This is a genomic window from Blastococcus sp. SYSU DS0616 (assembly GCF_054051015.1).
Genome location: NZ_JBJHAJ010000026.1, coordinates 1 through 57671, shown reverse-complemented (window position 1 = coordinate 57671; position 57671 = coordinate 1). Strand labels below are relative to the sequence as shown.

The 57671-nt window shown below is 73.8% G+C and carries 47 protein-coding genes and 3 tRNA genes; 31 read left to right on the top strand and 19 right to left on the bottom strand.

The features are described from left to right. Nucleotides 1-73: 73 nt before the first annotated feature. Complete coding sequence (locus ACI79K_RS17135) at nucleotides 74-1573, bottom strand: CCA tRNA nucleotidyltransferase (protein WP_456600289.1); 1500 nt, start codon at nucleotides 1571-1573, stop codon at nucleotides 74-76. A gap of 178 nt (nucleotides 1574-1751) precedes the next feature. On the opposite strand from ACI79K_RS17135, the gene ACI79K_RS17130 reads away from it, so the two are divergent. From ACI79K_RS17130 to ACI79K_RS17090, 9 genes are all read left to right on the top strand, one after another. Then, nucleotides 1752-2228 (top strand): NUDIX hydrolase, encoded by a 477-nt coding sequence (locus ACI79K_RS17130; RefSeq protein WP_091930860.1) that lies wholly within the window; start codon nucleotides 1752-1754, stop codon nucleotides 2226-2228. Then, on the top strand, nucleotides 2225-4603 hold the full coding sequence (locus ACI79K_RS17125) for a DUF6049 family protein (protein WP_456600288.1): 2379 nt from the start codon (nucleotides 2225-2227) through the stop codon (nucleotides 4601-4603). Before ACI79K_RS17130 ends, ACI79K_RS17125 begins: the two co-directional genes overlap by 4 nt. Next, entirely contained in the window at nucleotides 4600-6672 is a 2073-nt protein-coding gene (gene murJ / locus ACI79K_RS17120; RefSeq protein ID WP_456600287.1) for a murein biosynthesis integral membrane protein MurJ, read from the top strand. Before ACI79K_RS17125 ends, murJ begins: the two co-directional genes overlap by 4 nt. Before the next feature lie 80 nt (nucleotides 6673-6752). Continuing rightward, nucleotides 6753-8423, top strand: a complete 1671-nt coding sequence (locus ACI79K_RS17115; protein WP_456600286.1) for a hypothetical protein — start codon at nucleotides 6753-6755, stop codon at nucleotides 8421-8423. 75 nt (nucleotides 8424-8498) lie between these two features. After that, nucleotides 8499-9530 carry a thioredoxin-disulfide reductase gene (gene trxB, locus ACI79K_RS17110; protein ID WP_456600285.1) on the top strand — a complete coding sequence of 344 codons (1032 nt, stop codon included), beginning with the start codon at nucleotides 8499-8501 and terminating at the stop codon, nucleotides 9528-9530. Between the two features lie 120 nt (nucleotides 9531-9650). Further along, nucleotides 9651-9977: a thioredoxin gene (gene trxA / locus ACI79K_RS17105; RefSeq protein WP_456563417.1), complete on the top strand. Its 327-nt coding sequence runs from the start codon at nucleotides 9651-9653 to the stop codon at nucleotides 9975-9977. Between the two features lie 180 nt (nucleotides 9978-10157). After that, nucleotides 10158-11309, top strand: a complete 1152-nt coding sequence (locus ACI79K_RS17100; RefSeq protein WP_456589601.1) for an N-acetylmuramoyl-L-alanine amidase — start codon at nucleotides 10158-10160, stop codon at nucleotides 11307-11309. 97 nt (nucleotides 11310-11406) lie between these two features. Further along, nucleotides 11407-12825: an aminotransferase-like domain-containing protein gene (locus ACI79K_RS17095; protein WP_456589600.1), complete on the top strand. Its 1419-nt coding sequence runs from the start codon at nucleotides 11407-11409 to the stop codon at nucleotides 12823-12825. Further along, nucleotides 12822-13817 (top strand): D-alanine--D-alanine ligase family protein, encoded by a 996-nt coding sequence (locus tag ACI79K_RS17090; protein ID WP_456600284.1) that lies wholly within the window; start codon nucleotides 12822-12824, stop codon nucleotides 13815-13817. The genes ACI79K_RS17095 and ACI79K_RS17090 overlap by 4 nt, the downstream gene beginning before the upstream one ends. Nucleotides 13818-13888: 71 nt before the next feature. Here ACI79K_RS17090 and ACI79K_RS17085 read toward each other — a convergent pair whose 3' ends face one another. The 8 genes from ACI79K_RS17085 to rpmH all read right to left on the bottom strand — a co-directional run bounded on the left by ACI79K_RS17085 (nucleotide 13889) and on the right by rpmH (nucleotide 19512). Beyond that, on the bottom strand, nucleotides 13889-14959 hold the full coding sequence (locus ACI79K_RS17085; protein ID WP_456589598.1) for a ParB/RepB/Spo0J family partition protein: 1071 nt from the start codon (nucleotides 14957-14959) through the stop codon (nucleotides 13889-13891). Between the two features lie 25 nt (nucleotides 14960-14984). Beyond that, nucleotides 14985-16043, bottom strand: coding sequence for a ParA family protein (locus ACI79K_RS17080; protein ID WP_456600283.1), 1059 nt, complete (start codon nucleotides 16041-16043; stop codon nucleotides 14985-14987). 97 nt (nucleotides 16044-16140) lie between these two features. After that, nucleotides 16141-16824, bottom strand: coding sequence for a 16S rRNA (guanine(527)-N(7))-methyltransferase RsmG (gene rsmG, locus ACI79K_RS17075; protein ID WP_456596008.1), 684 nt, complete (start codon nucleotides 16822-16824; stop codon nucleotides 16141-16143). Then, nucleotides 16821-17414: a Jag family protein gene (locus tag ACI79K_RS17070; RefSeq protein ID WP_456600282.1), complete on the bottom strand. Its 594-nt coding sequence runs from the start codon at nucleotides 17412-17414 to the stop codon at nucleotides 16821-16823. The genes rsmG and ACI79K_RS17070 overlap by 4 nt, the downstream gene beginning before the upstream one ends. 87 nt (nucleotides 17415-17501) lie before the next feature. Further along, a complete protein-coding gene (yidC, locus tag ACI79K_RS17065; protein ID WP_456600281.1) occupies nucleotides 17502-18617 on the bottom strand; it encodes a membrane protein insertase YidC in 1116 nt (371 codons plus the stop codon). Beyond that, nucleotides 18610-18996 (bottom strand): membrane protein insertion efficiency factor YidD, encoded by a 387-nt coding sequence (yidD, locus tag ACI79K_RS17060; protein ID WP_456589593.1) that lies wholly within the window; start codon nucleotides 18994-18996, stop codon nucleotides 18610-18612. Before yidD ends, yidC begins: the two co-directional genes overlap by 8 nt. Then, nucleotides 18993-19373, bottom strand: coding sequence for a ribonuclease P protein component (gene rnpA, locus ACI79K_RS17055; protein ID WP_456589592.1), 381 nt, complete (start codon nucleotides 19371-19373; stop codon nucleotides 18993-18995). Before rnpA ends, yidD begins: the two co-directional genes overlap by 4 nt. A 1-nt stretch (nucleotide 19374) precedes the next feature. Continuing rightward, nucleotides 19375-19512: a 50S ribosomal protein L34 gene (gene rpmH, locus ACI79K_RS17050; RefSeq protein WP_091930872.1), complete on the bottom strand. Its 138-nt coding sequence runs from the start codon at nucleotides 19510-19512 to the stop codon at nucleotides 19375-19377. A gap of 692 nt (nucleotides 19513-20204) precedes the next feature. On the opposite strand from rpmH, the gene dnaA reads away from it, so the two are divergent. From dnaA to ACI79K_RS17015, 7 genes are all read left to right on the top strand, one after another. Continuing rightward, nucleotides 20205-21968, top strand: coding sequence for a chromosomal replication initiator protein DnaA (gene dnaA / locus ACI79K_RS17045; protein ID WP_456589591.1), 1764 nt, complete (start codon nucleotides 20205-20207; stop codon nucleotides 21966-21968). A gap of 1118 nt (nucleotides 21969-23086) precedes the next feature. Continuing rightward, nucleotides 23087-24244, top strand: a complete 1158-nt coding sequence (gene dnaN, locus ACI79K_RS17040) for a DNA polymerase III subunit beta (protein WP_456589590.1) — start codon at nucleotides 23087-23089, stop codon at nucleotides 24242-24244. 110 nt (nucleotides 24245-24354) lie between these two features. Then, nucleotides 24355-25287, top strand: coding sequence for a phosphogluconate dehydrogenase (NAD(+)-dependent, decarboxylating) (gene gnd, locus ACI79K_RS17035; protein ID WP_456589589.1), 933 nt, complete (start codon nucleotides 24355-24357; stop codon nucleotides 25285-25287). 16 nt (nucleotides 25288-25303) lie between these two features. Next, nucleotides 25304-26482, top strand: coding sequence for a DNA replication/repair protein RecF (gene recF / locus ACI79K_RS17030; RefSeq protein WP_456600280.1), 1179 nt, complete (start codon nucleotides 25304-25306; stop codon nucleotides 26480-26482). Beyond that, a complete protein-coding gene (locus ACI79K_RS17025; protein ID WP_456589587.1) occupies nucleotides 26479-26979 on the top strand; it encodes a DUF721 domain-containing protein in 501 nt (166 codons plus the stop codon). The genes recF and ACI79K_RS17025 overlap by 4 nt, the downstream gene beginning before the upstream one ends. 43 nt (nucleotides 26980-27022) lie before the next feature. Next, nucleotides 27023-28012: a hypothetical protein gene (locus ACI79K_RS17020; protein ID WP_456600279.1), complete on the top strand. Its 990-nt coding sequence runs from the start codon at nucleotides 27023-27025 to the stop codon at nucleotides 28010-28012. Nucleotides 28013-28026: 14 nt separating this feature from the next. Further along, nucleotides 28027-29784, top strand: a complete 1758-nt coding sequence (locus tag ACI79K_RS17015; RefSeq protein WP_456600278.1) for an ABC transporter ATP-binding protein — start codon at nucleotides 28027-28029, stop codon at nucleotides 29782-29784. Between the two features lie 28 nt (nucleotides 29785-29812). On the opposite strand, the gene ACI79K_RS17010 is transcribed toward ACI79K_RS17015, so the two are convergent. Further along, complete coding sequence (locus tag ACI79K_RS17010; protein ID WP_456600277.1) at nucleotides 29813-31396, bottom strand: SDR family oxidoreductase; 1584 nt, start codon at nucleotides 31394-31396, stop codon at nucleotides 29813-29815. Nucleotides 31397-31677: 281 nt separating this feature from the next. On the opposite strand from ACI79K_RS17010, the gene gyrB reads away from it, so the two are divergent. From gyrB to ACI79K_RS16970, 8 genes are all read left to right on the top strand, one after another. Beyond that, nucleotides 31678-33708, top strand: a complete 2031-nt coding sequence (gene gyrB, locus ACI79K_RS17005) for a DNA topoisomerase (ATP-hydrolyzing) subunit B (RefSeq protein WP_456596019.1) — start codon at nucleotides 31678-31680, stop codon at nucleotides 33706-33708. 113 nt (nucleotides 33709-33821) lie between these two features. Then, nucleotides 33822-36290 (top strand): DNA gyrase subunit A, encoded by a 2469-nt coding sequence (gyrA, locus tag ACI79K_RS17000; protein ID WP_456600276.1) that lies wholly within the window; start codon nucleotides 33822-33824, stop codon nucleotides 36288-36290. 107 nt (nucleotides 36291-36397) lie between these two features. Then, entirely contained in the window at nucleotides 36398-37261 is an 864-nt protein-coding gene (locus ACI79K_RS16995) for a DUF3566 domain-containing protein (RefSeq protein ID WP_456600275.1), read from the top strand. A gap of 343 nt (nucleotides 37262-37604) precedes the next feature. Then, a tRNA-Ile gene (locus ACI79K_RS16990) sits at nucleotides 37605-37678 on the top strand. A gap of 81 nt (nucleotides 37679-37759) precedes the next feature. Continuing rightward, the gene (locus ACI79K_RS16985) at nucleotides 37760-37900 is read left to right on the top strand and encodes a DLW-39 family protein (protein ID WP_456589580.1); all 141 of its coding nucleotides are present in this window, start codon (nucleotides 37760-37762) and stop codon (nucleotides 37898-37900) included. Nucleotides 37901-37924: 24 nt separating this feature from the next. Then, nucleotides 37925-37997: transfer RNA gene (locus ACI79K_RS16980), tRNA-Ala, on the top strand. 84 nt (nucleotides 37998-38081) lie between these two features. Then, nucleotides 38082-38615: a peptidylprolyl isomerase gene (locus ACI79K_RS16975; protein ID WP_456589579.1), complete on the top strand. Its 534-nt coding sequence runs from the start codon at nucleotides 38082-38084 to the stop codon at nucleotides 38613-38615. Nucleotides 38616-38743: 128 nt separating this feature from the next. After that, a complete protein-coding gene (locus ACI79K_RS16970; protein WP_456589578.1) occupies nucleotides 38744-39499 on the top strand; it encodes a rhomboid family intramembrane serine protease in 756 nt (251 codons plus the stop codon). A 43-nt stretch (nucleotides 39500-39542) separates the two neighbouring features. Here the strand turns inward: ACI79K_RS16970 and ACI79K_RS16965 are convergent, their stop codons facing one another. Next, nucleotides 39543-39965 carry a PH domain-containing protein gene (locus ACI79K_RS16965; protein ID WP_456600274.1) on the bottom strand — a complete coding sequence of 141 codons (423 nt, stop codon included), beginning with the start codon at nucleotides 39963-39965 and terminating at the stop codon, nucleotides 39543-39545. Between the two features lie 94 nt (nucleotides 39966-40059). On the opposite strand from ACI79K_RS16965, the gene ACI79K_RS16960 reads away from it, so the two are divergent. Next, nucleotides 40060-41220, top strand: a complete 1161-nt coding sequence (locus ACI79K_RS16960) for a thiolase family protein (RefSeq protein WP_456596024.1) — start codon at nucleotides 40060-40062, stop codon at nucleotides 41218-41220. A gap of 548 nt (nucleotides 41221-41768) precedes the next feature. Here the strand turns inward: ACI79K_RS16960 and crgA are convergent. Beyond that, entirely contained in the window at nucleotides 41769-42041 is a 273-nt protein-coding gene (crgA, locus tag ACI79K_RS16955) for a cell division protein CrgA (RefSeq protein WP_456589575.1), read from the bottom strand. Between the two features lie 186 nt (nucleotides 42042-42227). Here crgA and ACI79K_RS16950 point away from each other — a divergent pair, with 186 nt between their 5' ends. Together ACI79K_RS16950 and ACI79K_RS16945 are read left to right on the top strand one after the other, a co-directional pair. Continuing rightward, a complete protein-coding gene (locus ACI79K_RS16950; RefSeq protein ID WP_456589574.1) occupies nucleotides 42228-42926 on the top strand; it encodes a DUF881 domain-containing protein in 699 nt (232 codons plus the stop codon). A gap of 61 nt (nucleotides 42927-42987) precedes the next feature. Beyond that, nucleotides 42988-43647: an aminodeoxychorismate/anthranilate synthase component II gene (locus ACI79K_RS16945; RefSeq protein ID WP_456589573.1), complete on the top strand. Its 660-nt coding sequence runs from the start codon at nucleotides 42988-42990 to the stop codon at nucleotides 43645-43647. A gap of 68 nt (nucleotides 43648-43715) precedes the next feature. On the opposite strand, the gene pknB is transcribed toward ACI79K_RS16945, so the two are convergent. The 7 genes from pknB to ACI79K_RS16910 form a co-directional block, all read right to left on the bottom strand. Next, nucleotides 43716-45506, bottom strand: a complete 1791-nt coding sequence (pknB, locus tag ACI79K_RS16940) for a Stk1 family PASTA domain-containing Ser/Thr kinase (protein ID WP_456589572.1) — start codon at nucleotides 45504-45506, stop codon at nucleotides 43716-43718. Between the two features lie 145 nt (nucleotides 45507-45651). Continuing rightward, the gene (locus ACI79K_RS16935; RefSeq protein WP_456600273.1) at nucleotides 45652-47388 is read right to left on the bottom strand and encodes a protein kinase domain-containing protein; all 1737 of its coding nucleotides are present in this window, start codon (nucleotides 47386-47388) and stop codon (nucleotides 45652-45654) included. After that, nucleotides 47388-48830 (bottom strand): peptidoglycan D,D-transpeptidase FtsI family protein, encoded by a 1443-nt coding sequence (locus ACI79K_RS16930; RefSeq protein ID WP_456589570.1) that lies wholly within the window; start codon nucleotides 48828-48830, stop codon nucleotides 47388-47390. Before ACI79K_RS16930 ends, ACI79K_RS16935 begins: the two co-directional genes overlap by 1 nt. Next, entirely contained in the window at nucleotides 48827-50233 is a 1407-nt protein-coding gene (locus ACI79K_RS16925) for an FtsW/RodA/SpoVE family cell cycle protein (RefSeq protein ID WP_456600272.1), read from the bottom strand. The genes ACI79K_RS16930 and ACI79K_RS16925 overlap by 4 nt, the downstream gene beginning before the upstream one ends. Further along, entirely contained in the window at nucleotides 50233-51645 is a 1413-nt protein-coding gene (locus ACI79K_RS16920; protein WP_456600271.1) for a PP2C family protein-serine/threonine phosphatase, read from the bottom strand. Before ACI79K_RS16920 ends, ACI79K_RS16925 begins: the two co-directional genes overlap by 1 nt. Further along, entirely contained in the window at nucleotides 51642-52100 is a 459-nt protein-coding gene (locus ACI79K_RS16915) for an FHA domain-containing protein FhaB/FipA (RefSeq protein WP_456589567.1), read from the bottom strand. The genes ACI79K_RS16920 and ACI79K_RS16915 overlap by 4 nt, the downstream gene beginning before the upstream one ends. Before the next feature lie 85 nt (nucleotides 52101-52185). Beyond that, nucleotides 52186-53004, bottom strand: coding sequence for an FhaA domain-containing protein (locus ACI79K_RS16910; protein ID WP_456589566.1), 819 nt, complete (start codon nucleotides 53002-53004; stop codon nucleotides 52186-52188). Between the two features lie 175 nt (nucleotides 53005-53179). On the opposite strand from ACI79K_RS16910, the gene ACI79K_RS16905 reads away from it, so the two are divergent. From ACI79K_RS16905 to ACI79K_RS16890, 4 genes are all read left to right on the top strand, one after another. After that, nucleotides 53180-53262: transfer RNA gene (locus tag ACI79K_RS16905), tRNA-Leu, on the top strand. A 31-nt stretch (nucleotides 53263-53293) separates the two neighbouring features. Further along, entirely contained in the window at nucleotides 53294-56257 is a 2964-nt protein-coding gene (locus ACI79K_RS16900; RefSeq protein WP_456600270.1) for a heavy metal translocating P-type ATPase, read from the top strand. A 40-nt stretch (nucleotides 56258-56297) separates the two neighbouring features. Continuing rightward, a complete protein-coding gene (locus tag ACI79K_RS16895; RefSeq protein WP_456589564.1) occupies nucleotides 56298-56765 on the top strand; it encodes a hypothetical protein in 468 nt (155 codons plus the stop codon). Between the two features lie 103 nt (nucleotides 56766-56868). Further along, nucleotides 56869-57537, top strand: coding sequence for a DUF305 domain-containing protein (locus ACI79K_RS16890; protein WP_456600269.1), 669 nt, complete (start codon nucleotides 56869-56871; stop codon nucleotides 57535-57537). Nucleotides 57538-57671: the final 134 nt, after the last annotated feature.

Below are 57671 nucleotides of genomic sequence, written 5' to 3'. Positions count from 1 at the left end.
GTGCTCGGGGTGCACACCGCTCATGTCGGCACCGTCGCGACCCTCCTGGAGCCGGCCCGCCCAGTCCGGGGGGTCAGCGCTGGCGTGCGGCCCACCACGCCCGGAGGGCCTCCTCGGCCTCCTCGCGGTCCAACGGCCCCCGCTCGAGCCGCAGGTCCTTGAGGAAGCGCCAGGCCGCCCCCACCTCGGGACCCGGCCCCAGGCCGAGGAGCTCCATGATGGCGTTGCCGTCGAGGTCGGGACGTACCCGCGCCAGGTCCTCCTGCGCGGCCAGTTCGGCGATCCGCTGCTCCAGCGAGTCGTAGGTCGCCGACAGCGCCGCGGCCCGCCGCTTGTTGCGGGTGGTCGAGTCCGACCGCACGAGCTTGTGCAGCCGGGGCAGGAGCTCTCCGGCGTCGGTGACGTACCGGCGGACGGCCGAGTCGGTCCACTGGCCGTCGCCGTACCCGTGGAAGCGCAGGTGCAGGAAGGTGAGCCGGGCGACGGCCTCGACGACGTCCTTGGGGTAGCGGAGCGCGGTCAGCCGCTTGCGGACCAGCTTGGCGCCGACCACTTCGTGGTGGTGGAAGGAGACCCGGCCGCGGTCCTCGTGCCGGCGGGTGGCCGGCTTGCCGATGTCGTGCAGCAGGGCGGCCAGCCGCAGCACCAGGTCGGGGGACTCGTGCGCCTCGTCGGCGAGCTCCAGGGCGATCGCCTGGTCCAGGACGGTCAGCGAGTGGGTGTAGACGTCCTTGTGCTGGTGGTGCTCGTCGATCTCCATCCGCAGGGCGGAGAGCTCCGGCAGGACGACGTCGGCCAGGCCCGCGGCGACGAACAGCTCCAGGGCGGCGCGCGGGGCGTCCTGCAGCAGCGTCTTGGAGAGCTCGGCCTGCACGCGCTCGGGGGTGATCCGGGCGAGCTCGCCGGCCAGCGAGGTCATCGCCGCGACGACCTCCTCGTCGGGGGCCAGCCCCAGCTGGGCCACGAACCGGACGGCCCGCAGCATGCGCAACGGGTCGTCGGCGAACGACTCGGTGGCGGCGCCGGGCGTGCGCAGCCGCTTCGCCAGCAGGTCACCCAGGCCGCCGAAGGGATCGGTCACCGTCCGGTCCGGGCCGAGCGAGACGGCCATCGCGTTCACCGTGAAGTCCCGCCGCGCCAGGTCGTCGGTGAGCGAGTTCCCCCAGGCGACCTCCGGGTTGCGTGACGTCCGGTCGTACCGGTCCGCGCGGTAGGTGGTGATCTCCACCCGGACCCCGCCGATGTCGGCGCCCACGGTCCCGAAGGCGATGCCGGTGTTCCACGTGGAACGGGCCCACCCGCGCAGCAGCTCGAGGATCTGTTCCGGACGCGCGTCGGTGGTGACGTCGAGATCACCCTGGCCCGCACCGACCTCACCGGCGCTGCCGGTACCAGCGGCCAGCAGGGCGTCGCGCACCGAGCCGCCGACCAGGTGCGCCTCGAAGCCGGCGGCGGCGAAGCGCTGCCCGAGCTCGATGAGCACGGGGGAGAGGTCCACGAGGGTGCGGACGGTCTCCTGGACGGCCGGGGGCACCGGTTCGGGCTCGGGGCGGCTCGGCGGGGTGGCGGACACGACGAGCCAGCGTAGTGCGGGCCCGGAAACGCCCCAGCCGGCTCCGTGCGGTCGACCGATGATCGTGGCCCCGCTGCAGGGTCCCGCCGCGAGCTCGCGAGCGGTGGGGGGCAGCGTGGTCCTTCTGCTCGCTGCGATGCTCCCGGAGCTGTCGTCGGACGCGCGCTACCCTCCTGACATGGCTGGGACGGGCGGGCGAGGACGCCCGGGCCGCCGGCTGCGCCGGGTCGACGAGACCTCCGCCGGGGGCCTGGTGGTGGCCGACGACGGCGTGACCGGGCCCCGTGCCGCCCTGATCGGCCGCACCGACCGCCGTGGCCGCCTCCTCTGGTCGCTGCCCAAGGGGCACATCGAGGCAGGGGAGACCCCCGAGGACACCGCCGTCCGCGAGGTCGCCGAGGAGACCGGCATCATCGGCGAGGTCGTCGCGCCGCTGGGGATCATCGACTTCTGGTTCGTCGCCGAGGGCCGCCGGGTGCACAAGACGGTGCACCACTTCCTCCTGCGCGCGGTCGGCGGCGCCCTCTCCGACGCCGACGTCGAGGTCACCGAGGTCGCCTGGGTCCCGTTGGAGGAGCTCAGCACCCGGCTGGCCTACGCCGACGAGCGTGCCCTGGTCGAGCGCGCCCCCGGACTCCTGGCCGACAGCGCGTGACCCGGCCGGCTGCCACCCGCGCCGGTGGCCGCCCCGCCGTCGCTCCCGCCCGGCCGGGTGCCGTCCGGCGTGCGGCCGCGCTCGCCCCGCTGCTGTCGGGCGCGCTCGTGCTCGGCGCCCCCCTCCTCGCGCCGGCGACCGGCCTGCCCCCGGCAGTGGCGGCACCGGCCCCCAGCGCCCCGGACGAGGCCGCGTCCGCCGACCGGCCCGTCCGCATCGACGTCGCCCGCTTCGAGCCCCGCACGGTGACCCCGGGCGCGCTGATCACCCTCAGCGGCACGTTGACCAACACCGGGGCGGAACCGATCACCGGGCTGACCGCGCGACTGCAGCGCGGCGACGTCCGCACCGACCGGCCCGAGCTCTCGGAAGCGGTCAGCGATCCCGACCCTGCGACCACCGTGCAGCCGGCGTTCACCCCGCTGCCGGGCGAGCTCGCCCCCGGGAGCAGCGTGGAGTTCAGCTACACGCTCGACTCCGCCGAGCTCCGGCTGGACCAGGACGGCGTCTACCCCGTCCTGTTCAACGTCAACGGCACCGTCGACGACGACCAGGAGCGCCGGGTCGGCGAGCTGTCGACCTTCCTCGTCCAGCAGCCCGTCGTGCCCTCCTCGCGGACCACGGTGGCCTGGCTGTGGCCCCTGTCCGAGCCCAGCCACCGCGACGCCTCCGGGGACTTCGTCGACGACGGGCTCGCCGAGGCCGTGGGCACCGGCGGTCGGCTGGACCGCGCCCTGACCGTGATCGAGCGGCTGCCCGGCGGCCCGCCCGCCACCGAGCCCGCCGCGCCCCTGCCGGTCACCCTCGCGCTCGACCCCGCCCTCGTGGAGGAGCTGGCGCTCATGGCCGACGGTCCCTACGCCGTCGACGGAGTGGCCGGCACCGGCACCGACGCGGCCCGGTCGTTCCTCGAACGGCTGCGCGCGGTGGTGGCCACCCGCCCGGTCGTGGCGCTGCCCTACGGCGACGTCGACGCCGACGGGCTGCAGGCCGCCGGGCTCCCGATGGTCGTCACCCGCAGCCTGCCGGGCACCTCGGAGGGCACCGCGCAGGACCCTCCCGGCCCACCGCCGGTGTCCGAGAACCCCGCCGTCGACGGGGGCGCGCCGCCCGCGGAGCCGGCCGAGGCATCCGACACCGGCGCGGGGACGGCGATCCTCACCGACGTCCTGGACGTCACGCCGATCACCGACCTGGCCTGGGCCCCCGACGGGTCCTACGCCCCCGCCACGCTGGACACGCTGCGCGCCGGCGGGATCGACCAGGTGGTGCTGGGCAGCGGCGCGCTCACCGACGGGGACTCCGCGGTCGGTCTGGACGGATCGGACGCGATCGCCCGCAGCTCGGTGCCGTTCGGCGCGGGGGCGCTGGACGTGCTGGTCGCCGACCCCACGCTGAGCGCCGTGGTCGGCACCGCCGAGGTGACGCAGGGCGGTCCCCGCATCGCCGAGCAGCGCTACCTGGCGGAGCTGGCCGCGCTCAACCTGCAGGCCCCACCGGGGAGCGAGCAGACGGTGCTCGTCGCCCCGCCGCGCGATGTCGATGCCGGTGTCGAGGGTGCCGGCGCGATGATCTCCGACACCGTCGGCCTGCCCTGGCTGCAGGCGGGCAGCGTGGCCGCGATCGGCGACGCACCGGCAGCCGACGCCGGCACGCTCACCGCACCGAGCACGGACACCGCCCTCGACCCGGCCGGGATGGCGGTCCTCGCCGAGGCCGTGGCCGCCCGGGAAGAACTCGCCGAGGCGATCCCCGGGAACGCCGACCTGGCCCTGCGGTCCTACGACGCCGGCATCGCTCGTGCCGCCTCGGTGCTCCGCCGCGACGACCCCGAGGAGTTCGTGGCCGCCGCCGCCGACGCGCGAGGCACGCTCGGCGGCGTGATGGAGCGCGTCACCGTCGTCGCCCCGGCCGACGGCACCTACAGCCTCGCCTCCAGCGACGCGCCGCTGGTCCTGACCGTGGACAACCCACTGCCCTTCCCGGTCGACGTCAGGCTGCACGTGGAGCCGCCGGCCAGCGGCGGTCTGGCCATCGGGGACATCGGCGTGCAGACCCTGGCGCCCGAGCAGCGCACGACCCTGCAGGTGCCCACCGAGCTGCGCCGGTCCGGCGGCTTCACCGTCACCGCGCAGGTGACGACGCCGTCCGGGAGCCCGTTGGGCGACCCGGTGGAGATGCAGGTCAAGAGCACCGCCTACGGCCCGATCTCCCTGTCCATCACCATCGGTGCCGCCGCACTCCTCGGCCTGCTGTTCCTGCGGCGCCTCGTGCGCTTCGTGCTCCGGCGGCGCCGGGGCGCCGTTCCGGGTGACGGCGGCGCCGGACCCGGGTCCCCGGGGCTGTCCGCCGCCCCCACGCGGAGCCCGGTGTGAGCGAGCGACCCGGCTCCCCGGGGAACCCCCCCGACGCCGTGGACGGCGCGCAGGGCGGCGACCGCCCCCGCGCGCTCCCGCTGCCCCCGCCGTCGGCACCCGCCCGGCCGGCACCGGGCCGCCGCAGCTGGGGCTCTCCCGCACCGCTGCCACCGGCCCCCTACCTGGCGACCCCGCCGAGCGACGCGGTCTTCGCCGCGCCGCCCACCACCGACGGCGGCCCCGCGGAGGCCGTCGTGGACGGCGCGGCCCGGCCGCCGTCGCCACCCCGGTTGCCACCCGTCCCGCCCGCCCGGCCGGGACGACCGGCCACGCCCGTGCCGCCGCTGCCGCCGCTGCGGCACCGCTGGGTGCCGGCAGCGGACGACACCCAGGTCTTCCCCATGCCGGTGCTGCCGCCGGTACCGCGCGCCGAGCAGGAGACCGACGAGGACGTCGAGCGGCGCGAGGGCGCGCCCGGCGCCAGCGGCGGCATCCTGCGGGCGGCCGGCACGATGGCGGTCGCGACGCTGGTCTCCCGGATCACCGGTCTGCTGCGCACGATGGTGCTCGCCGCCGCCCTGGGCGTCGGGTTGTTCGCCGACGCCTACAACACCGTCAACACGCTGCCCAACATCGTCTACGAGCTGCTCCTCGGCGGCGTCCTCACCTCGGTGATCGTCCCGCTGCTGGTGCACGCGCAGGAACGCGACCGGGACGACGGTGTCGCCTACGCGCAGCGACTGGCCACCATCGCCCTGACCGGCCTGCTGGTCATGACCGCGCTCGCCATGCTCGCCGCACCGCTGCTGACCTCGTTGCTGGGCCTCGACGAGAACCCGGCGCAGTACCGCGTGGCCAACTGGCTGGCCCGGATGCTGCTGATCGAGATCGTCTTCTACGGGCTCGGCGCGTTCGCCCAGGCGATCCTCAACTCGCGGGGCGTCTTCGGGCCACCCGCCTGGGCGCCGGTGCTCAACAACCTCGTGGTGATCGCCACGGGTCTGGTGTTCCTCGCGGCGGCCGGCCCCGGCGAGCTCGAGCCGGCCACCATCGCCCCCGGGCTGGTGTGGCTCCTCGGCATCGGCACGGTGCTCGGCATCGCGGTGCAGGCCGTCGTGCTCGTCCCGCTGCTGCGCAAGGCCGGCATCCCGCTCCGGCCCCGGTGGGGGCTGCGGGAGACGGGCCTGCGCGAGGCCGGGACCCTGGGCCTGTGGGTCATCGGCTACGTGGCCGTGAGCCAGATCGGCGTCGTGGTGGCGCTGCGGATCGCCAACGCGGCGCAGCGCGCGGGCGGCCTGGGCTCCACCGCGTTCCAGTACGCCAGCCTCCTCTTCCAGATGCCCTACGGGATCATCGGTGTCGCGCTGCTCACCGCGCTGGTGCCCCGGATGAGCCGGGCCGCCGCGCGTCGGGACGTGCCGGGTGTGGTCGAGGACCTCTCGCTCGGCACCCGCCTCTCGGCCCTGGGTCTCCTGCCGGTCACCGCCGTCCTCACCGTGCTCGGCCCGCCGCTGGGCGTGCTCGCCTTCGCCCGCGGCAACACGTCGGTGGACGAGGCGCAGGCCATCGGCACCGCGCTCGCCGTCGGCGCCTTCGGGCTGCTGCCGATGGCGGTCACGCTCCTGCAGCTGCGGGTCTTCTACGCCATGAAGGACGCCCGCACCCCCACGCTCATCCAGATCGGCATGGTGGCCGTCCGGGTGCCGCTGCTCGTGCTGGTTCCCGTGGTGGTCGAGCCGGAGCTCGTCGTGGCCGGGCTGATGCTCGTCACGAGCCTCACCTACGTCGCCGGGTGGGTCATCGGCGACCTCGCGCTGCGCCGCCGGTTCGGCGGGCTGCGCACCCGCGAGACCTTCACCCCCCTCGCCCGGATCGCCGCCGTCTCGCTCGTGGCCGGTCTCGTCGGCGGTCTTGTCCGGATCGTGACCGGCGACCTGGGCGAACGCTCCATGGCAGGCTCGCTCGTCGAAGTCGTCCTCGGTACCGTGGTCGTCGGCGGCGTCGCACTGGTCGGTCTGGTGGTGGCCCGCGTTCCGGAGCTCCGGGAGCCCCTGGCTGCGGTCAGGGCCCGGCTGGGACGCAGGTGACCGAGGGCCGGCCGCTGGGGCCGACCGTGCCGGAGCGTCCGCCTCGGCGGCCGGAGCAGCACAGGGAGTCGACAGTGTCGATGGCGTCCACGACCACCGGCCTGCCCGAGCGTTACCGGCCCCTCGACCAGATCGGTCCGGACGAGACCACCCCCACCGGCGTCATCCAGAGCTGGCGCGCCAAGGACCGGGTCCTCAACCGCGACGTCGCCGTCCGGGTGCACGTGCCGGCCGGCCCCGCCGCCCACGCCTGGATCACCCGCGCGCTCACCGCGGGTGGGCTGGCCACCCCGGCGCTGGCGATGGTCTACGACGCTTCCGAGGGCAGCGGCGACCCGCAGGCACCGGGGGGCGCGGCGTACGTCGTCAACGAGTGGATCGACGGCGAGACCCTCGCCGACCGGTTGCGCTCGGGGCCGATGCCGGAGCGGGAGGTGCGGCTGGTCCTCCGCCGGCTCGCCGAGGGCGTGGCCGAGGCGCACCGGGTCGGGCTGGCGGTCGGCGGCCTGACGCTGGAGAACGTCGTCCTCCGGCCCAACGGGCTGGTCGGGCTGCGGGCCGTGCCGGCGGCCTCGGGCACCGTCCAGGGCGACATCACCGCGCTCGGCGAGCTGCTGGAGGCCTGCCTCACCGGCATCGGCCCCGGCGCTCGGCCGGCGTCCGGCCCGTCCGACCTGGTGGCGCTCGCCCGCCGGGCGCGCTCGACCGAGCCGGGCCAGGGGATGTCCAGCGTCGCCGCCATGGCCGCGCTGCTCGCCGAGCGGCCCCGCACCGGACCCAACCAGGCGCTGGCGTCGTACCGCGGCGAGGACGCCGACGGCGGACGGCGCCGCCGCTCGCGGGACCGCCGCGGCGACAACGCGGCGCCGGTGCGGCTGGAGCCCGGCACCCTGCCCCCCGTGCCCCCGGTGCGCCCGACCGGCGAGGACGAGCCGGTGCCGGCGGTCAACCCGAGCCGGGACACCATCGTGGCCGGCCGAGCACTGCCTCCCGCCCCGTCGGCCGGTGACGACGAGCCCTTCGGGGTGCTGGAGCCGGACGTGATGTCGGACCAGGACCCGTACGCCGACCCGGTCGACCTCGACGACGACGAGGACGACGCCCGCAAGCACCGGCTGGTCGTCGTGGGCCTGCCGCTGCTCGCCCTGCTGGTGGTCATCGCCCTGGCGTGGTGGTTCGGGTCGAGCGTCCTGTCGGTGACCGACTCGGTGGAGTCCGAGATCGACGGGACCACGCCCCCGGCCAGCAGCGCCCCTGTCGCGGACGGCGGTGCGGAGGGCGACGACCCGGGGAGCGCACCCGGCCCGGTGGCCACCATCGCCGCCGCCCAGGTGTTCGACCCCTTCGGCGACGGCGAGCCGGAGAACGACCGCGCGGTCCCGCTGTCGTACGACGGCGACCCCGCCACCACCTGGTCCACCCTCAACTACCGCGGCTCCCCGGCGTTCGGGAACCTCAAGCCCGGCGTCGGCGTCCTCTACGACCTCGGGGGCGCCGAGGACCTCTCCGGCGTCACCATCCAGACGGCACTGCCCGGTGCCACCGTCGAGGTCCGCACCGCGGAGACGGCCGGGGCCGCTCTCGACGACTTCGCCGTGGCTGCGAACGGCACCCTGGAGCAGACCACCGACCTCGCGTTCGACGACCCGGTGACCGCCCGCTACGTGCTCGTGTGGCTCACCGGCCTGGTCGACAGCCCGGACGGCTTCTCCGCACAGCTGGCCGAGGTGGAGATCCGCACCGCCGGCTGAGGACGGACGCCGTCCCCCACCCCACCGGGGCACGGGACGGGCCCGCCCGGGAATGGCCCCCCTAGGATCGTCGTTGTGGCGACCGTGAGCGCGAGCACCGAGAACCAGCCGACGCCGGGCCCCGCCGTGACCACCGGCGAGATCGAGCAGCCGGTCATCCCCCCGGCCGAGCACGACGGCATCCGCGACCTGATCATCATCGGGTCCGGGCCCGCCGGCTACACCGCGGCCACCTACGCCGCCCGGGCGAACCTGCACCCCCTGGTGTTCGAGGGCTCGCAGTTCGGCGGCGCCCTCATGACCACCACCGAGGTCGAGAACTTCCCCGGCTTCCCCGAGGGCATCCAGGGCCCCCAGCTGATGGACGACATGCGCACCCAGGCCGAGCGCTTCGGCGCGGAGCTCGTGCCGTCGGACGTGACCGAGGTCGACCTCACCGCCGAGCCGAAGATCGTGAAGGTCGGCGACCAGGTGCACCGGGCCCACGCGGTCATCGTGGCCACCGGGTCGAAGTACCGGTACCTGGGCCTGGACAACGAGCAGCGGCTGCTCGGCCGCGGCGTCTCGGCCTGCGCCACCTGCGACGGGTTCTTCTTCCGCGACCAGGACATCGTGGTCGTCGGCGGCGGCGACTCGGCGATGGAGGAGGCCACCTTCCTCACCCGGTTCGCCAAGAGCGTCACCGTGGTCCACCGCCGCGAGGAGCTGCGCGCCTCGAAGATCATGCAGAAGCGGGCGCAGGACAACGAGAAGATCCGCTGGGCCCTCGGCAAGCAGGTCACCGACGTCCTGGGCGAGAGCACCGTCTCCGCCGTCCAGCTGACCGACCTCGCCACCGGGGACACCGAGACGATGCCGGTGACCGGCATGTTCCTCGCCATCGGGCACGACCCGCGCAGCGAGCTGTTCGTCGGCCAGCTGAAGCTCGACGACGAGGGCTACATCCAGGTGGACCACCCGACCACCCGCACCAACATCGACGGCGTCTTCGCCTGCGGCGACGTCGTCGACCACATCTACCGCCAGGCGATCACGTCGGCCGGCACGGGTGCCGCCGCCGCCATCGACGCCGAGCGGTGGCTCGCCGAGACCTTCGACGAGCGCTGACCGCGGGCCTGCCGGGCAACGGCCGGATCCGGGCATAACCGACCCGTCCGGCCGGTTGTCCGGGCAGGCACACCTCGTCAGCGCATGCAACGAGCCAGTCGACCGAGAGGGAGAACGACCATGGCAGGCAACACCGTGACGGTGACCGACTCCAGCTTCGCCACCGATGTGCTGGGCAGCGACAAGCCCGTGCTCGTCGACTTCTGGGCGGAGTGGTGCGGCCCGTGCAAGATGGTCGCCCCCGTGCTGGAGGAGATCGCCGCCGAGCACGGCGACAAGCTCACCATCGCGAAGCTGAACATCGACGAGAACCCGCAGATCGCCCGCGACTACCAGGTCATGTCGATCCCGACCATGACGGTCTTCCAGGGCGGCAAGCCGGTCAAGAGCATCATCGGCGCCAAGCCCAAGGGCGCCATCCTGAGCGACCTCGCCGACTACCTGTAGAAGGGCCACCCTTCCCCCCACGCCTCGCACGCTCGGCGCGGGACCCTGAAGGGCGGCCGTTCCAGCACGTCACCGGGCCCACCCGTCCCTCCGGACGGGTGGGCCTGCGTCGTACGGGGGGGAGGCTGGTCCGCCCCCGGTGCGCCGTCCCCGGCGGGAGGGACCACAATCGGTCACACCATGGGAACCGACAGCCGCATGCAGCCTCTGGGGCGGGGGGACCGCGGGCCGGCCGTCGCCGACGTGCACGCCGCCCTCCGCAGCCTGGGCCTCCTCCCCGCTGCTGAGAACGGGAACGAACCGGGTCTGGAGTCGGCGGAGTACGACGCCGACACCGAGCTGGCCGTCCGCCACTTCCAGCAGGTCCGCGGCCTCTCGGTCGACGGGCGGGTCGGGGAGGAGACCTACCGGGCCCTCACCGAGGCCCGCTGGTCGCTGGGTGACCGGCTGCTGCGCTACGACCCGGAACGGCCGATGCGCGGCGACGACGTGACGAACCTGCAGGAACGCCTGCTGGAGCTCGGCTACGACGCCGGCCGGGCCGACGGCATCCTCGGCCCGGAGACCGAGGTCGGCCTGCGCGCCTTCCAGCGCGACTACGGGCTGACCTCGGACGGCACCTGCGGCCCGGCGACGCTGCGCGCCCTGCGCCAGCTGGGACGCAAGGTGACCGGTGGCCGTCCCCAGCTGCTGCGGCAGAGCGCCTCCTTCGTGGAGAGCGGCCCGCACCTGATCGGACGCCGGATCGTCGTCGACGCCGGCCACGGCGGTCCGGACACCGGCTTCACCGTGGGCGAGACGACCGAGGCGGACCTGGCCTTCGACCTGGCGTCCCGGATCGAGGGCGGGCTGGCCGCCGCCGGCGCCACCGTGTACCTCACCCGCGGCCGCGAGCAGAACCCGACGCCCGCCGAACGCACCGCCTTCGCCAACGACGCCCGGGCCGACCTCTTCATCGCCCTGCACCTGGATGCACACCCGTCCGAGCACGCCCGGGGGGTCGCCGCCTACTACTACGGCACCGGATCGGGTGCCTCGTCCACGGTGGGGGAGCAGTTCGCCAACCTGGCCCGCCGCGAGGTCGTCGCCCGCACCGGGATGCTCGACCTCGGCTCGCACCCCAAGACGTGGGAGCTGCTGCGCATGACGCGCATGCCGGCGGTCCGGCTGGACTGCGGCTACCTCTCCCACCCGGTCGACCGGCAGCTGCTGCTCGACGCGCGGGTGCGCAGCTCCATCGCCCACGGCGTCCTGGCCGCTGTGCAGCGGCTCTACCTCCCGGCCGAGTCCGACCCACCGACCGGCACCTTCGTCCTCCCCGAGAAGGCGTAGCCGGCCACTCGCCCCCAGGCCCCGGCCGGGCCCGAACGGTCCACCTGGCACCGGTGGTCCCACCAGGCGTCCATCCGCCCGCGCCTACACTCCTGAGGTGGCCACCATCCCGCCCGGCACGCCTGCCGGTTCCGGACAGCAGGGGGCGCACCTGGGTGCGCACCCCCATCCCGCGCCGCGTCATCCGCGGCTCGACCCGCTGGCCGACCGCTACGCAGCCCGCACCCACGGGATGAAGAGCTCGGAGATCCGGGCGCTCTTCTCCGTGGTCAGCCGGCCCGAGGTGGTCTCCCTGGCCGGTGGCATGCCTGCCGTCACCGCGCTCCCGCTGGACGCGGTGGGCTCGATGATCGGTGACCTGGTCTCGGGCATGGGCGCGCAGACGCTCCAGTACGGATCGGGTCAGGGCGACCCGCGGCTGCGGGAGCGGATCTGCGACGTCATGGCGCTCGAGGGCATCACCGACGCCTCGCCGAGTGAGGTCGTGGTCACGGTCGGCTCGCAGCAGGGGCTGGACCTGGTCACCCGCGTCTTCGTCGACCCCGGTGACGTGATCCTCGCCGAGGCGCCGTCCTACGTCGGCGCGCTCGGCGTCTTCCAGTCCGCCCAGGCCCGGGTGCGGCACGTCGCCATGGACGACGACGGGCTGATCCCGGAGGCGCTGGAGCAGGCCCTGGCCGCGTGCCGCGCCGACGGCGACCGGGTGAAGTTCCTCTACACCGTGCCGAACTTCCACAACCCGGCCGGCGTAACCCTCTCCGAGCCGCGCCGCGAGGAGATCATGGCGATCGCCGAGCGCTGGGACCTGCTGATCATCGAGGACAACCCCTACGGCCTGCTGGGCTTCGACCGCGAGCCGATGCGGGCACTGCGCGCCCGGGACGCCCACCGGGTGATCTACCTGGGCTCCTTCTCCAAGACGTTCTCCCCGGGCCTGCGGGTGGGCTGGGTGCTCGCGCCGCTGGCCGTCCGGGAGAAGCTCGTGCTGGCCACCGAGGCGCAGGTGCTCTGCCCGCCGTCGCTCACCCAGTACGCCGTCGCCCGGTACCTGGACACCCAGCCCTGGCGCGAGCAGATCAAGCTGTTCACCGAGCTCTACCGGGAGCGCCGCGACGCCACGCTGGAGTCCCTGCAGGCGCTCATGCCGGCGGGCACCACCTGGACCCGCCCCGACGGCGGCTTCTACGTGTGGCTCAAGCTGCCCGCCGGGCTGGACGCGAAGCTCATGCAGCCCCGCGCCGTCGGCGCGCACGTCGCCTACGTCCCGGGCATCGGCTTCTACGCCGACGGCAGCGGCCAGGAGTACATGCGCCTGTCGTACTGCTACCCCGAGCCGGATCAGATCCGGGAGGGGGTCCGCCGGCTGTCCCGCGTCGTCGAGGCCGAACTGGACCTGCACTCCACCTTCGACAAGGTCGACACCGGTACCTTCCGGGCGATCCGGCCGGGCTCCGGCCACGACGCCGAGTCGATGGTGGGGCCGGCGAACAGCGACACGTACGAGGACGGCCGATGAGCGAGACCGCGCCCGCCGCAGTGCCCGCCGCGCCCGAGGAGCGACACCCGCTGCGGGCCGTCGTCCTCGCCGGCGGGCTCACCTTCGAACGCGAGGTCAGCCTCTCCTCCGGCACCCAGGTGGTCGAGGAGCTCACCCGCGCCGGCCTGGACGCCGAGCTGCGCGACGCCGATGCCGAGCTGCTGCCCGGCCTGGCCGCGGCCCCGGCCGACGCGGTCTTCATCGCGCTGCACGGCGCCACCGGCGAGGACGGTGCCCTCCGTGCGGTCCTCGACCTGGCCGGGGTGCCGTACGTGGGGTCGCCCGCGGCCGCGTGCCGGCTGGCCTGGGACAAGCCGGCCGCGAAGTCCGTGGTCCGCACCGCCGGGCTGACCACGCCGGACTGGGTGGCGCTCCCGCACAGCACCTTCCGCGAACTGGGTGCCGGTGCGGTGCTGGACCTGATGGTGGCCCGGCTGGGGCTGCCCCTGATGGTCAAGCCGGCGTCGGGCGGCTCGGCCCTGGGCGTGCAGAAGATCAGCCGGGTCGAGGACCTCCCGGCCGCGATGGTCAGCTGCTTCGCCTACGGCGACACCGTGATGGTGGAGCGCTACGTCGAGGGGGTCGAGGTCGCGCTCGCCGTCGTCGACCTGGGCGACGGGCCGGTCGCGCTGCCGGCCGTCGAGATCGAGCCCGAATCCGGGGTCTTCGACTACGCGTCCCGCTACTCACCGGGGCTCACCGAGTACCACGCGCCCGCCCGCATCCCGGAGGAGGCGGCGGCCCGCGCCGCCGAGGTCGCCGTCCGGGTGCACGAGGTGCTGGGGCTGGCCGACCTCTCCCGGACCGACGCGATCGTGACCCCCGACGGCGAGGTGCACTTCCTCGAGGTGAACGTCTCCCCGGGGCTGACCGAGACCTCCATGTTCCCCATGGCGGTCGAGGCGGCCGGCTACGACCTGGGCGCGGTGCTGGCCCGCCTGCTCGCCCGGTGCGCGGAGAACCCGCGCTGAACGTGGCGCAGCCGACAGAGGCCGCCTTCCGTCAGTGACGGAAGGCGGCCTCTGTCGTTACCGGTGGTGGATCAGGCGTCGGGACGACGCCCGGTGATGTCCGGCGCCATGACGCCGATGATCCGCTGCAGGTCGTCCACCGAACCGAACTCGACGACGATCTTGCCCTTCGACCGGCCGATCTGGATCTTCACCTTGGTCTCGAACATGTCCGACAGCCGGGAGCCCAGCTCCTCCACCCCGGGTGCGGAGATCCGCCGGGTGCGTCGCTTGGCCGCGGGCTCCTCGGCGGCCGCCAGCGCGACGGCCTCCTCGGTGGCCCGCACCGAGAGGCCCTCGGCGACGATCCGGGTGGCCAGCGCGTCCTGGGCCACCGGATCCTGCAGTCCGAGCAGCGCGCGGGCGTGCCCGGCGGAGATGACGCCGGCGGCGACCCGGGTCTGCACCTTCACCGGCAGCTTCATCAGCCGGATGGTGTTGGTGACCTGCGAGCGGCTGCGCCCGATCCGCTGCGCGAGCTCCTCGTGCGTGGCCCCGAACTCCTCCAGCAGCTGCTGGTAGGCGGCGGCCTCCTCCAGCGGGTTCAGCTGGACCCGGTGGATGTTCTCGAGCAGCGCGTCGCGCAGCATCGCGTCGTCGGTGGTGTCGCGCACGATCGCCGGCACGGTGCCGAGACCGGCCGCCCGCGCGGCGCGCAGCCGCCGCTCGCCCATGATGAGCTCGTAGCGCCCACCGTCGGACTCGCGCACGACGATCGGCTGGAGGAGCCCGAACTCCCTGACGCTGTGGGTCAGCTCCTCCAGGGCCTCGTCGTCGAAGACCTGCCGCGGCTGCTTCGGGTTCGGCACGACGTCCTCGACCCCGACCTCGCGCAGCTGCGCACCCGGGACGCCCACCGCGTCGGTCTCCGCGGCCGGGGACGGCGCCGGGGAGGGCACCAGGCTGACCGGCGCACGCGACGGCTCGGTCGCCTCCGCGACCGGCGAGGCGCCGTCCGGCCCGGTCCCGGAGCGCGGAGCCGACTGCTCGTCCCGCTCCGTGCCCGGCGCCGGGGTGGTGGGCGCGACCGGGGGAGGCGTGGGCGCCGGCCCGGTCGGGATGAGCGCCGCCAGCCCGCGTCCGAGGCCGCCTCGCTTCGTCATGACAGCTCCTCGCTGGCAGGGATGGTCACTGGGAGTCCTGGCCGCCGAACGGCACCGACGTCTCCCCGAAGGCGAGCGCGCCGACCGGGGTGGCCCCGTTGCTTCCGGTGGACGCATCGAGGGGCTCGAGGGCCACCCCGCGCTGGGCCAGCTCGCGGGCGGCCTCCACGTAGCTGGTCGAGCCGCGCGAGCCCGGGTCGTAGGTCAGCACCGACTGCCCGTAGCCCGGCGCCTCGGAGACCCGCACGTTGCGGGGGATCACGGCGTTCAGCACGAGGTCCCCGAAGTGGTTGCGGACCTCGTCGGCGACCTGGTCGGCGAGCTTCGTCCGCCCGTCGTACATGGTGAGCAGGATGGTCCGGACCGCGATCCCCGGGTTGAGGTGCTGGCGGACCAGGTCGATGTTGTTGAGCAGCTGCCCCAACCCCTCCAGCGCGTAGTACTCGCACTGGATGGGGATGAGCACCTCGTCGCCGGCCACCAGCGCGTTCAACGTCAGCAGGCCGAGCGAGGGCGGGCAGTCGATGAGCACGTAGTGCGGGCGCCGTTCCCGCGGCAGCGCCGCCACGTACGCCTCGATGGCCCGGCGCAGCCGGTGCTCCCGGGCGACGACGGAGACCAGCTCGATCTCGGCGCCGGCCAGGTCGATGGTCGCCGGGACGCAGAGCAGGTTCGGGCTGGCGGTCGTCGGGTGCACCACCTCGGAGAGGGTGCTGTCACCGACGAGGGCGTCGTAGATCGACGGCGTGCCGACCGTGTGCTCGACGCCGAGGGCCGTGCTCGCGTTGCCCTGCGGGTCGAGGTCGATCACCAGGGTGCGCAGCCCGTAGAGGGCGAGCGCGACGCCGAGGTTCACCGTCGACGTCGTCTTCCCGACCCCACCCTTCTGGTTCGCGATCGTGATGACCCGGATGCGCCCGGGCGCCGGGAAGGGCTCCTGCTCGGCGGCGTGCAGGACACGTGTGGCACGCAGGGCCTCCATGGCGATGGGGCTGTCGAAGTCCGCGAGCCCACCGGAGGACGACGCGGTCGACGACTGGTCAGCGGCGAGGCTGCTGCGCAGCCGCTCGCCCGGGTCGGTCATCGCAGGTCCTTCCTCTGGCGCCGTTTCACGTGGAACGGATCGGGGTAGCAGTGCCTGTTCCACGTGGAACAGGACGCGGGAGCGCCGTCCGGCAGCCTCACCGGTCTCCCCGCGTCATGACCACCACGGTAGTGGCAGCGTCTCCCAGGGATGCACCGACGGCACGCGGTTCGATGTCGCGCATGCCGGCGGCGTGGAGTTCGGGCAGGAAGGCCGGCAGCTCGGCCAGCGCGCGGGCGCCGACCAGGGCCACCAGCTGGGTGCCTGGCCGGAGCAGGCCGCGGCACCAGCCGACGAGCCGGGGGAGTGGGGCGACCGCCCGTGCGGTGACCACGTCGACCCGGCCGACGGCGGTCACCACCGACCGGTCCTCGGCCCGTCCGCGCACCACGCGCCAGGTGGCGGACGGACCCGCGAGGTCGGCGACCGCCTCCTCCAGGAACTCGACCCGCCGGGCCATCGGCTCGACCAGGGTGAGGGCGATGTCCGGGCGGGCCAGCCCGAGCGGGATGCCGGGGAGGCCCGCGCCGCTGCCGACGTCGACCACCCGGGCGTCCCGGGGGACGGCCTCGGCCACTGCCGCGCTGTTGAGGACGTGCCGCTCCCACAGCCGCGGTACCTCGCGGGGGCCGATCAGGCCGCGCGTCACCCCATCGGAGGCCAGCTTGGCCACGTACCGCTGCGCCGCGGGCAGGGCGTCGCCAAAAACGGCGACGGCCGCCGGCGGCGCGGGCACCTCGGGGGCGGCCGGGGCGTCGGGCCCGGGACCTCCGTCGCTCACCTGTCGGGCAGGACCACGACGCGGCGGCGGGGCTCCTCGCCCTCCGACTCGCTGTGCACGCCGGCCACCGAGGCGATGACGTCGTGCACGACCTTGCGCTCGAAGGGGTTCATCGGGTTGAGCCGCTCCGGCTGGCCGCTGGCGGAGACCCGGCGCGCGGTCTCGCCGGCCAGCGAGGTGAGGTCCGCACGGCGCTTGGCCCGGTAGCCACCCACGTCGAGCATCAGCCGGCTGCGCACACCCGTGGACTGGGCGACGGCGAGGCGGGTGAGCTCCTGGAGCGCCTCCAGCGTGGCGCCGTCGGGACCGATGAGGTCGTCCAGCCGGCCGCCGACGATCGCGACCGACGCCCGGTCCCCTTCCACGTCGAGGTCGATGTCGCCGTCCACGTCGAGGATGTCGAGGAGCCGCTCGAGGTAGTCCCCGGCGACGTCGCCCTCACGGACCAGCAGGTCGTCAGCGGTCCCACCGGCCCCACCCGTCTCGGCGGTCTCGACGTCGACGGGCTCCACGACGGCGTCGTCGCTGGCGGCGTCCGCGTCGGGCAGAGCGGGCGGGTTGTCTGTCACGGGCTGCTGCGGAGCACTCACGGGTGTTCCTCCCAGTTCGGTGCGGCGGCCGGGTGGCCCCGGTGGACTGTGTGCCGGGCGGGCCGGCTGGAAAGCGGTCGGCGAGGGTCAGCGACGCTTCCGCTTCCCGCGGTTGGCCGGCCCCTGGCCCGCTCCGGAGCGGGAGTTCCGGCCGGCGCCGGACCCCGCGCTGCGCGAGCCGGTGGACCCGGTGGCCGTGGACCCGGTGGCCGTGGACCCGTTCCCCGTGGACCCGTCGGACGTCGGGTCGTCGCCGACGCGACCGTCGCCGTCCACGGTGCTCGACGGCGCGGCCGTGGTGGAGGCGGGGCGCCCCTGCTTGGGTCGCACCGGCTTCGCGCCCGGCTTCGGGGCGAGCGTCTTCGGGTCGACGGCCGGCTTGTCCGCATCCGCCTTCGCCTTCCCGGCGTCGGAGCCGGGCGGCGGCAGCTTGCGGAGGATGAAGAACTGCTGGCCCATCGTCCACAGGTTGTTCGTCATCCAGTAGATGAGGACACCGATGGGGAAGATGAAGCCGGAGACGAAGAGGCTCAGCGGCACGCCGTAGAGCATCAGCTTCTGCACCATCGCTGCCTGACCCTCGACGGGGCCCGAGCGCGCCATGATCTGCTTCTGCGTGAAGTACGTCGTGAAGCACATCACGACGATCAGCGCGAAGGCGACGATCCGGATGGTGGTGTAGCTGGCGATGTCCAGGATCGCCTGCTCCTTGGCGCCGCTCATGTTGAACGACGCGGAGATCGGCGCACCGAAGAGCTTGGCGCGTGCCGCCTGGTCGGTGAGCTCGTCGGTCCACGAGTAGAGGCCCTGCTTGTCCGGGGCCAGCCGGCGCAGGACGTGGAACAGCGACAGGAAGACCGGGATCTGCGGCAGGATCGGCAGGCACCCGGCCAGCGGGTTGACCCCGCGCTCCTTGAACAGCTTCTGCTGCGCCTGGGCCATGCCCTGGCGGTCGCTGCCGTACTGCTTGCGCAGCTTCGCCATCTCCGGCTGCAGCTCCTGCATCGCCCGCTGCGACTTCACCTGCTTGACGAACAGCGGGAAGAGGATCAGCCGGATGGTGACGACCAGGAAGACGATCGCCAGGACCCAGCTGAGCCCGGAGAGACCGGACTCGGCGGGCGGGTCGCCGAAGATCCAGTTCCAGAGCGAGTGCCACCGGGCCATGACCCAGGAGATGGCGGTGTACAGCCAGTCAAGCAACGGAGGACTCCTCCTGCGGGGTCCGGCACGCGGCCGGCGGGGTGGCCTCGCGGCCGGGGTCATCGGACGGCGCGCCGGGAGGACGTGCCGCTGTGCTGGACGAGCGGGCACCCGTCCCGGTTCCACGCGCCGGCGGGACGAGATCCACGCCGCCCGGGTGCCACGGCGCGCACTTGGCCAGCCGGACCAGCGCCAGCCAGCTGCCGCGAGCCGCTCCGTGCGTGCCGACCGCCTCGGCGGCGTACGCGCTGCAGGTCGGGTGGAACCGGCAGCGCGGCGGCAGCGCCGGGCTGATCGCCCGGGAGTAGAAGCCGACGGCGCGCAGCAGCAGCCGCGCGACGGCGGAGCGCCGCGGGCTCGCCCCGGCCGGCGCGCTCATCGCCGGGAGGCCCGGTCGCCGAGGAGGCGGTCCAGGCCCGAGGCCAGGTCCCGGTGCAGCACCGCCGAGTCGGCGTCGGCTGCTTCGGGGCGGGCGCGGACCACCAGGTCCGCACCGGCGGGCAGGCGGTCGAGCTCGGCTCGCACGACCGCACGCAGGCGACGGGTCACCCGGTGTCGGACCACCGAGTTGCCCACGCTCTTCCCCACCACGAAACCGGCCCGCGCGGCCGGCGGCGACGCGGGGTCGCCGGCCGGCTGCTCGGGCCGTTCGGGGAGGTAGTGCAGCACCATGGTCGGCCGCCCGGCGCGCCGGCCGGATCGGACGACCGCGCTGAACTCCGGGCGCCGGCGCAGGCGTGCCTGCGCAGGCAGCACGTCAGGCGGAGAGCTTCTCGCGGCCCTTGCGCCGACGGGTGGCGAGGATCGCCCGGCCCGCGCGGGTCCGCATCCGCAGCCGGAAGCCGTGGGTCTTGGACCGGCGGCGGTTGTTCGGCTGGAAGGTGCGCTTGCTCACGAGGTACTCCCACTACACGACATCGGCGGTGCGCTCCCGTCGGTGGACGGACGCGCGCAGGGCGTCGGAGCGGCACGGTGACCGTCCCCGGAGCCCTGGAAGCTGGCACTGCGGACCGGCGCACCCAGGCCCGACCGCGCAGACTGGCGTGGCCGGGACACGGGCAGACCCGTCCACAGACTCCGGCCAGCATAGCCGAGGACCGGCGGGTGCCGGTGACCGACCGCCCATGGTGGCCCGAGCGGCCCGGGCGGAAGTCCGCGGCGCGCCGGGGAGCTCCCCCCGGGCCCGACACGCTCGCGCCGCGGGGAACCGGCGGTTCCGGCCCCGCAGCGTTGCCGGGCTGTGGACGGGGCTGTTAGCGTCGCCGTCGCTCCGCGTCGGGCGTCAGGGTCACGACGCGCGGGCCGACCCCGTCGGTCGACCGACCGCCGAGCCACTCCTCCAGCCGCCCGATCCGGGCCGTGACCAGCGAATATGCTGCACCGGCCGTCGTCCCGTGCGGAGCCGGCGCAGCACCTCTGCCGGCCGTGCACAGCCTGTGGACACCGATGTGGACCACAAGCGTTCGGATGTCCACAACCGGGGCACCCCACCGGTGGACGGTCCGCGGTTCGCGGAGGCCAGGTGCGGCCGGGACGGACGCAACCGGGGACGGCCGCGGGGTGGACAGCAGGGGAGGACGAGACGGCATGGCCGATGCCACGCTGGACCTGGCGACGGTCTGGGACCAGATCCGGGAGCGACTGGCGACCAGCCTCTCCCCGCAGCAGAACGCGATGCTGAACCTGACGCGACCCGTCGGGCTGTTCGAGGACACCGCCGTCCTGGAGGCCCCGAACGAATTCACCCAGACGGTGCTCGAGTCCCGCATGCGCCGGGTGCTCGCCGAGGCGCTGTCCCAGACCTACGGCCGCGACATCCGCGTCGCCGTCCAGGTGGAGGACTCCCCGGCTCCTCCTCCGCCGCCCGCCGAGCCCGAGCCGACCCGGCGACCGTGGTCGGCCGTGGAGGCGCAACGGGCCGAGGAGGACCAGGCGACCCGCGACCGTGCCGACGACGGGCGCAGCGCGTTCGGCGTGCGGACCGACGTCGTCGGCACCGCCGCCCCCTGGGACCGGTCCGCATCCGCCGACCGGTCGGCCACCCCCGAGTTCCCCGAGGTCCGCGAGCTCCACCCGGCCGACGGCCCGCAGCGTCCGCCGGCCGACCGTGGCGCTCCGGAGGACTGGAGCACCACGACGTGGGGCCCGACCGGGCCCGCCCCCGACTCCGGCAGCCGGGACTGGGGCGGCGAGGACGAGCGGACCGCCGACGTGCTCCCCTTCGACGTCGACGCACCAGCGGGGGAGCCCCGCCGTTCCGGTGGCGGCTCGGCAGCCCGCCCCCGGCGCGCCGAGTCGGGCCGACCGGGCGGGCTGGATCCCGGCCTCAACCCGAAGTACGTCTTCGACTCCTTCGTCATCGGGAACAGCAACCGCTTCGCGCACGCCGCCGCGGTCGCCGTCGCCGAGGCCCCCGCCCGGGCGTACAACCCGCTGTTCATCTACGGCGAGTCGGGGCTGGGCAAGACCCACCTGCTGCACGCCATCGGCCACTACGCCGCCCGGATGTTCCCCAACGTCCGCGTCCGGTACGTGAGCACCGAGGAGTTCACCAACGAGTTCATCAACCTGGTGCACTCCGGCCGGGCCGAGGAGTTCCGGCGCCGCTTCCGGGACATCGACTTCCTGCTGATCGACGACATCCAGTTCCTCGAGCGGGCCGAGCGCACGCAGGAGGAGTTCTTCCACACCTTCAACACGCTGCACAACGCCAGCAAGCAGATCGTGATCACCTCCGACCGGCCGCCGAAGAAGCTGACCACGCTGGAGGACCGGCTGCGCACCCGCTTCGAGTGGGGGCTGATCACCGACGTCCAGGCGCCGGACCTCGAGACCCGTATCGCGATCCTCCGCAAGAAGGCGTGGGGCGAGCGGCTCCAGGTGCCCGACCAGGTGCTGGAGTTCATCGCCAGCAAGGTGCAGACCAACATCCGCGAGCTCGAGGGCGCGCTCATCCGGGTCACCGCGTTCGCCTCGCTGAACAAGCAGCAGGTCGACCTGCCGCTGGCCGAGCTTGTGCTCAAGGACCTGATCAGCGACGAGCAGGGCCCGCAGATCACCGCGGCGATCATCATGGCCGCCACGGCGGAGTACTTCTCCGTGACGATGGAGGAGCTGCAGGGCACCAACCGCAGCCGCACGCTGGTCAACGCCCGGCAGATCGCGATGTACCTCTGCCGCGAGCTGACCGAGCTGTCCCTGCCGCGCATCGGTGCCTCGTTCGGCGGCAAGGACCACACCACGGTCATGCACGCCGTCAAGAAGATCACCAACCTGATGAGCGAGCGGCGGGCCACCTACACCCAGGTCACCGAGCTCACCGCCCGCATCAAGAGCCGCGCCCGGCAGTAAGAGGACCCCTCCCTCTCCCCACTCGCTCGCTCGTGGCGAGCCTTGGGAGGGGCCGGCCGGACCGCACCGCGCCCACAACCGGCTCCCCGGAGCACTCCGCGCCCGCCAGCCGCTCGCCGGTTGCGCGCGGTCCGTCCACCTCGGGGGCCCCTCACGCGCCCGCTCGTGGCCTTCCCCGGCTCACCTGGCGGGGGTCCTGGCTCACCTGGTGGGGTCCTGGCTCACCACCGATCGTGAGCCAGGACCCAGAACGATCAGGTCACCTGATCAACATCGCGGAGGCCTGGTCCGGGGACGCCGGCGGTGACGGCGCGCGGCCGGAACGGTCACCGTCCGGACAGCTACCGGCCACCGTCCCGTGGTGGTCGACAAGTGGTTGTCCACACCTGTGTGGATCCCTGGGGACGACGGATCCGCAGGTTCTGGGCGCGATGACCCGCGCAAGGGCGCCGGAGGACGTCGACTCGTCGAGAAGTTGTCCCCAGGAATGTGCACAGACTGGGGGAAACCGCGACGACGTCGTTCCCCGCCGTCACGGGACGCCGCCGCCGGCACCCGGTCCCGCCGGCTCCGCCCGCTCAGCGAGCGCCTGACCTGGGAGAACACCGTGCCGGGCGACGCCGGGCTCACTCCGCCAGGGACGCCCACCGCACGCCACGCACAGGACCTGGGGACGGACCGGGGAGACGCAGGGGACAGCAGGTGGACCGCCGCGGGTCACGGTGCACAACCGTCGATCTGTCCACGTGTCGACAACAGGAGGACGCCGACCACCCACAGTCGGCCAACACCCCCGATCGGCCGCTGACCTGCGGGAAGGGCCTCGATCCCCAGCTTCCACACCAGTGATGACGAGGATGAAGGAGTTATCCCGGAAAATACTCGAACCACACTCTGGGTGGGGACGCTGCGCTGCGAGGCTCCCCGGAGCGCAGCGGCAGGATCCGGATCAGCAGCCCATCGAGGGACCGGGGTTTCCCCACCGGGGGCTGCAACAGGCACGATGAGCACCGCAGCGGAGCCCTGGCCTCGCAGCAGTACGAACGACGAGCTCCGTGCCCGCGTCGTCCGCCCTCCCGGTGGCCGCAGGGCCGGACCGAACATGGGTGGGTCGAGAGATGAAGTTCCGGGTGGCACGTGAGGTGCTCGCCGACGCCGTCGCCTGGACGGCGCGCAGCCTGCCGCCGCGGCCGTCGGTACCGGTGCTGGCGGGCATCCTGCTCGAGGCCGAGGGGAACCAGCTGTCGGTCTCCGGCTTCGACTACGAGGTGTCGGCCCGCTCCGAGGTCGACGTGCAGACCAGTGAGAGCGGCCGCGTCCTCGTCCCGGGGCGGCTGCTCGCCGAGATCACCCGCGCGCTGCCCCCGCACCCGGTCGAGATCAGCGCCGAGGGCCCGCGCCTGGCGATCACCTGCAGCAACGCCCGGTTCAGCCTGCCGACGCTGCCGGTCGAGGACTACCCGTCCCTGCCCTCCATGCCCTCGGCCGCCGGGAACGTCGACAGCGACGTCTTCGCCGAGGCCGTCGCCCAGGTCGCGGTCGCAGCCGGGCGGGACGACACGCTGCCGATGCTCACCGGTGTCCGGCTGGAGATCGACGACGACCAGATCACCCTCGCCGCCACCGACCGCTACCGCCTCGCCGTGCGCGAGTTCGCCTGGCGCCCGCAGACCTCCGGGCTCTCGGCCGCGGTGCTGGTCCCGGCGCGCACGCTCGCCGAGGCGGCCAAGACGCTGACCAGCGGCCCGGAGATCACGCTCTCGCTGTCCTCGGGCAGCTCGGGCGAGGGCATCCTCGGCCTCTCGGGCAAGGACCGGCAGACCACCACCCGGCTGCTCGACGCCGAGTTCGTGAAGTACCGCGCGATCATGCCCAACGAGTCGCTGGCCAACGCCACCCTGCCGGTGGGCCTGTTCACCGACGCAGCGAAGCGGGTGGCCCTGGTCGCCGAGCGGGGGACGCCGCTGCGCTGCGAGTTCACGCCGGGGCAGGTCACCCTGCGGGCCGGGGGCAGCGACGACGAGGGGCAGGCGGAGGAGCGCTGCGACGTCGAGTTCGACGGCGAGCCGCTGACCATCGGGTTCAACCCGACGTTCCTGCTCGACGGGCTGGCCGCCGTGCACACCGAGCGCGCGCGGATGGACTTCACCAGCCCGCTGAAGCCGGCCGTGCTGTCCGGCGTCGAGGAGCCGGCGGCCGACGACGACAAGCCGGCGCCGGTCGAGCGTCCCGGGAGCTACCGGTACCTGATCATGCCGGTGCGGCTGCCGGGCTGAGCCACTTCCGCCCCAGGGCCCCTGCGCGGGCCCGGGGTCGGCCGCCGGGCGGGAGCCGCCCGGCACGAGCACGATGGATCGCGACCACGACGGCGAAGAGAGGCGGGACCGTGCAGCTGGGGCTGATCGGGCTGGGCAAGATGGGCGGCAACATGGCCGAGCGGCTGCGCCGCGCCGGGCACGAGGTCGTGGGATACGACCGTGCTCCCGGCAAGCGCGACGTCGACAGCCTGCCCGCACTGGTGGAGGCGCTCACAACGCCTCGCGTGGTGTGGGTGATGGTGCCCGCGGGTGAGCCGACGAAGGCGACGATCAAGGAGCTGAGCGAGCTGCTCAGCCCCGGCGACGTCGTGATCGACGGCGGAAACTCGAAGTACACCGACGACCAGGTGCACGACGTCATGATGCGCGAGAAGGGCATCGGCTACATCGACGCCGGCGTCTCCGGTGGCGTCTGGGGCCTGGAGAACGGCTACGCGCTGATGGTCGGTGGCACCAAGGAGGACGTCGCCAAGGCGCAGCCGATCTTCGACGCGCTCAAGCCGCCGGCACCGCACGACGAGTCCGGGCAGGAAATGCCCGGCGCCGGGTTCGTGCACGCCGGCCCGGTGGGCGCCGGCCACTTCAGCAAGATGGTCCACAACGGCATCGAGTACGCGCTGATGCAGGCCTACGGCGAGGGCTACGAGCTGCTGGCCGCCGTCGACCTCGTCGAGGACGTCCCGGGCGTCATCGCGTCCTGGACGCAGGGCACCGTCATCCGCTCCTGGCTGCTGGACCTGCTGGTCCGCGCGCTGGAGGAGGACCCGGCGCTCGAGGAGATCAGCGGCTACGCCGAGGACTCCGGCGAGGGTCGCTGGACCGTCGAGCAGGCGATCGAGAACGCCGTCCCCGTGCCGACGATCGCGGCCTCGCTGTTCGCCCGCTTCTCCTCCCGCCAGGAGGACTCGCCGACCATGAAGGCGGTCGCCGCGCTGCGCAACCAGTTCGGCGGGCACTCGGTGCGCGCCGTCCAGGCGCAGGAGGCCGAGCGGCCCGCGTGACCGGGGAGGGCCTGAGGTGTACCTGAGGCACCTGCAGGTCGGCTCCTTCCGCAGCTGGGACCGGGTGGACCTGGCCCTGGGGCCGGGGCCGACCGTGTTCGTCGGGCGCAACGGCGAGGGCAAGACCAACCTCGTCGAGGCGGTCGGCTACCTGGCGACCATGAGCAGCCACCGGGTCTCCGGTGACGCTCCGCTGGTCCGTCACGGAGCGGCCCAGGCGGTGGTCCGCGCGGCGCTGCGCCGCGGTGACCGGGAGCTGCTCGTCGAGATCGAGATCAACCCCGGCAAGGCCAACCGGGTGCGGGTGAACCGGGCCGCCCTGCCCCGCCCCCGCGAGGTGCTGGGCCTGGTGCGCACGGTGCTGTTCGCGCCCGAGGACCTCTTGCTGATCCGTGGCGACCCCACCGAGCGGCGTCGCTTCCTCGACGAGCTGCTCGCCACCCGGACGCCCCGCCTGGCCGGCGTGCGCAGCGACTACGAGCGCGTGCTCAAGCAGCGCAACGCACTGCTGAAGACCGCCCGCCTGGCGCGCGGCAAGGCGATGGAGACCCTCGACGTCTGGGACGGGCACCTCACCGACCTCGGCGGTCAGCTGCTGGCCGCCCGCCTACGGCTGGTCGCCGACCTGGCGCCGCACGTCGCCGAGTCCTACGCCGGCGTCGCCGGGGACGGCGCCGCGACCGCGGGCCTGGGCTACAGCTCGACGGTGCCGCTGGCCGGGGACGGCGCCGCCCTGCGGGCCGACGACGAGCTGCCCTCCGGGGCGGAGCTCACCGAGGCGATGCGGGCGCGGGTCGCCGAGCGCCGCGGCGACGAGCTCGACCGCGGCATGACGCTGGTGGGGCCGCACCGCGATGACCTGGTGATCCACCTCGGCCCCGCCCCCGCGAAGGGCTTCGCCAGCCACGGGGAGAGCTGGTCGCTGGCCCTGGCGCTCAAGCTGGCCACCTTCGCCCTGCTCCGGAGCGAGGGCGAGGACCCCATCCTGATCCTCGACGACGTGTTCGCCACGCTCGACGCCGAGCGGCGGGCGGCCCTCGCCCAGGTCGCACGGTCGGCCGAGCAGACGCTGATCACCGCGGCCGTCGTCGACGACGTGCCCACGGAGCTGCGCGGCACCCGGGTCGAGGTGGGCGGTGGCCTGGCGCTCGTGGTGAAGGACGCCGTCCCGGCCGGTGAGGGAGGAGCCCGGTGAGCGAGGACCGGCCGGCGCGGCCCAGCGACATCGCGCGAGCCGCGCTCGAGGCGGCGCGGGCCGCCTCGGCGGCCCGGCCGCGGCCCACCCGTCGCCGGATCGCCGGCCCGCGCCGCACCTGGACCGGGCCGCGCCCGGGCGCCGACGACCCCCAGCCGCTCGGCAACCTGGTCGACGCCCTGGTCAACCAGCAGGACTGGTCGGCCCGGACGAAGGTGGGCTCGGTGTTCGGCCGGTGGGACGCGATCGTCGGCCCCGACATCGCCGCGCACTGCCGGCCGCAGACCCTCAGCGAGGGCGAGCTGCTGGTCGTCGCCGAGTCCACGGCGTGGGCCACGCAGCTGCGGCTGCTGGCGCCGTCCATCCTCGGCAAGCTGCGCGCGCAGGTGGGCGGGGACGTCGTGACCCGGTTGCGCGTTGTCGGACCGACGGCTCCCAGCTGGAAGAAGGGTCCGCGCTCGGTGCGCGGCCGGGGGCCGCGCGACACCTACGGATGAGGCGCCCGCCCGGCGGGCCGGCGCCGGGGAGGACGATGCAGGTATGAGCACCCCCCGCGACGGTGACCGGGACGGCTTCGACGACGGCGACGGCCGCGGCTGGCGCGAGCCGCCGCACCTCGGCGGCGGCGGGGCCGGGGACGAGGACCGTCCCAACTTCGCCGACCGGCGGAGGACGCCCCGCGACGAGCCGCCGGCCAACCAGCCCTGGCAGCCCCCGGGGTGGGACCTGCCCGCAGCGGAGCCCGAGCGTCCGGCTCCGTCCCGGGAGGACGTGCCGCCGGCGGGCTACCCGCCACCGCAGGGCCCGCAGTACCCGCAGGCGCAGCCCCCGCAGGAGCAGCACCCCCAGCAGCAGTTCCCGCCCCAGGAGTTCCCGCCACCGGAGCAGCCGGCGCGACGGGGGCTGTTCGGCCGCCGCCGGCGCACGCCGGGCGCCGTCGAGCAGGTGTTCCGCTACGAGGGCGACCTGGTGGGCGCCCAGGGATGGGCGCTGCAGAACGGCTGGACGGTGTCCGACGGCACCGCTCCGGAGGACGCCCCCCTCGACGACCTGATCGCCAGCGCTCCCGTGCGCGCCACCAAGGACCACCGGGCGGGGAACGTGCTGCGCGGCCGGGCGGGCACGCTCGAGCTGGTCGCGTTCGACGTCGTCTACGCGTCGGGCCGCTACCTCGTGCCGGAGTACGCGGTCACCGCCGTCCCGATGCTGGGTAGCGTGCCGGGCTTCCGGCTGAGCCCGGCCCGCTTCTGGCGGCACCGGACCGGCGGCCTCGTGCCGATGCCCAGCGGCGACGAGGCCTTCGACGCCCGCTGGCTGCTGCTGGCCGCCGAGGACGACCCGCGGCTGCGCCGCCTGGCCCAGGACCCGGCCGTGCACGCGCTGCTGCTCGGCAGCGACGACGGCGACGAGTTCTGGTCGGCTGCGGGGCACGTGGCGGCGGTCCGGCCCGACGGGCACCGGCCGCAGTTGCTGGAGCACCACACGCGGCTGCTGACGGCGATCACCGCCGGCCTCACCGCCGGCGCCTGACGGCGTCGCCCGCGGTGACAGCTCCGGCGGACGGCCCTGCCCCGGCCGCGCGGCTGGCCGACCTGCTGCCGCTCCTGCGCCCGCACCGCCGCCAGCTCCTGCTGGCCGCCGGGCTGTCGCTGGTCGGCGCGGCCGCTGCGCTCGCCCAGCCGGCTCTCGTGGCGCGGGTCATCGACGTGGTGGGTGCCGGCGACCCGCTGCTTCCTGCGGTCGGGCTGCTCGTGGTCGTGCTGGTGGCCGCGTCGGCCCTCTCGGCGGTGCAGCAGTTCGTCCTGCAGCGCACGGCCGAGGGGTTCGTGCTCACCACCCGGCTGACCCTGGTCGACCGGTTGCTGCGGCTCCCCGTGGCGGAGTACGACCGCCGCCGCACCGGCGACCTGATGTCCCGGGTGGGCTCGGACACCACGCTGCTGCGCGCCACCGTGACCGCCGGCGTGGTGGAGGTCGCCGGCTCGGTGGTCGTCGGGGTGGGCGCCCTGGTGGCCATGGCCGTGGTCGACGTCTGGCTGCTGCTCGTCACGGTGCTGGCCGTCGCCGTCGGTGCGGTCGTCGCCGTCCTCGCCTCCCGCGGCGTGCGCCGGCTGTCGCAGCGCGCCCAGGAGGAGGTCGGGGCGATGACGGCGGCGGTCGAGCGGGCGCTGTCGGCGGTCCGCACCATCCGGGCCAGCGGGGCCACGACGCGGGAGGTCGCGGCCGTGGGCGCCAGTGCCCGCCGCGCCTACGCGGCCGGCGTGCAGGTGGCCCGGCTGGAGGCGCTGGTCTCGCCGGCCGGCTCGATCGCCGTCCAGGGGGCCTTCCTGGCGGTGCTCGGCGTCGGCGGCTACCGGGTGGCGAGCGGTTCGATCACCGTGGCGTCCCTGGTCGCCTTCATCCTGTACCTGTTCCTGCTGGTCATGCCCCTGGGTCAGGCGATCAGCGCGTGGACCCAGCTGCAGACCGGCCTGGGCGCGCTCGCCCGGATCCAGGAGGTGCTCGCCCTCGCGCCGGAGGACGACGAGCGCCCGCAGCGCACCGGGTCGGGATCAGTGGCGCCGGTCGCCGGCGCACCGCTGCTGGAGCTCGACGGCGTCTCGTTCGCCTACCCCGACGGCACCCCCGTGCTGCACGGGGTGTCCCTCCAGGTCCCCGCCGGCAGCCGGGTCGCGCTGGTCGGCCCGTCGGGTGCGGGCAAGTCGACGGTCCTGGCGCTGATCGAGGGCTTCTACCCGCTCTCCGGCGGGGCGATCCGGTGGGCGGGCACCGACGTCCGGGACCTGCCCCGGGCGGCCCTGCGCGCCCGGCTCGGCTACGTGGAGCAGGAGGCGCCGGTCCTGGCGGGGTCGGTGCGCGACAACCTGCTGCTCACCCGGCCCGACGCGGCCGATCCCGAGCTGTGGGCGGTGCTCGCCGACGTGGGCCTGACCGAGGTGGTGCGCCGGTCCCCGCGCGGCCTGGACGTGCTGGTCGGCGACGAGGGCGTGCTGCTCTCCGGGGGTGAGCGGCAGCGCCTGGCCATCGCCCGCTCCCTGCTCGCCCGGCCGGAGCTGCTGCTGCTCGACGAGCCGACGGCGAGCCTGGACGCGCGGAACGAGGGACTGCTGCGCACGACGCTGGCGGCGGCGTCGGCGGGCCGGGCGCTGCTCGTCGTCGCCCACCGGCTGTCCACCGTCCTCGACAGCGACCAGATCGTGGTGCTCGACGAGGGCCGGGTGGTCGCCCGCGGCACCCACGACGAGCTGGTCGGCACGAGCCCGCTCTACCGGGAGCTCGCCGCCGCCCAGCTGCTCGTCTGAGGCCGCTGATGATCAGGTCACCTGATCGTCAGGGGTCCTGGCTCACCGTCGACGCTGAGTCAGGACCCCGCGCGGTGAGCCAGGACGGCGCGTCGGCCCGTCCGCTGCGTCGCTCGGCCGCTCGGGTGATGCCGCGCAGCATGCCGCCGAAGACGAAGCCGTGGAAGAGGGCGACCGCCCACCAGTACAGGTGCCCGGCCAGCCCACGCGGGGCGAAGGTCGCCCGCTGGCGCAGGGTCGTACCGCCCGCGGCCGGGTCTTGTTCCACGTGGAACTCCAGCCAGGCGAGCCCGGGCAGCCGCATCTCGGCGCGCAGCCGGAGCAGCCGGCCCTCCTCGCGCTCCTCGACCCGCCAGAAGTCCAGCGCATCGCCGACGTAGAGCTCGTCGGGGTCGCGCCGTCCCCGCCGCAGACCCACCCCACCGACCGCCCGGTCCAGCCAGCCGCGGACCCGCCAGGCCAGCGGCCAGGAGTACCAGCCGGCGTCCCCGCCGATGCCCTCCACCACCTGCCACACGGTCTCGGCCGGAGCGGTCGTGGGCCGCACCCGCTCGTCGACGTAGAGGCTGCCCCCCGCCCAGTCCGGGTCGGTCGGCAGCGGGTCGGAGGGCGCGCCGGGGACCGACGCCGACGCCCAGCGGGTCACGACGTCGGAGTCGTGCACCCGCTGGATGGCCAGCCGCACCGCCTCGTCGAAGCCGAGCAGCCCCTCCGGCGGATCGGGCACGTAGCGGGCGATGTCGTGCTCGGTCGCGACGACGGTGTTGCGCAGCGACTCGACCAGCGGGCGCGCGATGGACGCGGGCACCGGCGTGATGAGGCCGACCCAGTGGCTGGACAGCGACGGGGTGAAGATCGGCACCGGCAGGATGCGCCGCCGCGGCAGCCCCGCGACCCGGGCGTAGCGACGCATCATCGTGGCGTAGTCCATGACGTCGGGGCCGCCGATGTCGAAGCAGCGGTGCACGTCGGCCGGCAGCCGGCCGCAGGCGACGAGGTACCGCAGCACGTCGCGGATCGCGATCGGCTGGATCCGGCTGTGCACCCACCGGGGCGTGACCATCACCGGCAACCGCTCGGTCAGGTGCCGCAGCATCTCGAAGGACGCCGACCCCGAGCCCAGGACGACGGCGGCGCGCAGCACCACCGTCGGCACGCCGGAACCGAGCAGGATCGCCGCGACCTCGGCCCGGGAGCGCAGGTGCGGGGAGAGCTCCTCGTCAGCCGGCGCCATCCCGCCCAGGTAGACCAGCCGGCCGACGCCGGCCGCGCGCACCGCCGCGGCCATCACCGTCGCGGTGTGCCGGTCGGCCGCCTCGAACTCCGGCCCGGTCCCCAGCGCGTGGATCAGGTAGTAGACGACGTCGACCCCGGCGCACGCCGCTGCGACCGACGGCGCGTCCCCCGCGTCGGCGCGCACGATCTCCACGTCCCCGGCCCACGGGTGGTCCCGCAGCCGCTCCGGCGAGCGGCTCATGACCCGCACGCGGTGGCCGGCGGCGAGGAGCGCGGGCACGAGACGGCCCCCCACGTAGCCCGTGGCTCCGGTGACGAGGCAGGTGAGGGGCGGGCCGGACTGGTCGTTGCCGGGGGCGGCGGCGGGTGGTGCCATACGGCCGAGTCTGCGGCCCCTCCGACGGCCGCGCGCGGCACGGAACCGGCCAGCGTCGCCCTGACGGCGTGTCGGGGTGGGGGCCAAGCAGGATGGTGGCGGAGCCCCCGCGAGAGGCGCAGACACGGCGTGAGGGCGTGCACGACGCTGTTCCTGTCACACCTCGCGGTATCGTGGGAGACGAAAACCGCCAGCAACCGGCTGAGCGCCCGCCTGCGCCGTCGAGCCCCCCGCACCGGCTGGGGCCGCGATGCGCCGGTTGCTCGAGAGGAAGGCCCCACGTGGTCGCAGCACCCCAGACCGAGTCCGCATACTCGGGCAGCTCCATCACCGTCCTCGAGGGTCTCGAGGCGGTGCGCAAGCGCCCCGGCATGTACATCGGCTCGACCGGCGAGCGCGGCCTGCACCACATGGTGTGGGAGGTCGTGGACAACGCCGTCGACGAGGCCCTGGCCGGCTACTGCGACACCGTCCGGGTGACCCTGCTGGCCGACGGCGGCGTCCGGGTCGAGGACAACGGCCGTGGCATCCCGGTGGACATGCACCCGGTCGAGAAGCGGCCCACCGTCGAGGTGATCATGACCGTCCTGCACGCGGGCGGGAAGTTCGACGGGAAGAGCTACGGCGTCTCCGGTGGTCTGCACGGCGTCGGCGTCACCGTCGTCAACGCGCTGTCCACGAGGCTCGACGTGCGTGTCTGGACCCACGGCAAGGAGTGGTTCCAGGAGTACGCGGAGGCCAAGCCCGGTCCGCTGCAGGAGATCGGTCCCACGAAGAAGCGCGGCACCGCGATCACCTTCTGGGCCGACCCGACGATCTTCGAGACGACGACGTACTCGTTCGACACGATCAGCCGGCGCCTGCAGGAGATGGCCTTCCTGAACAAGGGCCTGACCATCGTGGTGCGCGACGAGCGCCCCGGTCACGGCAAGGCCGAGACCGGCATCGGCGAGGAGTCGCTGGCCGAGGCGGCCGCGCCGGTCGCGGGCGAGGAGGAGGCGTTCGAGCCGACCGAGGTCACCTACCGGTACGACGGCGGCCTGGTCGACTACGTGGCCTACATCAACCGGCGCAAGACGCCGATCCACAAGTCGGTCATCGGCTTCTCCGCCGACGGCGTGGGCAAGAACGACACCGCGATGTCGGTGGAGATCGCGATGCAGTGGTCCGACGCCTACTCCGAGTCGGTGCACACCTTCGCGAACATCATCAACACCCACGAGGGCGGCACCCACGAGGAGGGTTTCCGCGCGGCGCTCACCTCCATCGTGAACCGGTACGCGGTGGAGAAGAAGCTCCTCAAGGAGAAGGACGACAAGCTCACCGGGGACGACATCCGCGAGGGCCTGGCGGCGATCGTCTCGGTCAAGCTCGGCGACCCGCAGTTCGAGGGCCAGACGAAGACCAAGCTCGGGAACACCGAGGTCAAGGGCTTCGTGCAGCGTGTGTGCAACGAGCAGATCGGCCACTGGTTCGAGGCCAACCCGACCGAGGCCAAGACGATCATCACCAAGGCGGCCTCCGCGGCTCGCGCCCGCCGCGCGGCGCAGGACGCCCGCAAGCTGGCTCGCAAGAGCCTGCTGTCGGTGAGCGGGCTGCCCGGCAAGCTGGCCGACTGCCGCTCCACCGACCCGCGCAACTCCGAGGTCTACATCGTCGAGGGCGACTCGGCCGGCGGCTCGGCGAAGTCCGGCCGCGACTCGATGTACCAGGCGATCCTGCCCATCCGCGGCAAGATCATCAACGTCGAGAAGGCGCGCATCGACCGGGTGCTCAAGAACACCGAGGTCCAGTCGATGATCACCGCCTTCGGCACCGGCATCCACGACGAGTTCGACATCTCGAAGCTCCGGTACCACAAGATCGTGCTGATGGCCGACGCCGACGTCGACGGCCAGCACATCAGCACCCTGCTGCTGACGCTGCTGTTCCGCTTCATGCGGCCGCTGGTCGAGGGCCAGTACGTCTACCTGGCCAAGCCCCCGCTCTACAAGATCAAGTGGGGCGGCAAGATCGGCGACGAGTACGCCTACAGCGACAAGGAGCGCGACGCGGTCGTGAAGGCCGGCGTCGAGAGCGGCCGCAAGATCAAGGACGAGATGATCCAGCGGTTCAAGGGGCTCGGTGAGATGAACGCCAGCGAGCTCTGGGAGACCACGATGAACCCCGAGACCCGGATCCTCCGCCAGGTCACCCTCGAGGACGCCGCAGCCGCGGACGAGATCTTCAGCGTGCTCATGGGCGAGGACGTCGAGGCGCGGCGCAGCTTCATCACCCGCAACGCCAAGGACGTCCGCTTCCTCGACGTCTGAGGCCCCGTCCCGGGTCCCGCCCTGAGCTCGCGAAGGGTGGGAGGACGGGGTCCATTAACGGTCGACTTGGCCTTTTGTCCACCCCTGTGCACCGACCTGTGGAGATCTGAACCGTGACGGAGACCCCACCCCGCGACCGCGTCGAAGCGGTCGACCTCCAGCAGGAGATGCAGCGCAGCTACATCGACTACGCGATGAGCGTGATCGTGGGCCGCGCGCTGCCCGAGGTGCGCGACGGCCTCAAGCCGGTGCACCGGCGCGTGCTGTTCGCCATGTACGACCAGGGCTTCCGCCCCGACCGCGGGTACGTCAAGTGCGCCCGCCCCGTCGCCGAGGTGATGGGTAACTACCACCCGCACGGTGACTCGGCGATCTACGACGCCCTCGTGCGGCTGGCCCAGCCCTGGTCGATGCGCTACCCGCTGATCGACGGGCAGGGCAACTTCGGCTCCCCGGGTAACGACCCGGCGGCCGCGATGCGGTACACCGAGTGCCGGCTCACGCCGCTGGCGATGGAGATGCTGGCCGGCATCGACGAGGAGACCGTCGACTTCCAGGGCAACTACGACGGCCGCACCGAAGAGCCCGTCGTCCTGCCCTCGCGCATCCCGAACCTGCTGATCAACGGCTCGGCCGGGATCGCGGTCGGCATGGCCACCAACATGCCCCCGCACAACCTGCGCGAGGTGGCCCAGGCGGTCTTCTGGATGCTCGACCACCCCGAGGCGGAGGCCGAGGAGGCCCTGACCGCGTGCATGGAGCGGATCAAGGGCCCCGACTTCCCGACCCACGGCCTGATCGTCGGCCGCGAGGGCATCGAGGACGCGTACCGCACCGGCCGCGGCTCCGTGCGGATGCGCGCCGTCGTCACCGTCGAGGAGGACAGCCGCGGGCGGGTGCAGCTGGTCGTCACCGAGCTGCCCTACCAGGTCAACCCCGACAACCTCGCCGAGGCGATCGCCGAGGGCGTCCGCGAAGGCCGCCTGCAGGGCATCAGCGAGATCGCCGACGAGTCCAGCGACCGGGTCGGCCGCCGGCTCGTCATCACGCTGCGCCGCGACGCCGTCGCCAAGGTCGTGCTGAACAACCTCTACAAGCACACCCAGCTGCAGACGTCCTTCGGCTGCAACATGCTCTCCATCGTCGACGGCGTCCCGCGCACGCTGCGCCTCGACGAGCTGGTGCGCAACTGGGTGCTGCACCAGGTCGAGGTCATCCAGCGGCGCACCCGCTACCGGCTGCGCAAGGCCGAGGAGCGCGCGCACATCCTGCGCGGTTACGCCAAGGCGCTGGACCAGCTGGACGCCGTCATCGCCCTCATCCGGAGCAGCGAGTCGGCCGACGCCGCGCGCACCGGCCTGATGGAGCTGCTCGACGTCGACGAGATCCAGGCCGTCTCGATCCTCGACCTGCAGCTGCGCCGGCTCGCCGCGCTGGAGCGGCAGCGGATCCTCGACGAGCTCGCCGAGATCGAGGCCCGGATCGCCGACCTGCAGGCCATCCTCGAGTCCCCCGAGCGGCAGCGGCAGATCGTCCGTGACGAGCTGGCCGAGATCGTCGAGAAGTACGGCGACGACCGGCGCACCCAGTTCGTCGCCAACGAGGGTGACGTCTCGATGGAGGACCTCATCGCCGAGGAGGAGGTCGTCGTCACCATCACCCGCACCGGGTACGCCAAGCGCACGAAGAGCGACCTCTACCGGTCGCAGCGCCGGGGCGGCAAGGGCGTCATGGGCGCGCAGCTGAAGCAGGACGACATCGTCGACCACTTCTTCGTCGGCTCCACCCACGACTGGATCCTGTTCTTCACGAACAAGGGCCGGGTCTACCGGGCGAAGGCCTACGAGCTGCCGGAGGCCAACCGGACCGCCCGCGGTGCGCACGTGGCGAACATCCTCGCGTTCCAGCCGGACGAGAAGATCGCCCAGGTCATGCAGATCAAGGACTACACGGTCGCGCCGTACCTGGTGCTCGCCACCGCGAAGGGCCAGGTCAAGAAGACCCGGCTGACCGACTTCGACTCCCCGCGCCAGGGTGGCGTGATCGCCATCAACCTGCGCGACGGCGACGAACTGGTCGGCGCCGCGCTGATCGGCCCCGACCAGGACCTGCTGCTGGTCACCCGCAAGGCGATGTCGATCCGCTTCAAGGCCGACGACGCCGCGCTGCGTCCGATGGGCCGGGCGACCGAGGGCGTGCGCGGCATCTCGCTCGCCGACGACGACCGGCTGCTGTCGATGATCGTCGCGCAGGAGGGGGTGGACGTCCTCGTCGCGACGGAACGCGGCTTCGCCAAGCGCACCGGCATCGAGAACTACCCGAACCAGGGCCGGGGCGGCAAGGGCGTGCTCACCGCCGACCCGAAGGCCCGCAAGGGGGCCCTGGTGGGGGCGCTGGCCGTGACCCTCGGCGACGAGCTGTACGCGATCACCTCCGGGGGTGGCGTGATCCGGACGCCGGTCAACGGCGTGCGCCACAACAAGGATCGGGCCACGATGGGTGTCAAGCTGATGAACTTGCCGGAGGACGTCTCCATCGTGGCGATCGCGCGTACGACGGACAACGACGAGCCCTCGGCCTAGGGTGAGTAGCTAGGCACGCAGGAGACTGCGGCTCCGCGGCGGTCACGAGCCGTCGCGGAGCCCGGGACCGAAGGAGCGGCACAGCCGCTGCGGAACGGGAGACAGGCATGAGCGACCGGACGGACGGTTCGGTGCGCACCGACTCCCGGGCCGGGGACGGAAGCGCGGCGGAGGGCACGCCCACCCACGGCAACCCCGCCCCCACGCAGTCCATCCCCGCGACCGGCAGTCAGCGGGTCCAGTCCCCTGGCACCGGGGCGGCCCCGGTGGTCCCGCAGCCGCTGGCCCCGGACACCGGTTCCTCCCCGGCGCAGCCCGGGTCGACTCAGCAGGGCTCGGCGCCGAAGGGCTCGACTCAGCAGGGCTCGGCGCCGCAGGCCTCGGCGCAGCAGGCTGCGACACAGCAGGGTCCGGCGCCGCAGGGCTCGACGTCGCAGGCCTCGGCGCAGCAGGCTGCGACACAGCAGGGTCCGGCGCCGCAGGGCTCGACGTCGCAGGCGCAGGCTTCCGGCGCGGAGCCGCCCGCGGGCGCCCCGGACGGCGCAGCCGGTCCGGTCGGCGTCAGCGTCGGGGGAGCCCGCTCCGGTCGGGGCAAGGCCGGCCGTGGCCCCCGCCGGGCCCGGCTCCAGATCCGCCACATCGACACCTGGTCGGCGCTGAAGATCTCGCTGATGCTGTCGATCGCCCTCTTCTTCATCTGGATGGTGGCGGTCGGCCTGCTCTACATGGTGCTCGGCGGGCTGGGCGTCTTCGACGCGGTGAACGACCTCTTCGGGCAGATCGGCAGCGCCTCGGGGAACGAGTCCTCCGGGGACGTCGTGACGATCGGAGTCGTGTTCTGGGGCGCGGCGCTCATCGGCGCCATCAACGTCGTCCTGCTCACCGCGCTGTGCACCGTCGGCACGTTCATCTACAACCTCTGCTCCGACCTGGTCGGGGGGCTCGAGGTCACGCTCTCCGAGCGCGACTGAGCACTCCGTCCTCCTCCGGAGGACGCCGCGGCCAGGTGCCGTTCCCCGGTCGGGCGGAGCGTGTCCGTCGTCCCTGCGCGGACCCTCCGGGCCTATTCGGGACGACCGGGCAGGCGCGCTGTAGGGGTTCATCTCGCGCTCTGGTGGGCCTGCAGGGTCCCGGGAGCACGGACAACACCCCCAGAGCGGGCCGGCGCGGGCGAAGCGGGGGTCCAGGGGCCGGCGCAGGGCCCGGGTTCGCCGAAGGCGGGCGCGTGAGCCGGCGCGGACGGGGGAGCATTCCGTGCGAGTGGGCCCCCTGCAGGGAGCGCTCCAGGGGTCAGGTACGCTTTTCGAGGTTCACGGGCCTGTAGCTCAGGCGGTTAGAGCGCATCCCTGATAAGGATGAGGCCGGAGGTTCAAGTCCTCCCAGGCCCACCCGTGCACCGGAGCCTCACGGTTCCGAGTGACCCGCACGTCGCCCCCGCGGCGAGCGAAGCGCCCGAGGAGGTTCTCCGCGTGCTGAAGAAGCTGGCGCTCGCCGCCGCTGCGGCCGGTGCACTCGCCGCCGTCCGGAAGCGGTCGGCCGGCCGCACCGAGGCCGACCTCTGGCGCGAGGCGACGAGCGGTCCGGGCGCGGTCAGCACGCCCACCCGCTGAACCACCGGCCGACCACGGCCGCCCGGGGACGTAGCTCAATTGGCAGAGCACCGCCTTTGCAAGGCGGGGGTTAGGGGTTCGATTCCCCTCGTCTCCACCCCTGGCGCCAGCCCGGCGTCCCGGCTCCACGTGAAACCGGCCCCGCGACACCCGGCCGGCACGGCGGTGGGAGAGTGGAGCCGTGACTGAATCGACTCCCGCCCGCCGCGCGGTCCTGCACACCAACCACGGCGACATCACCGTGGACCTCTTCCCCGACCACGCCCCCAAGACGGTCGCCAACTTCGCCGACCTCGCCGAGGGCGCCCGCGAGTGGACGCACCCCGCGACCCGCGAGAAGACGACGGACAAGCTCTACGACGGCACGATCTTCCACCGGATCATCCCCGGCTTCATGATCCAGGGCGGCGACCCGCTCGGTCAGGGCATCGGCGGTCCGGGCTACCAGTTCGGCGACGAGATCCACCCCGATCTGGCCTTCACCAAGCCCTACCTGCTGGCCATGGCCAACGCGGGCCCGGGCACGAACGGCTCGCAGTTCTTCATCACCGTCGCCCCCACCACGTGGCTGACCGGCAAGCACACGATCTTCGGTGAGGTCGCCGACCAGCCCAGCCGCGAGGTCGTCGACCGGATCGCCGCCGTGCCCACCGGCCGCAACGACCGCCCCGTCGAGGACGTGGTGATCGAGTCCGTCGAGGTGCAGCGCAGCTGAGCACGGAACCGCACGGCGGGGGCGCGGCCGACCAGCCGCCGCCCCCGCCGCCGGCCTGCTACCGGCATCCCGAGCGGCCCACGGGCATCTCGTGCGCGCGGTGCGGCCGGCCCATCTGCCCCGACTGCATGATCCCGGCGTCGGTGGGCTTCCAGTGCCCGGAGTGCGTGCGCGCGGGCGCTGCCTCGGTCCGCGCCCCCCGGCGCACCTCCGGCGTCTCCGCCGCGGCGTCGCGCTGGGGCAGCGTCACGCTGACGCTGATCGCGGTCAACGTCGTCATGTTCCTGGTGACGGCGGTCTCGGCCGGCCTGGTCGGCAACGCCCCGCTGGAGAACTACCGCTCCCCGGTGTTCACCGCCCTGTCCCAGTACCCGCTGCTGGTGGAGCTGGGGGAGCCGTGGCGGCTGCTGACGGCCACCTTCCTGCACATCGGCCTGGTGCACCTGGTGCTCAACATGCTGGCCCTGCTGATCTTCGGCTCCGAGCTGGAGCGCCAGCTCGGCCGCCTGCGGTTCCTGGCGCTCTATTTCGTGTCGGCGCTGGGCGGCTCCACGGCCATCCAGCTGTTCGGGGACTTCACCCGGCCGGTCGCAGGCGCCTCGACGGCCATCTACGGCCTCCTGGGGGCCCTGGGCGTCCTCATGGTGCTGCGTCGGCAGGACGTGCGCGGCATCCTCGTGCTGCTGGGGATCAACATCTTCATCAGCTTCCTGCCCGGGGTCTCGCTCCTGGGCCACCTGGGCGGCCTCGTCACCGGCGCGGCCGTTGCCGCCCTGTTCGTCGGCACACGGCGGAGGACGGCGGTCCAGGCGATCGGCATCGGGCTGCTGGCGGTGCTCCTGGTCGCGCTGGCCCTCGGCGTCTCCCACGTCGGGGCGGCCTGACCACGACGGCGCCGGCGCAGCGGCGGCCCGGCGGCCCGCGAGATCACGTCGTCGGGCCGCCCCGTGGGTGCAGCTGCGCCAGCTCGCCGGCCACCGTCGCGGGGTCCGCGCCCAGGTCCCACCGGCCCAGGATGACGAGCACCCCGTCGTCGTCGCCCGCGGCAGGCGCCTCCAGCTCCAGGGTGCGCACCGTCGTCCCCCAGCGGCGGGCGCTGCGCACGTGCACGCGGAGCAGCCCCCACGGGAGCACGCGGGTGCCGGTCAGCGTGCGCACCGTCACGCCGTCGGGGCCGGTGGCCAGCCGAGGCCGCAGCAGCGCCTCGCGAGCGGCGAGCCCGAGCAGCAGCAGGGCCGCGCCGCCCACCAGCAGCCGGCCGGGCGCATCCAGCAGCAGGGTGGCCGCCCCGAGCAGCGCGGCGCATGCCGCGAAGACCGCCGGGACGTAGGCCGGAGGGGACCAGTGCACGCCGCCAGCCTGCCAGGGGTGACGTGGAACATACGATCGCGGCGGGGTGGCCGGTCCCGGCCGCGCCGGATCGTCGTCGACGAGGAGTGGGTCCATGCGTGATGCCGTCATCTGTGCCGCCGTCCGTACACCGGTGGGGAAGCGCGGGGGAGGGCTGTCCGGCGTGCACGCGGTCGACCTCTCCGCGCACGTGCTCAACGCACTCGCCGAGCGCTCGGGGATCGACCCGGCCGTCGTCGAGGACGTCTTCTGGGGCTGCGTGAGCCAGGTCGGGGAGCAGACGTTCAACATCGGCCGCAACGCACCCCTGGCCGCCGGCTGGCCCGAGTCGGTGCCCGGCACCACGATCGACCGGCAGTGCGGGTCCTCGCAGCAGGCCGTCGCCTTCGCCGCGGCCACGGTCATCAGCGGCCAGGCCGACGTCGTCGTCGCCGGCGGCGTGGAGTCGATGAGCCGGGTGCCCATGGGGTCGGCCCGGGCGGACGGCATCGCTGGCAAGCCACTGGGCCCGCGCTTCCTCGAGCGGTACGACGGCGTCTACCCCAACCAGGGCATCGGCGCCGAGATGATCGCCGAGCGCTGGGGCTTCTCCCGCACCCAGCTCGACGAGTTCGCCCTGGCCTCCCACGAGAAGGCGGCGAAGGCGCAGGCCGACGGCGCCTTCGACGAGGAGATCGCCCCGGTCACCCTCGACGACGGCACGGTGGTCAGCGCCGACGAGGGCATCCGGCCCGGCGGCACCCTGGAGAAGCTGGCCTCGCTGAAGACCCCGTTCAAGGAGGACGGGGTGATCAGCGCCGGCAACGCCAGCCAGATCTCCGACGGCTCGGCGGCACTGCTGGTGACCACCAGCGAGAAGGCGCGCGAGCTGGGGCTGCGGCCCCTCGTGCGCATCCACACGACGGTGATGGCCGGTGACGACCCGGTGATCATGCTGACCGCGCCGATCCCGGCGACGCAGAAGGTGCTGGCGCGCTCCGGCCTGTCGGTCGACGACATCGGCGTGTTCGAGGTCAACGAGGCGTTCGCCCCGGTCCCCCTGGCCTGGATGGCCGACACCGGGGCCGACGCCGGCCGGCTGAACCCCCTCGGTGGTGCGATCGCGCTGGGCCACCCGCTGGGTGGCTCGGGCGCCCGCATCATGACCACGCTCGTCCACCACATGCAGGCCACGGGCACCCGCTACGGCCTGCAGACGATGTGCGAGGGCGGCGGCACGGCCAACGCGACGATCCTGGAGCTGCTCGACGCCTGACCGGTGCCACCTCTGCGCCGATCCCGGTGCCTCCGCGCCAGCCCCCGGCCCTCCGGCTGGGGGCTGGCGTCGTCCCGGGCTGGTGGTCGTCCACCGCCGGGACCGCTGTCCGTGCTCGGCCGGTGACGTCCGGTGACCCGGACGGGTCCGTCCAGAGAGCGCCCCGACCGGGTGTATGCGCAGGTCAGGGCGGGTACGACCGCCGCACGGTCGGCGTCGGTGACGCACGGACATGTCGACTCGTCCACAGCTGAGTACACAGCTGGGGACAGACTCACACGTCTGTAGTTACGCCGTTGGACGTCCTGTCACACGAGCACCATCGGGAGAGAAACCGCAGGTCAGGCGCGTTCCCGCCCGCGCGCTCCCTCCACACTCGGTGGACAACCCTGGGGGCGGGGCGCCATGTCGACCTGTGGACGGAGCCGATGGCTGTGCACAGCGTCCACATGGCGGCCGGAAGTGCTCCACGACGACCGAGGCCCCCGTCCCTGGTGGGGGACGGGGGCCTCGAACGGGGCCTCGCGGGCGCGGGACCGGTCGGTCCGCTATCGCCAGCGCATCGACATGATCAGACCGGCCACCATGACGCCGAAGCCGATGGCGAAGTTCCACGCCGACAGCGAGACCATCAGGGGGATCCGGTCGCCGGCCACGTAGTAGACGACGATCCAGAGCAGCCCCAGCAGCATGAGGGTCACCATCACCGGCGCGTACCAGCGCGGGCTGGGCTGCAACGCCTTCGACTGCGTGCCCCGGGAACGGAGCACGTCCTCCGGCGGCGTGTACACCGACTTCTTGCGCACCTTCGACTTGGGCACGTGCCTACTCCCTCCCGGGGGCCGGGCTCGTCCTCCCCGACCGGAAACTGTCACCCAGACTAAACTTCGGAACGACGTCGGCACCGGTGCCTCACCCGTACGCGCCGACGTCGGTCCCGGCCGGAGGAGGTGCCCGTGGCCCGCTGGTCGTCGTCCGGACACCGCGTGTCGCCCTGGAGCGCGCTCGTGCCCGTGGTCGCTCTCGCGGCCGGGCTGCTCTTCGCCACGTCGGGCCGGACCGCTCAGGGCAACGACCTGCGCGCCGGTGAGGTCACCCAGCTCTCCCAGCTGGTGGAGGAGCGCGACGCCGCGGTGGCCCGGCAGGAACGCCAGCTGGCCGAGCTGCAGGAGCAGGTGCAGCGGCTCACCGAGCAGGTCGCGAGCCGGGACGGCGCCGTCGCCGAGGCTCAGGCCCGCGGCGAGGCCGGCGCCGAGGCCGCGGGCCTGACACCGGTCGCGGGCGCGGGGGTGGTCATCACCCTCGACGACGCGCCGCAGCGGTCCGACGGCACCCTGCCCAGCGGCGCCCGCCCCGACGACCTGGTCATCCACCAGAGCGACGTGCAGGCGGTCGTGAACGCCGTCTGGGCGGCCGGCGCCGACGGCGTGGCGATCATGGACCAGCGGCTCATCTCCACGAGCGCTGTGCGCTGCGTGGGGAACACCCTGCTGCTGCGCGGGCGCACCTACTCCCCGCCGTTCGTGGTCACCGCCGTCGTCGACGCCACCGCCGTGGAGGCGGCGCTGGACGCCTCGCCGCAGGTCGCGGTCTTCGAGCAGGCGGTCGCGGCCTTCGGCCTCACGTTCGAGGTACGCGAACGGCCCCAGGTGACGGTGCCCGCCTACGATGGCGGCCTCACGCTGCAGTACGCCACCGCCGACTGAACCGGCTGCCGTACTGCCGCTGTCCCGTGCCGCCGACCGCCCAGCGAGGAGCCCGACCGCGATGACCGCCGCCGACCGTCCGGTCCTCGTCGTCGACAACTTCGACAGTTTCGTCTACAACCTCGTGCAGTACCTCGGGCAGCTCGGTGTGCGCTGCGTGGTGCGGCGCAACGACGCGGTGACCGTCGACGAGCTGCCCGACCTGGACGTCGCCGGTGTGCTCCTCTCCCCAGGCCCCGGCGCCCCGGTCGATGCCGGCGTGACCGTGCCGATGGTCCGGGCCGCCGCCGAGCAGGGCACCCCCGTCCTCGGGGTCTGTCTCGGGCACCAGGCCATCGCCGAGGCGTTCGGTGCGGAGATCGTGCGGGCCCCGGAGCTGCTGCACGGCAAGACCAGCCAGGTGGTGCACGAGGGCCACGGCGTCCTCGCCGGTCTGCCGTCGCCGTTCACCGCGACCCGGTACCACTCCCTGGCCGTCGACCCCGCCACGGTGCCGGACGAGCTGGAGGTCACCGGGCACACGCCTTCGGGCCTGGTGATGGCGCTGCGGCACCGGGAGCTGCCCATCGAGGGCGTCCAGTTCCACCCCGAGTCGGTGCTCACCGAGGGGGGGCACCGGATGCTCGCGACGTGGCTCGCCGCCTGCGGTCTGGCGCCCGAGGAGGACGTGGTGGCCGCCGCCACGGCGAGCGCCGAGCGGCTGAGCTCCGCCACCGCCTGAGCCACGTACGCGAGCAGGGCCCCTCCCGGTGGGAGGGGCCCTGCTCGGCGTCCGGGTGGCTGGTCGCGCTAGCCGCCGGTCTCGTCGTCCTCCGGGTCCTGCGTGTCCGGCGTCTCCGGCTGTGTGGGCGGAACGGACGGGGTGGTCGTGGTGGTGGGCGTGGCCGGCTGCTCCGGCGGCGTGGGGACGGCCACGCGGAGCGTGATGGTGTCCCCCGAGCCGACGTCCTGCCCGGCCGACGGGTCGGTCTCGACGACGGTGCCCTGCGGGACGTCGTCGCGCTCGACGTTCTGGATCTCGATCTGCCCGGCGCTGAAGCCGGCCTCCTGCAGGAGGGCCCGCGCCTGCGTCTCGGTCCGGTTGACGACGTCGGGCAGCTCGATGGTGCCGGTGGAGACGCTCAGCGTGATGACGGCATCCGGGTTCGCCTGGCTGGACTCGGCGGGGCTCACCGCGGCCACCCGGCCCTCGTCGTACTCGATGGAGTCGACCTGCCGGCTGGAGATGTTGGTGAACCCGGCCTGCTCCAGGTTGGCGCGCGCCTGGTCCTCGGTGAGGCCGACGACGTTCGGCACCAGGATGGTGTCGGGCCCGGCGCTGACGACCAGGTCGACCGGGGTCTCCGCATCCACCCGCGCACCGCTGGGCGGGGTGCTCGACACGACCTGCCCTTCGGGAACGGTGGCGCTCGCCTCGGTCGTGACGTCGCCGACGGCGAGCCCGGCCTCGGTGATCCGCTGTTCGGCCGTGGCCTGGTCCAGCCCGGCGAACGCGGGCACGGTCACCTGCGCGACCGGCGGCGCCTCGTCGTCCTGGGTCAGGGCCACGGCCGCGGCGATCACGCCACCGAGAAGGAGCACGGCGAGCACCGAGACGATCGCGATGATCCGGCGCTTGCGGCGCCGATCGCCGTCGTCGTCCCAGTCGTCGTCGCCGTGGCCGCTGGCGTAGGCGCCCACGGGTGCGCCGATGATGGCGGTCTTCTCGGCGTCGCCCATGACCGGCGTCGCCTCGACCCGCTGCCCGGCGAGCGCCCGGAGCAGGTCGTTGCGCATCTCGGCGGCCGACTGGTACCGGTTGGCCGGGTTCTTGCTCATCGCCTTGAGCAGGATCGCGTCCAGCTCCGGGGGCACGTCGGGGTTGATCGACGACGGCAGGCGGGGGTCCTCGCGCACGTGCTGGTAGGCCACCGACACCGGCGAGTCACCGGTGAACGGCGGTGCCCCGGTGACGAGCTCGTAGAGGAGGCAGCCCAGCGAGTAGACGTCGGACCGGGCGTCCACGCCCTCGCCGCGCGCCTGCTCGGGGGAGAGGTACTGGGCGGTCCCTATCACCGCAGCCGTGGAGGTCATCGTGGCCGCGGAGTCCGACACCGCCCGGGCGATGCCGAAGTCCATGACCTTGACCGTGCCCTGCGGGGTGATCATGACGTTCCCGGGTTTCACGTCCCGGTGCACGATGCCGTTGCGGTGGCTGAAGTCCAGTGCGCCGCTGATGTCCGCGGCGAGGCTCATGGCCCGCTCGATCGGCAGCCGGCCCTCCCGCCGGAGGACGTCGCGCAGGGTCTCGCCCTCCACGTACTCCATGACGATGTACGGGGTGGCGCCGCTGGGCGTGCGGTCCTCGCCGGTGTCGTAGACGGCGACGATCGCCGGGTGGTTGAGGGAGGCCGAGGCCTGGGCCTCGCGGCGGAAACGCACCTGGAACGAGGGGTCGCGGGCCAGGTCGTGGCGCAGCACCTTGACCGCCACCTCGCGGCCGAGGCGCAGGTCGCGGCCGTGGTGCACCTCGGCCATGCCACCGCGGCCCAGGACTCCGCCGATCTCGTAGCGCTCACCGAGCACCTGCGGCGTGGTCATCGACGGTCCTCTCGGGCGGTTCCGTGCGGCCTGCGCGGCCCGGTGGTGCGGAGCGTGCCCGCGGCGATCTGCGCCGCGGACTGCTGGCCGTCGGCGAGCCTAACCGCAGCACGCCCCGCGATCCGGGACCCGAGTGCCGAGCTGGTCACTGTCCGTCACCCTGGGTCGGCGCGGCGCTCGCTCCGGCATCGGTCTCCGGCGCGGGCGGTTCGGTGGTCGTCGGCGGCGGGGGTGCCGTGGTCGTCGGAGCAGGCGTGCCGCCGGCGGGGGGCGTCGTGGTCGTCGACGAGCTCGTCGCGCTCGTCGATGTCTCCTCCGCAGGATCGGTCGTCCCCGTCGGGGCCGTGGTGGTCGGCGGCGCCGTGGTCGTCGGGGTCGCCGTCTCCTCGCCCTCGTCGCCCTCGTCGCCCTCGTCGGCCTCGTCGCCCTCGTTGCCCTCCCCGGCGGCGGGGTCGTACTCGTCGGGGGAGTAGTAGAGCATGACCGGGGTGTCCGGGGTCGCCTCGACGCCGGACGGATCGATGCCTGCGACGTCGCCCTCGTCCAGGGCCTGGCCGAGGGCGGTCAGCAGCCCCGCGCTGGCCTCCTGCTGCGAGACCGACGTGAATCCGGCCTCCCGCAGCTCCTCCTCCACCTCGTCGGCGTCCCGGCCGATGTACCGGGCCGGGTCCAGCAGGATCCCGGCGGGCTCGGCGCTGGTGGTCGGTGCGCCGGTGGTGGGGGCGGCGTCCTCGTTGCCGGGATCGGCTCCCGTACGGGACAGCAGCACGTACGTGGTGCCGGCCACCAGCAGCAGGACCACGACGGCCGCGGCCAGCCAGGCCCAGCGCCGGTTGCCGCCCCGGGCGGGAGGTCCGTCGCCGGCCGTCCAGTCGTCGTCGTCGTCCGGAGCAGCGTGCAGGGGCGGCATCGGACGGCCAGCGGTGGCCGGCGACACCGCGGGCATGCCGGCGGCCGGCGTGGCGAAGACCTGGGTGTGTCCGTCGCCGACGTCCACGATCTGCGTCGGGGCGGTCGCCGGGGCGACCACGGAGGCGGCGAGGGAGTCGCCGGCGGCGACGCGGCGGACCGCCTCGGCGAACGCGCCGCCGTCGGTGAACCGGTCGGCCGGGTCCTTCGCCAGGGCGCGCTCGACGAGCAGGCGGACCGCCGGCGGGATGTCCCCCGGCAGCGGGGGCGGCGGCCGGTTGATGTGCGCCAGCGCGATCGCCACCTGGGAGGCGCCGTCGAACGGCCGGGCGCCGGAGAGGCACTCGAAGCCGACGACGCCGAGCGAGTAGACGTCGGAGGCGGCGGTCACCTCCATGCCCTGGGCCTGCTCGGGGGAGAGGTACTGCGCGGTGCCGACCACCATGCCGGTGCGGGTGAGCGGTGCGGCGTCCCGGGCCTGGGCGATGCCGAAGTCGGTCAGCTTCACCACGCCGTCGGGCCGGACGATCAGGTTGCCGGGCTTGATGTCGCGGTGCACCACGCCGGCCCGGTGGGCGGCGGAGAGGCCGTCCGCGGCCTGGCCGAGCACGTGCAGCGTCCAGTCGACGGGCAGCCGGCCCTCCTCGTGGAGGATCGTCACCAGGGGCTGGCCCTCGACGTACTCCATGACCAGGAACGCCAGGGTCTGCACGCCGCTGTCGTCGGTCGTCTCGCCGTAGTCGTAGACCGAGGCGATGTTGGGGTGGGACAGGGCCGCGGTGTGCCGAGCCTCGTTGCGGAAGCGGGCCAGGAAGCTCGGGTCGTTGGTGTACTCGCTCTTGAGCACCTTGGCGGCCACGATGCGGTCGAGCACCTGGTCGCGGGCCTTCCACACCTCCCCCATGCCGCCGGTGGCGATGGGCGCGGTGATCTCGTAGCGACCGGCCAGCAGGCTCCCGATGCCGAGTGCCATCAGCCCCGCCCCTCGAACCAGGCCGCCATGACGTCGCGGGCGATGGGGGCGGAGACGTCGCCGCCGGTACCGCCGCCGTTGGCCACGAACACGGCGACGGCGATCTGCGGGTCGTCGGCGGGCGCGAAGCCCATGAACCAGTTGTGGTCGGGCACGCCCTCGCGCACCTGCGCGGTGCCGGTCTTGCCGGCGACCTCGATGCCGGAGAGGCGGGCGGCCCGCCCCGAGCCGCGGGCGACGACGCTGACCATCATCTCGGTGAGCTGGTCGGCGACGGTCGCCGAGATGGGCTCGCGGAGCTCCTCCGGGTCGGTCGAGTCGATGACGGTGAGGTCGGGCGCGCGCAGCTCGTCGATCAGGTAGGGCTTCATCTGCACGCCGTCGTTGGCCACGGTGGCTGCCAGCATGGCCGCCTGGAGCACCGTCATGCGCACGTTGCGCTGGCCGATGGACGCCTGGGCCAGGGCGGCGTCGTCGGGGATCTCACCGACGGTGCTCGCCGCGACCTCCAGGGGGATCTGCAGGCCCTGGTCGTCCAGCCCGAACGCCTCCGCCATCTCGCGCACCTGCTCCTCGCCGAGATCGAGGCCGAGCTGGGCGAAGGCGGTGTTGCAGGAGATCGTCAGCGCATCGGTGAGCGACTGCTCGCCACTGGGGCTGCACGCCGAGCCGCCGAAGTTGGGGATCACCCGGGTGCTGTTCGGGAGGGGCAGCTCGCGGGGGGCCGGCACGACGGACTCGGGGGCCAGCCCCTCCTGCAGGGCGGCCGCCGCGACGATCACCTTGAACAGCGACCCGGGCGGGTAGTTGTCCGCGATCGAGCGGTTCACCCGGGGGTCCGGATCCTGCGAGGTGATGGCCTCCATGTTCTCGCGGATGGCCTGGGGATCGTGGCCGGACACCAGGCCCGGGTCGTAGGTGGGCGTGCTCGCCATCCCGAGGATCGCGCCGGTCCGCGGGTCGAGGGCGACGACACCACCGGTGACACCCTCCAGGCCTGCCATGGCAGCCGCCTGGACGGCGGGGTCGAGGGTGAGGACGACGTCGCCGCCGGCCGGGTCGCGCCCGGTGAACAGGTCGGCGATGCGCCGGACGAACAGCCGGTCGTCCTCCCCGGAGAGCACGTCGTTCATGACCTTCTCCAGGTACCGGTTGCCGTACACCAGCGAGTGGTACCCGGTGACCGGCGCGTACATCGGCCCCTGCGGATAGGTGCGCAGGTACTCCAGCCGGCCGTCGGTGGGCACGGACATCGCGACCTCGGTGCCCGCCACGATGATCGAACCGCGTTCCCGGTCGTAGGACTCGGCGATCACCCGGGTGTTGCGGGTGTCGCTCCGGAGATCGTCCGAGCGGACCACCTGGATGACGTTGACGTTGACGATCAGCAGCGTGAACAGCACCAGCACGCTGATCGCCACCCGCCGCAGCGGCGCGTTCACGGGGTCACCACCTCGGTCGGGGCGTCCCCGAGCCGCACCGGGGCGGCGTGCTGCGTCGCCGGGCGGCGCGCGGCGTCGCTGATCCGGACCAGCAGTGCGACGAGCACGAAGTTCGCCACGAGCGACGATCCGCCGTAGGCCAGGAACGGCGTGGTGAGCCCGGTCAGCGGGAGCAGCCCGGTGACCCCGCCCAGCACGACGAACACCTGCCAGGCGATGGCGAACGCCAGCCCGGTGGCCAGCAGCTTGCCGAAGGCGTCGCGGACGACGAGCGAGGTGCGCAGGCCGCGCTCGACCAGGATCAGGTACACCACGATGACGGCGACCAGCCCGAAGAGGCCGAGTTCCTCGCCGACGGCGGCAGCGATGAAGTCGCTCTTGGCCACCGGCACCTGGTCGGGGCGCCCGCCGCCGAGGCCGGCGCCGAACAGCCCCCCCGTGCCGAGGCCGAACAACGACTGCATCAGCTGGTACCCGGCGCCGTCGTAGTGGGCGGACGGGTCCAGCCAGGTGTTCACGCGGGCCTGCACGTGGCTGAAGATCTGGTAGGCGATGAACGCGCCGCCGGCGAACAGGCCCAGGCCGATGAACAGCCAGCTGGCGCGCTCGGTGGCGACGTAGAGCATCACCACGAAGATGCCGAACAGCAGCAGCGAGCTGCCCAGGTCGCGCTCGAAGACGAGCACCAGGATGGAGACGATCCAGGCGAGCAGCACCGGGCCCAGGTCGCGGCCGCGGGGCAGTTCGACACCGGCGACCTTGCGGCTGGCCAGCGCCAGCACGTCGCGCTTGTCCACCAGGTAGGCGGCGAAGAAGACGACGAGGCAGATCTTGGCGAACTCGCCCGGCTGGATGGAGAAGCCGGCCACCCGGATCCAGATCTTGGCGCCGTTGACCTCCGAGATCGACGCCGGCAGCACGGCCGGGATGGCCAGCAGCACCAGCCCGATCAGCGCCAGCGTGTAGGCGAACCGGGAGAGGATCCGGTGGTCGCGGACGACGACGAGGACGGCCACGAAGAGCGCGACGCCCAGGGTCGCCCACACCAGCTGCACGGGTGCGTCCTCGCGGGTGACCGTGCTGCCGACCTGCCCGGCCGCCAGGTCGAGGCGGTGGATCACGGCCAGGCCGAGGCCCACGAGCAGGGCGACGGCCGGGAGCAGCAGCGGATCGGCGTAGGCCGCCCACCGGCGGACGACGAGGTGCGCGACCACCCACAGCGCGGTGATCCACACGCTGAAGCCGGCCATCTCCGGGCGCAGTTCGCCGGTGACCGTGAGGTCGACGATCGCCTGCGCCGCGACGGTGATGAGGACGGCGAAGGCGAGCAGCAACGCCTCGGTGCCCCGCCGGGTGGGCGTCTCGGCCGCGGCGGTACGCGGGTCGGTGACGGGTCCGGGCATCAGTCGGCCTCCCGGCAGTCCACCCCCGGCACGGGCGACGTCGTCGTCCGCGCCGGCGACGGCACGCTCGTCGGCTCCTCCGCGGGTGCCTCGGGGAGGGCGGGCTCCCCGGGCGCCGGTTCCTGGGCGGTCGTCGGTGCGGCGGCCGGCGGCACCGCCGGCTCCTCCGTGGGCGAGGCGGTGCCGCTGTCGGCGGTGCGGCACAGCGGCAGCCGCTGGTCGGTCAGCGCGGAGACGATCCGCTCGGCGTCCTCGGAGTCGTCGGCGGTGATGGTGTCGAGGACGCGGTTGCGCGCGGCCGGGGTCAGGTCGCTGAGCGCGAGGTCGGTGCCCCGGTCCAGGCGGGAGAGGTCCATCCCGAGCAGCGAGGCGTCCAGCCCGCGGAAGACGGCCACCTGCCGGTCGTCACCGGAGCCGTTCACGCCCACGAACCAGTGGTTGAGCGCCCACACGTACGTACCGATCGCCCCGGCCACCAGCACGGTGAGAAGGGCCCCCGCCACCAGGAGGATGCGCATCGGGCGGCGGCGGGCGGAGGGGCCGCCGCCCGTCGGCAGTGTGGGCGGCGGCGGGGGAGCGGAGGCCTGGTCGGCGAGCGCGGCTCGGCCGGCGGCCGAGCGCGGGTCCACCTCGCGCTGGCCGATGTTGTCGCCGGCCGCGCCGTCCACGACCGGGTCGAACCGGCCGTTGCCACCGGTGTCCTCGAGGACGTCGGCGACGATCACGGTGATGTTGTCCGGGCCGCCGCTGCGCAGCGCCAGCTCGATCAGCCGGTCGGCGGTGGCCTCCGGGTCGGGGTCCTTGAGCGCCTCGGCCAGGGTCTCCTCGCTGACGACGCCGGACAGGCCGTCGGAGCACAGCAGGTAGCGGTCGCCCGCGCGCGCCTCGCGCATCGAGAGGTCGGGCTCGACCTCCTGGCCGTTGAGGGCGCGCAGCAGGAGGGACCGCTGCGGGTGCGTGCTCGCCTCCTCCTCGGTGATCCGGCCGTCGTCGATCAGGCTCTGCACGAAGGTGTCGTCGTGGGTGATCTGGGTGAACTCACCGTCGCGCAGCAGGTAGGCCCGGGTGTCACCGACGTGGCACAGGGCGAGCCGGCCGCCGGCGAACAGGATGGCGGTGAGCGTGGTGCCCATGCCCTCGAGCTGCGGCGACTCGCGGATGACCTCGCGCAGGTGCTCGCTGCCCTCGTGCACGGCGGACCGCATCGACTGCAGCATGTCGCCGCTCGGCGTGTCCTCGTCGAGGTGCTCGAGGGCGGCGATCACCACCTTGCTGGCGACGTCGCCGGCGGCGTGGCCGCCCATGCCGTCGGCCACGGCCAGCAGCCGGGGCCCGGCGTAGACCGAGTCCTGGTTGTTGCCGCGGATGAGGCCGCGGTCGGAGCGCGCGGCGTAGCGGAGGACCAACGTCACGAACGCAGCTCCAGTGCGGTCTGGCCGATGCGGATCGGCTGGCCGGGGGCGACCTGCAGCGGGCCCTGCACGCGCTGCTGGTCCAGGTAGGTGCCGTTGGTCGAACCCAGGTCCTCGACGTACCACTGGCCGCCCCGGTTGGTCAGGCGGGCGTGCCGGGAGCTGGCGAAGTCGTCGGTTAGGACCAGGGTCGAGTCGTCGGCCCGGCCGATGAGGATGGGTTGGTCACCGAGGGTGATCTTGGTGCCGGTGAGCGGCCCGGCGGTGACCACCAGGGACTTGGGACCGCGGTGGCCGCGCTTCTTCGGCGTGGCCGAGCGGGGCGGCACGGTGGCGACGCGACCCGGACGCCCGCCGAACAGGTCGGCGCGCACCACGCGGAACGCGGCGAAGATGAACAGCCACAGCAGCAGGAGGAAGCCGAAGCGGAAGATCTGCACGACGAGTTCGGTCACGGCCGCACCCCGGCAGACACCTGCCCGGCATCGCGGCGGGAGGTCTGCTCCCGGATGCCGGATTCTCCTGACCGCACGGAGCCGGTCACGCCCCGTCCTGCCGGTAGACGAGGACGGAGTGACCGATGCGGATGACGTCGCCGTCGCTGAGCGGCTGGCGGCTGACGCGCCGGCCGTTGACCAGCGTGCCGTTGGTCGACCCGAGGTCCTCCACCGTGGCGACGTCGCCGTCGAGGACGACGTCGACGTGCTTGCGGCTGACGCCGGTGTCGGGGATGCGGATGTCCGCCTCGGTGCCCCGGCCGATGACGTTGCGGCCGGTGGAGAGCTCGTGCCGCGTGCCCGGGCCGTCGACGACCAGCACGTGGGTCATCGTCGTGCGGGAGCCCGCGCGGCCGAGCACCGAGGGGTTCTGCTTCCCGGTGTCGGTGGCCATCCGCCCGCGCAGCGGCGGGAGCGGAGGCAGCGGGGGGTGGCCGGCGACCGGGGCGGAGGCCAGCGGCGGCGCGTCGGCCCGGACCGGTGGGCGCGCGGGGTCGGCGACCTGCGAGCTGACCTCGAAGACGCCGGTGGTCAGCTCGTCGTCCCGCTCAAGCGCGACGGTGACCTTGTCGAAGACCTGGTAGCCCTCGTCTTCGATGTGCTCGGTGACCATGTCGGCGAGCTCGCCGGCCAGCTGGTCGGACCACTGGCCCAGGTGCTCGAAGTCGGTCTCCCCGAGGCGGACGACGTAGACGTTGGGCGCCAGCACCCGGCCCTCGCCGAGGATGGAGCGCTGCTCGTCGGCCTCGCGCTGGAGCGCCTTGGCGATCTCGGCGGGGTGGACCTTGCCCTTGAAGAGGCGCGCGAAGGCGAGGCCGACCATCCCCTCGAGCCGGCGCTCGAAGCGCTGCAGCACACCCACAGTCGCTCCCTTGCGCTCGCCGGACGTCCCACTCTGCCACCCGTGATCGTAGCCGGGCCGGGCGCGCATGACCGCCCAGGAAGACGCGACGCCCCGCACGTCGTCCGCGGGGCGAGCGGTCTCGGAACCCCCCGGCGGCGGTGGGCGTGCCAGCTGATACTGTTCTCCCTCGCCAGGGCAAGTGGCGGAATGGCAGACGCGCACGGTTCAGGTCCGTGTGTCCGAAAGGACGTGGGGGTTCAACTCCCCCCTTGCCCACTCCAGACCGGGAATTCCCCGGTCCCTCCAGATGGCCGGGACCCCGTCCCGCGCCGTCGACGGCAGGCCACACCGGCCACCGCACCGCCGCCATCCGCGCGCCCACCCGGGCACCTGGGCGCTCCACCCGAAGGCCGCGCCGCACAGCGCCGGTGGCGGTGCCGCCGCCGAGGTGCCGGCCCCGGTCGTGCACATCTCCGACCGCACGCCGCGGCTGTCACGTGACGGCGCTGTCCGGCACGCGCACGCGCCGCGCATCGACGCGCAGAACCGGGTCAACCTCGGCGAGGCGCTGGGCGCACTGGGCTGGACGCCGCAGACCCTGCTCGTCGCCTCCCGGGAGAACGGGCACGTTGTCATCCGCGCCGCCGCCGACAGCCCGCTGCTGACCCGGGTGCCCGTCGACGTCCACCGCCGGCTGACCCTGCCGCCGGCCGTGCTCGTCGCCCTGGGATACGGAGCGGTGCCGACGCGACGGCGGCGCGATCGGCCCACCGGCCGGCGTCACCGGCTGAATCGTGAGCTGAGCAGGGTCGGGGAAATACCCCGGCGGGGTATAGGGTTGACGGCGGTGCAGGGCCGCCGCGCTGCCACTCACCCGTCTTCCGCGGGATTCGGCTGCCGGTCGGTGGAGCAGCGCGAGGCAGAGGAGACGGTCATGTCAGATCCGACGACCCGCCCGGGCCGCCACACGGGGCAGACGGACGCGGCAGCGCCCGGCCACCACCACCACGACCCCGGCCACGGGCCGACGCACGGACAGGGACTGCCGGTCGCTCCCGGCGACAGCCACCTGGGCGTGGAGGACCCGCTGCGCGCCGTCGCCGGCTCCGCCCCCGACGGCCACGGCGACCGCGCGGTGCACGGCGGGCATGAAGACCACGGCGGCCGGGGGGACCACGGCGGTCACGCGGCGCACGGCGGGCACGCCGGCCACGGCGGTCACGGCGGTCACGGCGGTCACCACGTGGCGATGTTCCGCCGGCTGTTCTGGATCATGCTGGCGCTGGCGGTGCCGACGGTGCTGTTCAGTGGCATGTTCGCCGACATCGTCGGCTACCCGCTGCCCGACGTCCCCGGTCTGACCTGGGTGTCCCCGGTGCTGGGCACGGTCATCTTCGTCTGGGGCGGGCTGCCTTTCCTCACCGGCGCGGTCGGGGAGATCCGGACCCGCAGGCCCGGGATGATGCTGCTCATCGGCATGGCCATCACCGTGGCGTTCATCGCCTCCTGGGGTGCCACGGTCGGCTCGCTCTCCCACGAGCTGGACTTCTGGTGGGAGCTGGCGCTGCTGATCGTGATCATGCTGCTCGGGCACTGGCTGGAGATGCGCTCCCTGGCCCAGACCTCCTCGGCGCTGGACTCGCTGGCCGCGCTGCTGCCCGACGAGGCGGAGAAGGTCGTCGGCGACCAGGTGGTCACCGTGCCGCCGGCCGAGCTGGCCGTCGGTGACGTGGTCGTCATCCGTCCGGGTGGGCGGGTGCCGGCCGACGGCGAGGTGATCGAGGGCACCGCCGACGTGGACGAGTCGATGATCACCGGAGAGTCCAAGCCGGTCCGCCGCGGGGTCGGCGACACCGTGGTGGCCGGCACGGTGGCCACGGACACCGCCATCCGGGTGCGGGTGACCGCGGTCGGGGATGACACCGCGCTGGCCGGCATCCAGCGGCTGGTCGCCGAGGCGCAGTCCTCCACCACGCGCGCGCAGCTGCTGGCCGACCGGGCGGCCGGCTGGTTGTTCTGGTTCGCCGTGGCCGCCGCGGGGATCACCGCCGTCGTGTGGAGCCTCTACGGCGCGCCGGACAGCGCGCTGGTTCGGGTGATCACGGTGCTGGTCATCGCGTGCCCGCACGCCCTGGGCCTGGCGATCCCGCTGGTGGTGTCCATCTCGACCGAGCGGGCCGCGCGCGGCGGCGTGCTGGTCAAGGACCGCGGGGCGATGGAGCGGATGCGCACCGTCGACACCGTGCTCTTCGACAAGACCGGCACCCTCACCAAGGGCGAGCCGGCGGTCAACCACATCGCCGGGGTCGGCCGGACCGAGGACGAGGTCCTGGCGCTGGCCGCCGCCGCGGAGACCGACAGCGAGCACCCGCTGGCGCGTGCGATCGTCGCCGCCGCCCGGCAGCGGAATCTTCCCGTGTCCCCGGCGACGGAGTTCCGCGCGTCGGCCGCGGTCGGGGTCACCGCCACCGTCGAAGGGCACACCGTCGCCGTCGGCGGCCCGCACATGCTCACCGAGCACGGCCTGACCCCGCTGCCCGACACCCGGGCGTGGGCAGAGGAGGGCGCGACGGTGCTGCACGTGCTCGTCGACGGGCACGTCGTCGGGGCGCTGGCCCTGGCCGACGAGATCCGGCCGGCGTCCCGGGAGGCGGTCGCCGCGCTGCACGCGCTCGGCATCGACGTGGTCATGATCACCGGTGACGCCGAGCCGGTCGCCCGCGCGGTGGCTGCGGAGCTCGGCATCGACCAGGTGTTCGCCGGGGTGCGCCCCGAGGACAAGGCCGAGAAGGTCGCCGCCCTGCAGCAACAGGGTCGGGCGGTGGCCATGGTCGGCGACGGGGTGAACGATGCCCCGAGCCTGGCCCGCGCCGATGTGGGCCTGGCGATCGGTGCAGGCACCGACGTCGCGATCGGGTCCGCCGGGATCATCCTGGCCTCCTCCGACCCGCGTGCGGTGGTGTCGGTGATCCGGCTGTCGCGGGCCAGCTACCGCAAGATGCAGGAGAACCTCTGGGCCGGCGCCGGCTACAACCTGATCGCGGTCCCGCTGGCCGCCGGGGTGCTCGCCCCGATCGGCTTCGTCCTGCCGATGGAGGTCGGTGCGCTGCTGATGAGCCTGTCCACCGTCGTCGTGGCGTCCAACGCCCAGCTGCTGCGGCGGCTGGACCTGCGCCCGGAGGCCAGCGTCGCCGAGGTCACCACCGGCCCGGCGGCCCCGGCCCGGCGCTCTGGGGCGGCCGCGGAGCCGACCGCCGCCGGCCGGCACTGACCGACCCGGTCGCCGTAGCCTCGCTCAGGAGGGGGTGGGCATGGCGGCACGAGTTTGGACAGCGCTGCTGCTGCTGGCCGCCGTCTTTGCGATGCACGGCCTGCAGTGCACCGCCGTCGGGACCGGGCACACAGCCGGTCCCGACGGCGCCGCGGTCGCCGCAGCCCCCACCGGGGTGCTCGAGGGCGGCCTGCGCACCGGCGCGGTGAGCCACGGCCTCGATGCGCACAGCACCGTCCACGACACCGCCGCGATGGTCGCCGCCGCCCCGCTGGCCGGCCTGCTCGCCGCCGACCACGGCAGCGCGCCGGCCGGAGCGGTCGGGCACCTGTGGGCGCTGTGCCTGGCGGTGCTCGCCGCCGGGCTGGCGGTGCTGGTCGCCCTGCTGCTGCCCCGCCTGCTGACGCTCCTACCGGCGGCGTGGGCGCGGCTGCGCACGCACGCCTCCGCGGGCCTGGCACCGCTGCGCCCGCCGGACCTGCACGCCCTCTGCCTGCTGCGGATCTAGGCCGACCGCCTGCACCGCCCCGCCCTCAGCGACCGGACTGGCCCGGCGGCGGTGTACGCGCACGTCCACCGGCCCAGTTCCGCAGTTCCAGGAGAGACCCACCATGACCCGCACCACCGCACGCCTGACCGGCCTCACGGCCGCCCTGCTCGCCGGCGCATTCGTCCTCGCCGGCTGCGCCGACGACGACACCGACGCCGTCGGGCATGGCTCGATGATGAACGGCAGCAGCTCCTCGGCCGACTCCTCGGCCGACTCCTCGGCCGACTCCTCGGCCGTGCAGGCCGAGTTCAACGACGCCGACGTCGCCTTCGCCCGAGGCATGATTCCGCACCACCGGCAGGCGATCGCCATGGCCGAGCTGGCCGAAGGGCGGGCAGCCGATCCCCGCGTGCTCGACCTGGCCACCCGCATCCAGGCCGCGCAGGACCCCGAGATCGAGACGATGTCCGGCTGGCTGGAGGACTGGGACGCCGACGGCGGCCACATGGACCACGGCATGGGGGGCGGCATGGGCGGCATGGATCACGGCGAGGGCGGGATGATGTCCGAGGGCGACATGCACGCGCTGATGTCCGCCACCGGCCCGGAGTTCGACCGCCTGTTCCTCGAGCAGATGATCGTGCACCACCAGGGCGCGGTGGAGATGGCGGCCGAGCACTCCGCGAACGGCCGCAACAAGGAGGCCCTCGAGCTGGCCCAGTCCATCCGCGACAGCCAGAACGCCGAGATCGCCGAGATGCAGCAGCTGCTCACCGAGCTCGGCGGCTGACCCGGCCGGGGGGGGGGGGGGGGGGGGGGGGGGGGGGGGGGGGGGGGGGGGGGGGGGGGGGGGGGGGGGGGGGGGGGGGGGGGGGGGGGGGGGGGGGGGGGGGGGGGGGGGGGGGGGGGGGGGGGGGCGGGGGG

What these genes read in the sequence shown, in the direction of transcription:
- ACI79K_RS16960 (WP_456596024.1), top strand. Translation starts at nt 40,060, where the DNA reads ATGCGTGATGCCGTCATCTGTGCCGCCGTCCGTACACCGGTGGGGAAG.
- ACI79K_RS17115 (WP_456600286.1), top strand. Translation starts at nt 6,753, where the DNA reads ATGGCGTCCACGACCACCGGCCTGCCCGAGCGTTACCGGCCCCTCGAC.
- ACI79K_RS16995 (WP_456600275.1), top strand. Translation starts at nt 36,398, where the DNA reads ATGAGCGACCGGACGGACGGTTCGGTGCGCACCGACTCCCGGGCCGGG.
- ACI79K_RS17085 (WP_456589598.1), bottom strand. Translation starts at nt 14,959, where the DNA reads ATGACGAAGCGAGGCGGCCTCGGACGCGGGCTGGCGGCGCTCATCCCG.
- yidD (WP_456589593.1), bottom strand. Translation starts at nt 18,996, where the DNA reads ATGAGCGCGCCGGCCGGGGCGAGCCCGCGGCGCTCCGCCGTCGCGCGG.
- dnaN (WP_456589590.1), top strand. Translation starts at nt 23,087, where the DNA reads ATGAAGTTCCGGGTGGCACGTGAGGTGCTCGCCGACGCCGTCGCCTGG.
- ACI79K_RS17100 (WP_456589601.1), top strand. Translation starts at nt 10,158, where the DNA reads ATGGGAACCGACAGCCGCATGCAGCCTCTGGGGCGGGGGGACCGCGGG.
- ACI79K_RS17130 (WP_091930860.1), top strand. Translation starts at nt 1,752, where the DNA reads ATGGCTGGGACGGGCGGGCGAGGACGCCCGGGCCGCCGGCTGCGCCGG.
- ACI79K_RS16900 (WP_456600270.1), top strand. Translation starts at nt 53,294, where the DNA reads ATGGCCGGGACCCCGTCCCGCGCCGTCGACGGCAGGCCACACCGGCCA.
- ACI79K_RS17080 (WP_456600283.1), bottom strand. Translation starts at nt 16,043, where the DNA reads ATGACCGACCCGGGCGAGCGGCTGCGCAGCAGCCTCGCCGCTGACCAG.
- ACI79K_RS17010 (WP_456600277.1), bottom strand. Translation starts at nt 31,396, where the DNA reads ATGGCACCACCCGCCGCCGCCCCCGGCAACGACCAGTCCGGCCCGCCC.
- ACI79K_RS16945 (WP_456589573.1), top strand. Translation starts at nt 42,988, where the DNA reads ATGACCGCCGCCGACCGTCCGGTCCTCGTCGTCGACAACTTCGACAGT.
- dnaA (WP_456589591.1), top strand. Translation starts at nt 20,205, where the DNA reads ATGGCCGATGCCACGCTGGACCTGGCGACGGTCTGGGACCAGATCCGG.
- ACI79K_RS16935 (WP_456600273.1), bottom strand. Translation starts at nt 47,388, where the DNA reads ATGGCACTCGGCATCGGGAGCCTGCTGGCCGGTCGCTACGAGATCACC.
- ACI79K_RS16895 (WP_456589564.1), top strand. Translation starts at nt 56,298, where the DNA reads ATGGCGGCACGAGTTTGGACAGCGCTGCTGCTGCTGGCCGCCGTCTTT.
- ACI79K_RS16925 (WP_456600272.1), bottom strand. Translation starts at nt 50,233, where the DNA reads ATGCCCGGACCCGTCACCGACCCGCGTACCGCCGCGGCCGAGACGCCC.
- pknB (WP_456589572.1), bottom strand. Translation starts at nt 45,506, where the DNA reads ATGACCACGCCGCAGGTGCTCGGTGAGCGCTACGAGATCGGCGGAGTC.
- ACI79K_RS17090 (WP_456600284.1), top strand. Translation starts at nt 12,822, where the DNA reads ATGAGCGAGACCGCGCCCGCCGCAGTGCCCGCCGCGCCCGAGGAGCGA.
- ACI79K_RS16890 (WP_456600269.1), top strand. Translation starts at nt 56,869, where the DNA reads ATGACCCGCACCACCGCACGCCTGACCGGCCTCACGGCCGCCCTGCTC.
- ACI79K_RS16970 (WP_456589578.1), top strand. Translation starts at nt 38,744, where the DNA reads ATGATCCCGGCGTCGGTGGGCTTCCAGTGCCCGGAGTGCGTGCGCGCG.
- ACI79K_RS17020 (WP_456600279.1), top strand. Translation starts at nt 27,023, where the DNA reads ATGAGCACCCCCCGCGACGGTGACCGGGACGGCTTCGACGACGGCGAC.
- trxA (WP_456563417.1), top strand. Translation starts at nt 9,651, where the DNA reads ATGGCAGGCAACACCGTGACGGTGACCGACTCCAGCTTCGCCACCGAT.